Raw genomic sequence first — 56394 nt, forward strand, 5'->3', positions numbered from 1 at the left:
CCAGCGTACGCAGACCCTGCGCGCCAGCCTGGGCGACGCCATCAAGGAAGCCGCGGACCTGCACTTGGGTGCGATGGGCACGTTGCGCGTGGGCGTGTCACCGCTCTACGCAGATCGCCTGTTCGTGCCGGCCTTCCTGCAGTTGCATCAGCAGCGCCCCGCCGCGCGGCTGCGCTTGATGATCAATCTGAACGACACGCTGCTGGCCGCGCTGCGCCTCGGCGACCTGGACCTGAGCATCAACGCGATCCCGCGGACGTTGCCCGATGACCTGCAGGCGCTGTCGTTGATGAAAGACGACCTCTGCATGGTCGTGCGCGAAGGCCATCCGCTGCTCTCGCGCCGACGCGTGCGCTTGCAGGATCTGGTGGATGCGCAGTGGATGCTGCCCGGTCCCGACGTCGCTGCCCGCCGCGGGGTCGAGGCAAGGTTGGCGGAGGCCGGCCTTCCACCCCCCCGTGTCGCGATCGAGGTGAGCAACACGGCGTCCCCGCTGAGCCGGCTGCTCGCGCACAGCGATCTGGTGGCGCTCATGAGCGAAGCCAGCTTGGCAGGGCCGGGTGGCCACGGCTTCTCGCCGCTGCCCTTCGCGGAGGCGCGCTTCACGAGGGCGATCGGCGTGGTCATGCGCAAGAATCACGTGCTCTCGCCGCTTGCGATGCGCTTTCTTGAAATTTTGCGAGAGGGCGTCGAGTAGCGGTCGTCAGTGCTTCGCCACACCACGCCATCGGGCATCAGCGACTTGGGCGGCGTTCACGACCCATCACTCGCCCCTCGCGCTCAGCGGGTCGGCCGGGTTGCGACTCTTTCCCTGCCATCTGGCAACCGCCGCACACACTTGCCATTCCCGTCCACCGAACTGCAACCGGATCGCCGCACTTGCAATGCCCTGAAACCGGCAATCGCCCCCTGAAGGCAGGCGCCGGTCAGTCCAGAACCGGAATCCGGAGATCTTGGGGCGCGAGCGCGCCCTCGGCCACCACACCCTGCCACCGACGGAGATCGTCGTGAACACGCTTGCCCAGATCCTGAGGACGTCCGGGCTCGACCTTGGCGCCTTGCCTCTCGAAACGCGCCACCACTTCGGGCTCATCGAGCACTTCGTTCAAGGCACGGTTGATCCTTGCGACCACGTCCGCGGGCGTGCCTGCCGGCGCAAAAAGGCCGTACCACTGCGAGACATCGACGCCGTCGATGCCAGCCTCCGCCAGCGTGGGGACGTTGGGCAGTGCCCTCAGGCGCGCGGGCGCCGCGACTGCCAACGCACGAAGCCGGCCTGCAAGGATGAATGGGTGCGCCGAGAAGAGACTTGGGAACATGACCTGTGTCCGCCCATCCAGCGTGTCGACGATGGCGGGCGCCGCGCCATCGTAGGTCCGTCCAGTCATCTTCGTCCCGGTGCTCAACTGGAACAGCTCAGCCGCGAAATGCGGAGGCGTCCCATCACCAGCCGATGCATAGCTGATGCTTCCGGGGGCGCCCGTCAATCGCTTGACAAGGCATCGCACGTCGCTGATGCCAGTCTCCTTGTTGGCAACGACCAGCGTGGGCGAGGAGCCGATCAGCCCGATCGGTTCGAAGTCGCTGACCGGGTCGTATGCCAGCTTCTGCAATGCCGGGTTCATTGCATGCGTGCCGACGTAGCCGAACATCAAGGTGTGGCCGTCGGGCTCGGCCTTGGCCACGTACTCGCTGGCAATCGCGCCATTGGCGCCCGCGCGGTTGTCCACCAAAACTTCCTGTCCGAGCAGGGGCTTCAGACGGGTCGCGATGATCCTTGCCATCGTGTCATTGCCACCGCCCGCGCGTGTCGGAACGATGATCGTGACGGGCTTGCGCGGAAACTTCGCGGGCGGCTGATCGGGCGCCTGCGGCCGCGTGAAGACATAGTCGGGCAACTGCATCTCGCCTTGCATGATCTTCCTGGCGGTGCGAACCAGCGCGGCCGCCGTGACTGCCGCCTCGTCACCATGGCCCTCGAGTTCGACTTCGACATCGATCTGACCCGCCGGATGCAAGAGCACCAGGTTGTGCTGGCCAGGTTCGCGTGCGGCGGCACTGGCGACGGTGCCGGGCAGCGCAAAGGCGCTCAGAACGCCGATGGCGCCAGTGACCGCATGCGATGCGTGACAGCGACGCGGCGTGAAGTAGCGTGATGTGATGCTGTCCGGGGAGTCGCCAGGGCTGACCAGGACCGGCTTGGGAATGACACTGCCTGAGACATCACCGAGTCCCATCAGCAGACCGGCCTTCAGGCGCAGGGCTTCCAGGCGCTCCAGCAGCGCAGCGTTCGCATCCAGTGCCGCCGGCTTCTCATTGCCCGCCACGCCGAGATCGCGTGCGCGAACAATCATCAATGGCATGGCCGCATCGATGCATGTCACCTCGATGCCGTCAATGATGTCGATGCGCTTGCCGGTCGGAAAGACCTTGCCGGTCACCGCACCCCAGGCGTCGAGAAAATTCAACAGCACGGGCGCTGCCGTGCCTGCCACGCCATCGATGCGCGCCTCGCCCTCGTAGGTGACCCGGCCGCCGGGCGTCCTGACCGTGACGTCGATGCGCGACCGGGTATTGACGTTGAAGACCCGTACGCAGGTCGTGCCGTCTTGCGCCTCAATGAGGCCCTGCTCGATGGCGAAGGGCGCGACCCCGGAGAGCATGTTGCCGCAGTTCGGCCGTGTGTCGACGGAACGATGACCGACTCCGACTTGGGCGAACAGGTAGTCGAGGTCGCACCCGGGCTCCTTCGAGCGCGAGACGATGGCCACTTTGCTGTTCAGCGTGCTGCCGCCACCGAGCCCGTCCAGTTGAAGCGGGTCGGAGGCACCAATGGCGCCGATGAGTGCCTGGTCGCGTTCTTCTTCGTTCGCGGGAAGCCACTCCTTGAGAAAGAACGGGCCTCTCGAAGTACCTGCGCGCATCAACACGCAAGGAAGTGTTCTGCTCATGTCAATCCGCCGTCAGCTTGGCCGCCTGGACGACCTTCTTCCACTTGACCTGCTCCTGCTGGACGAAGGTGCGCATCTGGTCCGTCGACATGGTCTCGACTTCGGCGCCGTGGTCTTCAAGCTTCTTGATGACCGCCTTGTCCGCCAGGGCTTCGTTGAGCGCCTTGTTCAGTTGCTCGATCACAGGCTTGGGCGTCTTCGCCGGCGCGAACAAGGCGTACCACTGCGACACATCGACGTTGTCGATGCCCTGCTCCTTGAGCGTGGGAACGTCGGGCATCAAGGGCGAGCGTTTGCTGCCGGCAACTCCGATGGCCTTGAGCTTGCCGCCCTTGACATAGGGCATGGCGGTGAAAAGGCTGGGGAACATCACCTGCGTCTGGCCGCCGATCGTGTCGGTGACCGCGGGCGCCGAACCCTTGTAGGGCACGTGAAGCATGCTGGTGCCGGTGGAAAGCTTGAACATCTCGGCGGCGAAATGCGGAGCGGTTCCATTGCCGGCCGACGCGTAGCTGGTCTTGTCAGGCGCGGCCTTCAGCAGCGCAACGACCTCTTTCGCATTGTTGGCCTTGACCGAAGGGCTGACGACCATCAGGGTGGCCGACGATCCGACCATGCCAACCGGCTCGAAATCCTTCACCGGGTCATAGCGCAGCTTTTGCAGCGCCGGGTTCATCGCGTGCGTGGCGATGTAGCCCAGCATGAGCGTGTAGCCATCGGGCGCGGCACGCATGACGGACTCGCTTGCAATGGCGCCATTGGCACCGGCCTTGTTGTCGACGATCACCGGCTGCTTCAAGGCAACCGACATGGCCTGGCCGATGACCCGCGCCATGGCGTCGTTGGCGCCTCCGGCGGCCGTCGGCACGACGATGGTGATGGCCTTTTCCGGGAAGGCGGCGAGCGCGGGCCCGCAAGCGAGTGCGGACGCTGCGGCGATGGCACCCAGGGCGAGGAAATGACGAAACTGCATTGATGTCTCCGATGATGGTTGAAGCTGTGTGTCGAGCTCTCTTGCTTGACCGTGCCCCAATGGTCTTTGGTTTGATCGATGCTGTGAATTGCATGTTTGCGATGGATTGATGCACACTGTCGATCAGTCGATTCCTGCGAGGACGAGCGATGGCCATCAACTTCAACCTCAACGATTTGCAGGCTTTTCGGGCCGTGGCCGAACTCAGCAGCTTCCGGAAGGCGGCCGACGCGTTGCACGTTTCGCAGCCGGCGTTCAGCCGGCGCATTGAAAAGCTGGAAGAAGCACTGGGTGTGCGCTTGCTGGAGCGCACCACGCGGCGCGTGAGCCTGACCTCGGTGGGCCGCGATTTCGACCGCAAGGTGCAACAGTTGCTCGACGACCTCGACCAGACCCTGCTCGGTATCCGGGGTGTCGCAGGCACGCGCATGGGCGAGGTGACGATTGCGTGCGTGCCGTCCACCGTCTATTACTACCTGTCGCAGGTGATCTCGCGCTACCACGAGCGCTATCCGAAGATCCGGGTCAAGGTGCTCGATGACAGTGCCAACGACGTGTTGTCGGCCGTCTCACGCGGGGAGGCAGACTTCGGGCTGAACTTCGTCGGCAGCCAGGAGCCCGACATCGACTTCACGCCACTGCTGGAAGAGCGCTTCGTCGCCGCGTGCCGGCGAGACCATCCGCTGGCAAAAAAGCGCCGGGTGACATGGACCGAGCTGGCCGCATACGACTACATCTCGGTGAGCAAGGTGTCGGGCAACCGCCTGCTGCTGGACCAGGCGCTTGCGAACGTACCCGGCCGTCCTCAAAGCATCTACGAGACGCAGCACGTGACGACGATGCTCGGCCTGGTCGAGGCTGGCCTTGGCGTGGCTGCAGTTCCCTCGATGGCCATGCCAGGAGCCGACCATCCGCTTCTGGTGAGCGTGCCGCTGTCCGAGCCGCTCATCACCCGCAAGATCGGACTCATCAGGCGCAAAGGCCGCTCGCTGTCACCTGCAGCGCAGCAGCTCTACGAATTCTTCCTGGAGATGAAGGCAAAGCGCGGCAAGCCGGCCAAAGGCCGCGCCGCCGCCCCCTCCCACTCTTCTGCGACTCAGTGAGCCGTGCCAGCCGGGCCGAGCGGCAGCGGCCGCATGTCCCCCTCTTCCAGTTCGTGCTCCGTGTTCGCATAGTTGGTCGAAAGCTCGCGCGTCAGGATGTCGTGGTCGCACGCTCTCTCCCACTTCGAGACGACGATGCAGGCCACAGCATTGCTGATGGTGCTGGTCAGGGCGCGGGCTTCCGACATGAAGCGGTCGATGCCGACGATGAGTGCGACGCCAGCCACCGGCAACTCGGGCATCACCGTGAGCGTGGCCACCAGGGCGACAAATCCGCTGCCGGTGACGCCGGCCGCACCCTTGGAGGTGAGCAGCATGATGCCGAGCATCGCTGCGATCTGGCCCCACGACAGGTGAATGTCGCAAGCCTGCGCGATGAACATCGATGCCAATGTCAAGTAGATCGCCGTGCCGTCGAGGTTGAAGGAATAGCCCGTGGGCAGCACCAGCCCGACCACGCCCTTCTTGCAGCCAAGGCGTTCCAGCTTCATCAAGAGGCGTGGCAGCACCGGCTCGCTGGACGAGGTGCCCAGCACCACGAGCAGTTCTTCGCGGATGTAGCGCAACAGTTGCCAGAGCTTGAACCCGTGCATGCGGCACAGGACACCGAGCACCACGATGACGAAGAAGAGACACGCCACATAGAAAGTACCGATGAGCAGGCCGAGCGAGCCGATCGATTGGATGCCGTAGCGCCCCACCGTGAAGGCCATGGCACCGAATGCGCCGATGGGCGCCAAGCGCATGATGATGCTGAAGGCCGCAAACAGCATGTGCGAGAAGCCATCGATGCCGTCGAGCACCGGCTTGGCCGCCGCCCCGATGCGCGTCAGGCCGAAGCCGCACAGCACCCCGCCAGCAGCAACACGGGCAACACCTCGCCTTCGGAGAAGGCACCAAAGAAGGCGTTGGGGATGATGTGCAGCGCGAAGTCCGTGAAGCCGTGGATGTGGATCTGGTTCGCAAACTTCGTCGCCACCGAGGCGTCCAGGTTCTTCGGGTCGATGTGCATGCCAGCGCCCGGCTGCATCAGGAACACGGTGACGAGTCCCGTGATCAACGCAATGATCGTGAGTGCGTAGAACAAACCCATCGCCTTCAACAGCGTCTTGCCGATCTCCTTCGAGTCGCCCAGCGAGGTGATCCCGGTGACGATGGTGCAGAACACCACGGGCGCGATCATCATCTTGACCAGCTTGACGAAACCGTCGCCCAGCGGCTTGAGGCTGGCGCCGAAGTCAGGCCAGTAATGGCCCACGGTGATGCCGAGGACCAGGCCGATCAGGACCTGGACGTAAAGGAGCTTCAAGAGCTTCCTGATGTTCATGGTGTTGTCTCCTGCCGTGCTCAGGCGTCAGCTGCGCGCGGCCAGCACCCGGTCGACCATCACGCCGGCCTGGCCGAGGTTGTTGGCCGGATCGCACATGGCCTCCAACTGCGCGCGATTGACGTGCCGGTTGATCTCGGGATGCGCGGCGAGGATCTCGATCAGCGGCCGGTTCCCGGTGATCGACTCGCGGCACAGGTCGTACACCAGGTCATGTGCGTATTCGCGGCCGATGTACGGGCCCAGCCCCATCATCACCGCCTCGGACATGACCAGTCCGTTGGTGATGTCGATGTTCGCGCGCATGCGTTTCGCATCCACTTCGAGCCCCTTGAGCACGAACCTGGTCTGCTTCAGCGCGCCGGACATCAGGCAGAAGATCTCGGGCAGCGACACCCATTCGATTTCCCACGGGCCGGTGGAGCGCTCGTGGTCAGCCACCATCGCATCCATCAGCGCAGCGACATGCTGGCGCGCCACAGAAACATTCGCATGGATGTAGAGGCACGAGATGGGATTGCGTTTTTGCGGCATGGTCGACGACGAGCCGCGGCCGGGTGCAAAGGGCTCGAACACTTCGGCCACTTCAGTCTGCATCATCAGCTTGACGTCCATCGCGATCTTGCCGAGCGAGCCGCCAACGAGGCCCAGGAAGGCGCCGACTTCGGCGATGGTGTCGCGTACCGTGTGCCATGAGATCAGGGGCTGCGCCAGGCCCAATTCCTTCATCAGGCCGGCCTGCGTTTCCATCGCGCCCTTCTCCAGTGATGAAAGCGTGCCCGACGCCCCACCGAATTCGCCCATCAGAACGCGCGGCTTGAGTTGCTGCAGGCGCTCCCGGTGACGATCGATGCCGGCCAGGATGCTGGCCATCTTGTAGCCGAAGGTGATGGGCGTGGCCTGCTGCAGGTTCGAGCGGCCGATGATCGGTGTGTCGCGGTATTGGGTGGCAAGCGATGCCAGGGCGTCACCGATCTCGTCGAGGTCTTCCTCGACCAGCGCGAGGCCTTCGCGCATCTGCAGCACGGCAGCGGTGTCCGTGATGTCCTGCGTGGTCGCGCCCCAGTGGCAGAACTCGCCCAGCTTGTCGCGGCAGTTGGCATTGATCTGGTTGACTACGGCGATGATCGGATAGCCGATCTGCTCTGTCTTGGCCTTGAGCTTGACCCAGTCGATCTGCGACAACTCGCAGTTGCGGACGATCTCATCGGCCGCATCCTTGGGGATGATGCCCAGTTCGCCCTGCACCTTGGCGAGCGCGCGTTCAATGTCCAGGTACTTGGCGGTGCGGTTCTCGTCAGACCAGACGTCGCGCATGCGCGCGTCGCTGAACATGTCGCCGAAGATTCGTGAGTCGATGATGGTGGAGGCCATGGTGTTGTCTCTTTCTGCTTGGGAAGTTGGGGAATGGGGGTTCAATCGCGGGCCATGGCCAGCGTTCGTTGTGCCTGCAGCACCACAGGCCGGTCGACCATGCGGCCGTCGAGTCGCGCCGCGCCGGGAGACACGGCATCCGCGGCGAGAACACGACGCGCCCAGTCGAGGGCTTGTGCACTGGGTCGCAGCGCCGCATGGATCGGCGGCACCTGCCGCGGGTGAATGCACAGCTTGGCGCCGAAGCCATGGCAGCGCGCATCGGCAAGGTCGCCCAGCAACCGCGCTTCGTCATCGAGTTGCGGCGTGACACCTGCCACCGGTGCTGGCAGGCCTGCGACGCGCGAGGCAATGGCGATCCGGCTCGCGGCATAGGCGAGGCCTGATGCGTCCGTGCTGATGTCCATGTCGAGATCGAGTGCGAAATCGAGCGTCCCGAACACGAGTCGCGACGCACCGGCAGCGGCCACGCTGTCGACCTGGGCCACGCCGCGGGCGCTTTCGATGAGCGCGAGCACGCTGGCGCCGGGCAGCGCTTCATGCGTCGCGGCAATCTGCCCAGCTGACTCGGCCTTGGGAAGGATGACGCTGGCCACACCGGCGTCACGCAAGGCTGAAAGGTCGTCGGCAAACCACGTCGATCCGGCATCGTTGACGCGCACCACAATGCGCGACCGGGCTTCGGGTGACGCGTCGGAAAACCACGCTGCAATCGCGCGGCGAGCCGCTACCTTGTCGTCCGCGGCCACTGCGTCCTCGAGGTCCAGCACAACCGCGTCGGCGCCGCTGGCGAGCGCCTTGGCGAAGCGTTCAGGCCGGGTGCCGGGCACGAACAGATAGGTGCGTGCGGGAGTTGAAGATTCAGACTTCACGGCACTCGCCTCAGACGGCTTTGGACTCGCGCAGCCCGGCGATCTCGGCCGTGCCATAGCCCAGTTCGGCCAGGATCGCGTCGGTGTGTTCGCCCAGTGCCGGCACCGGGTCCATTCGTGGGCCGGTGTCCCAGGTGCCCGGCGGCAGCATCGCCGGCACGGGACCCTTTGCGGTACCGACTTCGGTCCAGCGCCCCCGTGCCTTCAGTTGCGGATGCGACCAGACGTCCGCCATCGTGTTGACCTGCGCATTGGCGATCTGTGCCAGTTCGAGCCGCTCGACGACCTGCGCACCCGTCAACGGCTTGAAAGCGTCCACGATGATCTGTCGCAAGGCGTCGCGCTCGGCGACGCGCTTGAAATTTGCCGTGAACCGCGCATCTGTTGCGAGTGCAGGCTGCTGCAGCACCTTGTCGCAAAAGCTCGCCCATTCGCGTTCGTTCTGCAAGCCCAGCATCACCGTTGTGCCGTCGCCGGCGGGAAATGGACCGTAGGGGTAGATGGTGGCGTGGCTTGCGCCGGTACGCGGTGGCGGTGGTGCTCCTTCGAAGGCGTAGTACAGCGGATAGCTGGTCCATTCGGCCAGCGACTCCAGCATGGAGATGTCGATGCGCTGGCCCTTGCCGGTCTGGCCGCGCTGCAACAGTGCGGCGAGGATGCTGCTGTACGCGTACATGCCGGCGGCAATGTCGGCAATCGAGGGACCGGCCTTGCAGGGCTCATCGGGCGTGCCTGTCACTGAGACGAAGCCTGCTTCGCTCTGGATCAGCAGGTCGTAGGCCTTCTTGTCCCGGTAAGGCCCGGGATGGTCCGCGTCGTCGCCGTACCCGGAGATGTCGCAGACGACCAGCCCCGGCTTGACTCCGGAAAGCCGCTTGTAGCCCAGCCCGAGGCGCGATGCGGCGCCCGGCGCGAGGTTCTGCACGACCACGTCCGCCTTCTCCAGCACCAGGCGTTCCAGCACCTTCGCAGCTTCAGGGTGCTTTACGTCCAGCGTGAGGCTTTCCTTGGAGCGGTTGGTCCAGACGAAGTGCGAAGCCAGGCCGTGCACGCGCTCGTCGTAGCCACGGGCAAAGTCGCCGGAGCCGGGCCGCTCGATCTTGATGACGCGGGCGCCCAGATCGGCCAGTTGGCGTGTGGCAAACGGCGCCGCGATGGCATGTTCCAGCGTGACGACGGTGATGCCCTTGAGTGGCTGCATGTGCTTGTCTCTCTTGATTGAAGTGGGTGGTGGATCAGCGCAGGACCGCGGTGGCGTCCATCGTCAGCCAGCCCTCGTGATCGGAGGCCCAGAGGCGAATCGTCTTTCCGTCACCCTGCGGCTGGCCACTGACATGAAAGGCGTTCAGGTCGAAAGTGGGCCGAACGGCCTTGAAGCGAAAACTTGCGACGTCAGCGTCGGGCAACTGGCGGCGCAGCAAGTCCATCAGCAGCGTCGCGATCAGCGGGCCGTGCACGATGAGGCCGGGGTAGCCCTCGACCTGCGTGACGTACTGGCGGTCGTAGTGGATGCGATGGCCGTTGAAGGTGAGCGCTGAATAGCGGAACAGCAGCACGTCATCCGGCACGATCTGGCGACGCCACGCAGCCTCGGTCGGCGCGGCCAGCGGCGGTGGCGCGACGTCGTTCGGGCCCTGGGCTTCGCGGTAGACGATGTCGTGGAATTCGACCAGCGCCGGCTCGGCGGCTTCGTTGCAACGCAGCTCGTGCCGCACCTTCACGAACACCAGCTTGCCGGTGCGGCCTTCCTTGGTGGTTACATCGTCGATCGTCGAAGTGCGCGCGACACGGTCGCCGACGCGAATCGGCGAGCGGAACTCGAACTGGCTGCCGGCCCACATGCGGCGTGGCAGCGGCACAGGGGGCAGGAACCCGCCGCGCTTCGCATGGCCGTCTGCGCCGATCTCGCTCTGGCGATGCATCGGCAGAAAGTACAGCCAGTGCCACAAGGGTGGGAGTGCCGTGCCGGCGACCACCGGGCTTGCAGGATGGTCGAGCGTCGCCGTGAGCGCGACAACCGGGGTGTGATTGACGACGTCATGCACCGTCTCGCTGCGCCCGATCCAGGCTTGCAGTTCTTTTCGCTGTAACTCCACATTCGTCTCCATCAATTTGCTGCACCGAATGGCGGCAGCTCCGGGACGAAGTGTGGAGTCCGGGCTATTTCAGGAGAAGTGCATTATTTGGACTGATTGATGCATGCGATGCAATACTCAACGATGCGTAAGCTCCTCAGGGCGCGAGCAGCCCTGCGAGCGTGCCCGCTTGAAGTCCTCTCCATCCCCTACTCCGGAACGCCGGCAGCACGAAGAATTTCAGCGTTTCGCTTCCGGAAGGCAGGATCTTTCATCGGCGAGAAGCTCTGGTAGCGCGACGCGGTGAGTTCAGGCGCCAACTCAAGCAGGCGTTGCGCTGCCACCCTGGCTTCGTCCATGCGCTCCATGCGCCCCAGCGCCAACAGCATCAACAGGTGGGCGTAGACATATTTCGGGCTGTCCTGGATCGAACGTTGAACAAACTTCAATGCTTCGTCGTACCTGCCCGCGACGAAGTGCGCCGCGCCGACGCACGCGATGAATCCGCTGGTCCCGGGATCCAGCGGGCTGATTTGCATGGCACGCTGGAAATGTCCGAGCGCCGCGTCTCCGTCGCCCAGGATGTTGCGCACGTTCCCGGCGCAGAACTGCGCGGCAAGCAAGTTCGGACACAGGCTCAGTGCGCGCTCGATGGCGCGCTCCGCTTCGTCGTAGCGAAATCCCAGCACGCGCACGCCCTTCACCCGGTAACCCAGGGTGCCGAGTGTCGCGCCTGCGTAGCTCAGGACTCTCGGGTCGTCGTTGGCATTCAGGAGCGCCTCTTCTGCGTAGCGCAAGCCGGCTTTCACATCGTGCGCCTTGGCGCGGGCGTCAATGACGCGCTCCATGCACGCAAAAGCACCCAGCGCGTTTGCAAGCGCGTAGTGGGGGTCTTTCTCCAGCGCGAGACGAATGAACGACATGGCTTCGTCCCTCGCCGCGCCTGACATGCCTGGCATCAATCCCGCATGAGCGCGAAGCAGGAGGTCGTGGGCCTGCAAGCTGGCTTTCGGCTTGGCACGCGCGCGCTGGACTTCGGTACGCAGCATGCTGGGCTCCATGGCCGACACGATGCCCTCGGCGATCCGGTCCTGCAGTTCGAACACGTCCGCGAGGGTTCCCTCGAATCGCTCGGACCAGACATGGTGTCCGCTTTCTGCCTCGATCAGTTGGCCGGTCACGCGAACGCGGTTGCCGGACTTGCGCACGCTTCCCTCCAGGATGTAGCGCGCCCCGAGTTCCCGGCCCACCTGCTTGATGTCCACCGCCTTGCCCTTGTAGACGAAGCTCGAGTTGCGCGCGATGACGAAAAGCCACCTCATGCGTGCCAGTGCCGAGATGATGTCCTCGACCATGCCATCGGCGAAGTAGTCCTGCTCGGGGTCGCCGCTCATATTGGTGAAGGGCAACACAGCGAGCGAAAGGATTCCGGGACGCGAAAGGCGCTCCAGCGTGGATGTGCCGGCCTGCGGCGTCGCGCTGTCGACGGCGCGGATCGCGAAGGCGCGCACCGGCTGCGGAATGTTCTTGATCTGCTGCTCGCCCTGGTCGACGAAGTTCGCCGCCAGCCTGCCGCGCACCGCCCCTTGCACCGCATCGGACACCATGATTCCGCCGGCCTCGGCCAGCGTCTGCAAGCGCGCGGCAATGTTGACGCCATCGCCGTAGATGGAGCCGTCATCCTTTTCGATGACATCTCCCAGATGAATGCCGATGCGAAAGCGCATCTGCCGGTCTTCGGGCATTGCGTGGCAGGCGTCGTCGAGTTCGCGCTGGACGGCCAAGGCTGCCGAGACGGCGCCGATGGCGCTCTCGAATACGGCCAGCACCGAATCGCCCGCCATGTCGATCACGCGCCCCTGGTTGGCTTCGATTCCCATTCGAAACCTTGCGCGTGCGGCCTCGAGGCCTGCGACTGTGGCATGTGCGTCCGCCGCCATCAGGCGCGAATAGCCAACGCCGTCCGCGGACAGGATCGCCATCAAGCGCTGCCTGAATCCGGATTCAGTCATGACCGCTGGTTCCTTCACGAACAAGGGAGCCGTCATATGCTATCCGCGAACGGGCGCCTGTGCGGGTTTGCGCTCACTGCCGGGGCCTGGCTTTGCCTGATCGCCTCCTTGCAGCGAACCCGGAGCTGGAGCGCAGAATGCAGGCTTGGGCGCATCCTGCAGCCACGCAGGTTGATCGTCCGCATCGAGCAACTATTGCATGCCGGAGGAGTTTCCATGCCACTTCTTGTCGCTGGCCTCATCCTGTTCCTGGGGGTTCATTCGGTCTCCATCGTCGCACCTGCCTGGCGGGACGCGCAGATCGCCCGGCGCGGAGAGCGACTCTGGAAGGGCCTTTATGCCCTCGCATCGCTGGCCGGCCTGCTGTTGCTCATCTACGGCTATGGCGTGGCGCGCCAGAGTCCGGTGGTGCTCTATGCGCCGCCGCAGGCGCTGCGCCATGTCGCGTTGCTGCTGATGGTTCCAGTGTTTCCCTTGTTCATTGCGGCCTACCTCCCCGGTCGCATCCAGCGCATCGCCAGGCACCCGATGCTGCTCTCCGTGAAGCTGTGGGCCACGGCGCACCTGTTGGCCAACGGAACACTGGCGGACGTTCTCCTGTTCGGAGCCTTCCTTCTCTGGGCGGTGGCAGACAGGATTTCGGTCAAGCGCCGTGCCGTGCCGCGCAGCGTCCCTGGAGCCCCTCCATCTTCCTGGAATGACCTGATCGTGGTCGTCGGAGGGCTGTTGGTCTATGCAGTTTTCCTGTTGCGGGTACACGTCTGGATGACCGGGGTGTCACCGCTTGGCTAGTGGGGAGCTGAAATGAGACGAAGCGCAAGCCAGACGCTACGCGCGACGCAGCTCACCGCAATAGATCACCCGATCTCCATCCGCAGGCGCCGAACGAAGCGCGATCGAGAATCGCCCGCTCAACAGCTCGTTCATCGACAGCGGCGCGGTGTGCGCGAGTCGGTAGGGGCCGCGCGGTGTTACGCCGAGGTTGCCTGCATTGTTCGACACGAGCACCCTGTCGTTCAACGCATAGGCCGCTTTGGACGGCAGCGCGTCGCACGCCGCCTCGTAGATGAAGGTATAGACATGGATCGGTGCCGTAGTGCCAGCCGGCACACCACTCAGATCAACACGGACGCTGGTTTCACCGCCCATTGGCAACAAGGTGATCCGACCCACATTGCCCGCATTGACCGGGGTTGCGCGCAGCGGGATCACGACGGAACCCGCAACCACATCTTGCCGCGCAGGCCCGCCTGTCCCGACACAAGCGCAGACGGCCACGTGGGCTGCTGCAAGCACTGCCAGGGAGCGCAATGTCATGATGCCTCCAGGGAAGATCCGCGGGGGCATTGATTGTCGACGATTCCCGAGACAGTGCCGCCAACTGCAACGGCACCCACACCCAGCACGCCAACGTCAGTGGCCGATTCGTCCAAACCGTGAGGCCGCTGCTTCATGCAACCGCCTGCTCACGAGATGTCGCCATGCCGGAAAGTACCTTTGGAAATGGCATCACCGCACATCCAGTCCATCACTCCACCTTCGTCAGCTCGATCTTCTCGAACTGCCATTGCGCATCGGCACCGATCTTGATCCTGTAGTAGTCCTTGCTTCCGTCCGCCGAGCCGTGTACCTGCAGGACGAACACAAAGTGCTGGCCTGCGGTCGTCACCGTCATGCCGTAGTGCGTCGTGAAGTTGGCGCCCGTGGCGGTGCGGTCGCTGGTGGCGAAGAAGTTCAGGGTTCCGGGCGAAGCGCCGAACACGTCGACGACGTAGAAGTGGCCCTTCGGCAGCGTCACATCCAGGATCAATGGCCGCTGGTTGGCCGACACATCCACCGGCAGGACCTCCACCTGCTGCGCATCGAAGTCGATGGTGCCCAGCCCCGGGCCGGCTGTCAGCTTGCCGATGCCGGCATCGTTGGCGGCATGGAATCCCCACGTCATCAACGGCGTGAGGGTCTTGAACAACTTCGAGATGCCGGCCTTGAGGGCGGCTTCGTTGGCGATCTTGAGTTTGGCGCTGGCCGACATGGCCTTGATCGGGACAACGACGTTGGGGCGAATCAGCGTGCTCATCGACAGATCTCCATCGGGTTGCATCTTTACGGTGTACGCAAGCCACCCGGGGCCGACCGGGAGCGCACAAGTGCCTTGCCGCGCAACAGAATGCATTCGCGCCACCCGCTCGTCAACTCGGCATTCCCCATGCGTTGAAGCGCAACCCGCGAGGTTGATCCTGGAATGCCGCTCCTGCTTGACTGAATCGTGCTGCAAGCGTCAAGCTTTCCCGCCATGACACCCCTACCCTTCAAGCTTCACGTGGATGAAACGGCGCTCGGCGATCTGCGCGAGCGGTTGGCGCGAACCCGCTTTCCGGACGCCATGCCCGGCGCCCCCTGGCAGACAGGTGCCGACCTGGAATGGATGCGCGGACTCGTCGACCATTGGCGCAACCGCTTCGACTGGCGCGCGCAGGAAGCGCGACTCAATGCCTTCGCGCAGTACAAGGTGCCGATCGCCGGCATCGACCTGCACTACCTCCACGTCACGGGCAAAGGCGACGCGCCGCTTCCGCTGTTGCTGTCGCATGGCTGGCCGGGCTCGGTGTTCGAGTTTCTCGACATCATCCCGATGCTGACCGACCCCGAACGCTTCGGTGGCGACCCGGCCGACGCCTTCACCGTGGTGGCGCCCAGCTTGCCGGGCTATGGCCTCTCGTTCGCGGCCAACCAGCCGCGCTTTTCCATCGAGCAGATCGCGGACGCGTTTGCGCAGTTGATGAGCGAAGTGCTGGGCTATTCACGCTTCGGCACGCAGGGTGGGGACTGGGGCGCATTCATCTCCTCACGGATCGGACTGGCGCATCCGGACAAGACCATCGGGGTGCATCTGAACTTCCTCCCCGTCGGGCGCGACCTTGTAGCGAATGCGGATTCCAGCCCGGCAGAACTCCAGTACCTCGCCGAACTGAAGCACTGGCTCGCGGAGGAAACGGGCTACAGCTTGCAGCAGGGCACCCGGCCGCAAACACTCGCCTATGCGCTGAACGATTCGCCGACGGGACTTGCAGCGTGGATTGCCGAGAAGTTTCGCAGCTGGTCCGACTGCGGCGGCGATGTGGAGTCGGTGTTCACGAAAGACGAAATCCTCGCCGATGTGAGCCTGTACTGGTTCACCGGCGCCATCGGCTCATCGTTCTGGCCCTACTACGCCCGTGCGCATGGACCGTGGCCCATTCCTTTCGGGCAAACGGTCGACGTTCCGATGGGCTACTGCGAATTCCCCGCGGAGATCATGCGACCGCCGCGCAGCGTTACCGAGCGCACGTTCACCGACATCCGCCGCTGGAGCGTCATGTCAAGGGGCGGCCATTTCGCGGCGATGGAGCAACCCGAAGCGCTCGCGGCAGAGATCCGCGCCTTCTACCGGCCATTGCGCGCTGGATAGGGATTCCTGCACGGTTTGACCGGGCCTATCCCGGAACGCGGCCTTCGCGGCGTGGCCGGCGCGTGTAGTGGAGAAAGAGCAAGGTCGAACCCGCCAGGGCCATGGCGAAGTAGAAGAACACCGTGACCAGGCCGAAGGTCGACGCAATCCATCCGCTCGCCAGTTGATGAAAGGCCGTGCCACAGAAGAACATCAGGTTCAATGCAGCCAGTGCCTTGCCGGACTTCTCCTTCGGGGTCGAAGCCTGACCCATCGCAAAGAGCAAGGGCTGCGTCGAAATGCAGCAGCCGAATGCAAAGAAGATCCACGCGTCGAACGATGCTGAGCCCAAAAAGCCGCCCTGCAGCCAGCCTCCTGGCACTGAAGCGACAACAACGAGCAACAGCAAGCCCGCCACCAGGTGGCTGCCCGCAAGCAGGGCGCGCCGGGCACCGGTCAACCTGTCAATGGCGCCTGCGACCAGTGGCCCGATCGCCAGCGCCAGAGTCAGGGGAATGAGTGCGTTGCCAGCCTCGATCCGCGACAGTCCCTTGATTTCCATGAACCACGGCCCGCCCCAGACGCCGCGCACCGCGAGCGCCGCGGCCAGCGAGGTGAAGGCCAGCAGCACCGGTCCGCGCATGGGCATCGACGCGGTCATGCGCAGCACTTCGCGAAACTCTGCTTTCAGTTCGAGCGAAGGCGCAGTCGCCGTCCTTTTCATGCCCGGCACGACCAGCGCCACCAGCGCGCCGATGCCGACCGCCAGCGCGGCCGAAAACCAGAAGCTGGCACGCCAGCCATGGTGCTCGATGAGCCATGCCATCGGCGTTGCGGACAACAACATGCCGCAGTTGCCGATGCTCAGGATCAACCCCGACCACAAAGCGAAACGGGCTGGTGGCAAGGTCTTGGCGGCCAGGGTGAAGGGGCACAGCAGCATGCCGCAGCAACCGATGCCGAGCAGCGCCTGCGCCATGAAAAAACTGAAGGCGTCGTGCGCAAACGCGCCGGCAGTAGCGCCGAGCGCCGTGATCGCGAACAAGGACAAGGACACGGTCCTGACGCCAAGCCTGTCCAGCATCACGCCGGCTGGAATCTGCCCCAGCGCAAAGAAGAGGTGATAGGCACCCGTGAGCACCCCGAGGTAGCCCGTCGTCGTTCCGATGTCAGCGGACATGACATCGGTGGCGATGGCCGGCAAGGTGCGAATCAGGTTTGAAAGCGTGTGCCCGAACGCGAGGATGACCAGTGGCAAGGCGATTTGCAGCGATGCGGGCAACGGGATGGAGCGGCTTGGAATGGGCACCGGGCGATCTTGCCTTATCCGGATCGAATCATCGCGGCCGACCTCACCCCGGTTCGACGTCCCGGACTTCTGGTAAATATCGGGAATGCAAACCACGACTTCGGGCCCGAATGCGGCCACGCTCGCACCGACGGCGCTGATCGACAGCAACCACCCCGCCGTCGTCGACTTCGCGGCCACGCACGCGCAGGGCGCAGACGATCGCGAGCGCGCGGTGTCGCTCTACTACGCCGTGCGGGATCGCTTCCGTTACGACCCGTACCGCATCGACCTGTCGCCGAAAGGCATGCGGGCGAGCCAGGTGATCGCGCAAGGCTTTGGCTGGTGCGTGCCCAAGGCCGCCCTTCTCGCAGCCGCTGCGCGCGCCGTTGGCATTCCCGCGCGGGTCGGCTACGCGGACGTGCGCAATCACCTGTCGACACAGCGCATGCGCGAGACCATGCAGACGGACGTCTTCATTTGGCACGGCTACACGGAGCTTTGGCTGGATGGCGCGTGGGTCAAGTCCACGCCCGCATTCAACGTCGAGTTGTGCCAGCGCTTCGGCTTGTTGCCGCTCGAATGGGACGGGCGGGCCGATTCGCTCTATCACCCTTTTGACGGCGAAGGACGGCGGCACATGGAGTACGTTGGAGAACGCGGCGCATTCGACGACATGCCGCTCGAGCGCATCGTGAGCGATTTCGCGACCACCTACCCGGGGTGGAAAGGACTCACGAAGGCTGGAGTAAGCTTCGACGCCGACGTGCAGGGGGAAGTGAATCCTGCACGTGAGGCGTGAAGTCGCCCGCCTTCCAGTTACAACTTTTGTTCAGCAGGCGAAGCCGTCGCAAGCCACGTGCGGGTCACGCCGCTTCGAGGAAGCCCCCTTCGCTGGCTGAACTTGCACTGCGATTCCGGATCCTCTGTGCACGATTCAAAATCCGGCGCTTTGTCCGCCACAATTCCGTTTTGCCCCTGACCCCCATGCAACTCAAAAGTTTCTCCCTCATTCCGGTCGCCCTGGCAATTTCCGCAGGCGCCCTGGTTCCCGATTCGGCGTCCTTCGCGGCCTCCCACACCGCCAAGCACGCGACCCAGAAGAAGCCCGCGGCCACCGCGCCGGCCACGCCTCCAGCATCTTCAGATACCGCGGTTGCCGGCGGCGCCCCTGCGCTCCCCGCCAAGGCATGGCTCTTGATGGACTTCGACTCGGGCGAGGTGCTCGCTTCGGCCAACCCCGACGAGCCGCTGCCGCCCGCGTCGCTGACCAAGATGATGACCAGTTTCCTGGTCGAACAGGCACTTCGCTCGGGCAAGCTCAAGAAGGACGACCTTGTGTCGGTCAGCCAGAACGCCTGGTGCCGTGGCTCGGGCACCGAGTCATGCATGTACCTGCCGCTCAACAGCCAGGCCACGGTGATCGACATCTTGCGCGGCATCATCATCCAGTCGGGCAATGACGCGTCCAAGGCGATCGCCGAGCACATGGCCGGCTCCGAAGAGGGCTTTGCCAAGCTCATGAATGCCGAGGCCAAGCGCCTCGGAATGACGCACACGAATTTCGTGAACGCGACGGGCCTGCCCGACCCGGACCACAAGTCGTCTGCGCGCGACCTCGCGATCCTGGCGCGCGCAATCGTCCGCGACAGCTCCGACTTCTACCCGATCTATGCGGAGCGCGAGTTCACGTACAACAAGATCAAGCAGGGCAATCGCAACGCCCTGCTCTATACCGACCCCACGGTCGACGGACTGAAGACCGGCCACACCCAGGAGGCGGGCTACTGCCTCGTCACTTCGTCCAAGCGCAACGGGATGCGCCTGATCACGGTGATCCTCAACACCAACAGCGCGCAGGCGCGTGCCGACCAGACGCGCACGCTGCTCGGCTGGGGCTTTGGCAACTTCGAAAAGGCCACCCCGATCCAGCCCGACGCGGTCGTCGCGACGGCCAAGGTCAGCTTCGGGAAGGCCGATACGGTTGCGGCGGGTCTGGGATCGCCATGGAGTCTCACGGTACCGCGGGGCCAGCAAGTGCGAACCACGGTACAGGTCAAGCCGGACCTCGAGGCGCCGGTGACCAAGGGCATGGTGATCGGCAAGGTCGTCGCGGAGTCGAACGGCAAGCCGGTGGGGGAAACGCCGCTGGTCGCGCAAGCCGACGTGGAACGCTCAGGCTGGCTGCGGCGCATGTGGCAGCACATTCTCAAGTGGTTTGGCAAGTGAAGCGCGGGTGGCGCAAGGACGCCACCTGACCTGCTCCTGGAGATGCGCTTGAAGGGATAGACGCACGATGCTGTGATGCGACCCTTCGCCGGTAGTCGCGCATGGATTTTCGGTCAACCCACCGCATCCAAGCGGTCTCGCACCCGAGGGCGCGTGCGCTGGCGCTGGAGCCATGGATCATGTTGTCGCAACGGCGGAAGCTCCGGCGGCTCGCAGCGCGCCGCCGCAACCCTTGGCCTCTCCCGTACCCACGCCTGCACTCAACTTGTTGGTGATCGAGCCTGACGCTGCTGGCGGATGGCAGCTGGAACTACCTGGTGGACATCGTGCTGCCGCGGTGCAGGCACTGCGCGCAAGCGGCCAGTCCCTTGAGGACGTGTTCACCTCAGCTACGGCGGCAATCCTGCCGCTCGCATCCATTTGACACAGCGCTCGAACACCGGGGCCGACCCTTGGTACTGGGGTGCGCATGCCAGTGTTGCGCTGTAGCCATTGGCCTGAACGCCGAGCGCCGCGAATTGTGCGCGCGCCGCATCGATACCACCCAACTCACCCTCCGCGATGATCATCACGACGCGGCACGGCCGGTACAGCGGCGCCTTGCGCAGGCAGTCCTCAGCCGTGCGCCGAGCTGCTTCGTATTGCTCGTTCGGCCACAACACCTGCGCATGGATGGCGGTGAAGTACACCGGCGGAATCGGATTCATCGCCATCGCGCGTTCGACCGAGCGCAGTGCCTCTGCCGGCGCGCGCGCGCCCAACAGTGCAATGGAATGGAACAACCAGGCTTCCGCATCGCCGGGCCCCAGCTCGATGGCGCGCTGCGCTGCAGCCAGCGCCTGCTCGTTTGCGCCGGGGATCCCGACGTAGGCAACCATCAACGCCTGCCATGCGCCCGATGCGTTGGGGTCCAGCTCAATGCCCCGGTTGATCTGCGCAACCGCTTCCGGCATGCGCTCGAAATGGCCCCATTCACTGGTCAAGCCGAAATGCACGTCGACTGCATTGAGCCAGCCCAGCGCCCACCATGCCGGCCCGTAGTTCGGGTCAGTTGCCAACACCCGCTCAAGGGTGGTGCGAGCTTCGCGCGTCGCTTCGGGCGCGAAGCGATGCTTCAGCGCGTGGCCATTCTGCGTCAGGGCATAGACGTCGAGCGATTTCGGCGACGCCCCGGCAGCACGCTGCTTCTCGCTTTCGCGCACTTTTGAAAACAGCGTCCCCGAGACCTTGCCCAGGACCTCGTCGAGCGCGTGCACCACGCCCCCGCCCTCGGTTTCATGCCTGGACACCCAAAGCACCTTCTCGGCACGGGCATCGATCAACTGGACTTCGAGTTGCAATCGCTCGCCGTTGCGTTCCACGAGGCCGTCGATGAGGTATTGGGCGCGCAACCGACGCCCGATCTCCGTCACCGGCAAGCCCTTGTCGCTGACCGCGAAACTGGAGTGGTGTGCTACCACGTTCAATCCCTGGTTGCGGCCGAGTTCCATGATGATGTGTTCGGCCACGCCACGCGCGAGCATCGCGCCCTCTTCCGTACCGGCCCTGTCGCGAAACGCCAGCACTGCAATCTGTGGCGGCTCGCGCGTCGGTGCCGGCGACTGCTGCACCGCCCAGCCGACCATGACCAGAATCGCAGCAACAGCGAGGCCGCCAGCCCACGCTATCCGGGCGGGTCGGCGCGACGTGGCGATGCGGCTGCTGTCTGAAGCGGCTGTCGGTATTGCGCCGGCGCTGGCGTCATCATTTGCCACCTCTGAGGTCAGCAGGTAGCCGCGCCGCTGCACCGTGCGGACCAGCCTGTGCTCGTTGTCGCCGAGTACGCGCCGGATGTCCGCGATCGCCTGCACCAACGAATCCTCAGTCACGACATCGTCGGGCCAGACGCGCTGCATCAAATCAGCCTTGGTGACGACATGGCCGACATCGGTGGCCAAGGCAAGCAGCACTTCGAGCGCCTGCTTTCGCAACTCAGCCGGGGCGCCATCCGGGCCGCGCAGCTCACCGCGGCGCAGGTCGAGTTCGAATGAAGCGAGCCGCAAGCTTCCCGGCGGATCCGCATCGACAGACAGCACGCTGTTCATGGCGATCTCCAGCTCGACTTTCGTCGAATTCACCGATTGTTCGTCGCGTTTTCGCCAACTGCTCAGGAATTTGGCTATGCACTGGCCGATGGTGATGAAAACGGCCCTCGATGCGAGGTTCCGTCGAGGAACCCCCAAGGAGTCAAGCATGCCATCAGCACATTCTGTGAGAAAGCTCGTTGCCGGCGCCTGTCTGGCGGCCATTGCCAGTTGCGGCACGACGCCGCCCCCGACGCCGCGGGTGCAGTACATGGAGGCAAACGGTGCCCGGCTGCCCTATGTCGACGAAGGCCGCGGCCCGACGGTGCTGTTCGTGCACGGTGGGCTCGGCGACTACCGCACCTGGAATCGACAGCGCAACGCCCTGGCGGCCGAGGGTTTTCGGGCAATCTCGTACAGCCTGCGCTACTTTGGCACCGGGCCATGGGCGCCAAACTGGCCTGCATTCGGGGTGCAGACCCATGCAGACGATCTCGCTGCCTTCATCCGGGGACTGGATAGCGGGCCGGTGCACTTGGTTGGCTGGTCATACGGCGGGTCCATCGTGCTGGCTGTTGCAACGAAGCATTCAGACTTGCTGAAGAGCGCCTTGGTGTACGAGCCCGGCCAAACGAGCCACGTCACCGATCCGCTCGAACTCAAGACGCTCGGAGACGATGCGGCGGCAACGTTTGGACCGGTCATGCTGGCGCTGAAGAGCGACGACAACCCGGCAGCCGCGAAACAATTGATCGATGCCCTCGGCGGGCGCAAGGGCTACTTCGAGGAACAGCCGCCGTTTACCCGCGCGGTACAACTCGACAGCGCACGCGTCATGCCCGCGTTGTTCGCCGACAAGGCACCGCCCATCAGCTGCACGCAGCTGGGCCAGATCAAGCCGCCGGTCGCGATCGGCCGCGGAGCGAGCGGGCGGCCGTTCTTTCGGGTCATCGCTGATTCGGCGGCGCGGTGCATGCCGAACAGCACCCTGATCGTCGTACCGAACGCAGGGCATCTGTGGCCAGGCGAGGATGTTCCTGGCTTCAATGCCACGCTGGTCGGCTTCCTGAAAGGGAAATGACCATTCGCGAATGGGCCCTGGAGGGGAGCACAGGATGTTCGCCGTGCGATGGGTGCCTGATTCCCGACTCGCCCGGATCGGCTTCGACTGCCGGGCGAATGCGAAGAGCCCCCCTATTTCAGCTTGGCCGGGTTCTTCAGCATTCATGCGTTTTCAGGGAGCGACCCCCTGCGGCGTCGCGAAGCGGGAACACGCCCCGCCCATCGAGCGCACCTACAGGTTGCCATCAAGAAACTCGATGACATCCTTGGTCACGGCTTCCTTCTGGGCGATGTTGGTCCAGACCGTCGCGCCGCGCTTGGCGCAGGTCTTGCGCATCTCGGCCAGAAGCCCCACACCAGTCCTTGGGAACGTCTTGTCGTTGAAGGTGAAGCTTCCGTCTGGCTCAAGAATGGAAACACAGTCCATGAAAGTCTCGGCATCGCTGAGCCGAAACATTCGCACATGCGCTGGATCTCCATCGAATCCATGTGCGGCGTTGGGATAGATCCTGGTCTTGACCGATCCACCGGCACTTGCATAGCCGGCAGCGGACTCTAGACATGACCTGGTTCCGACCCAGTCATCCTTCTCCGCCAGAACGAGAAAGAGCTTGCTTGCAGGCTTGGCCTCTCTCGGCCTGGTGGTGCACCCGGGATAGAAGGGAATCGACACCGAAAAACGATCTTTTTGCGCTGGGAGATAGTTGCGATCGGCCGCCTGCATGCTCACCGTGCCGCCGCGCGAGAAACCCATGATCGCTGTCTTGTCCTCCGCGTAGCCTAGCCCCAGCAGGTAGCGGCGCGCAGCAAATGCGTCCTGTGCCTGCTGCAGGGACGCCAGCTTGCCCTGATCGCTGACCGTGCTTCCAATTCCGCGCGGCCCGAAGGTGTCGATGGCCAGCGCCGCATACCCCGCCGCACTCAGCGCCCGCCCCCAATAGCCCTCCCGGCCGTCGCTCCATCCACCGGAGCCGTGCACCAGCACGACAGTGCCTTTGACGGGCCCCGACGGCTTGTAGAGCACTGCATTGATCGTCAGCATTCCACCGGCGAACTGAGGCGACTCGAAGCTCACGGCAGCACCATCCTTTGGTTGTGCATACGCCGACGCACTCATCGCCATGGCGCAAGCCATCAAGAATGCCTGGGGCCATCGCGCCATCATGACCGCTCCTTCGGTGCTGCTGATCAGCCATTGTGGCGGCCTCAACGCCACGCAGGCAAGCTGCCTGGCCCACGCGCGGCCTCAGCCGCACGACGCCAACTCAAGATCAAGCGCTGAAGGCAGCCGCGACGGCGTGCGTGTCTTCATACGATTGAAACGACGTCACCTTTCCGTCACGAAGCGTCCACGCCATCGCCCAGTCGCTTGCGAAAGACTTGCCGGTCGGCTTGGCGCGCGCTGTCCATGCGCCGAGCACCACGACGCGGTCGCCGCTGGCGAAGAATTCCTTCGGTTCAAAGGACTGAACTTCCACGTTGGCGCCAAGCGAGGCAAAAAAGGACTGCACTGCGTCCACGCCCTGCCGACGACGTGCATAGGGAACCGATTCGGGGCCCGCATTGACCCAGGCCACATCGGCGGTGAGTTGACCGAGGATGGCCGGAATATTGCCTTGGCCGAATGCGGCGTAGATCTGTTGCACGGTCTTGATGTTGTCTTGTTCGTTCATGTTCGCTCCTCAAGTGTTTTGCGGACAGGTGGATGGGCAGTGGCAGCAACGTGTCCGCGTGCGTTGCCACACCCGCTTTTACGTACCATCTTTGTCCGCGGATTCACCCATTTCAAGGGCCTCGACGCGTTCCCATTGCGCGCATGGACACGCGGCTTCGCTTGGTGCGGGTTCCCGCCAATTCAACGCAAGGCACGGTCAGATACATTCATTGCTATCCTCGGGGCGGCCCCGCCCGGGAAGGTGCGCCGTGCCATCGAATGGACCAGGATGAAACAAGGTGGTGCTTCGAGCCATGCGTGTTGGAGTGATCGTTGCGTCAGTGGCTTCGCCCGAGCGCGCTGAAGAATCATGATGTCCGATTCAAGCTTGCCAACGACAGGTCGGACCGCCGGCTTCCTGGACGGAGGCGGCGGCATGGGTGCATTGATGCGCTCGCACGACTGGTCGCAGTCAGCGCTCGGCCCGCCGGAAACCTGGCCGCAACCCTTGCGCACGGTCGTCGGGCTTCTTCTTCAATCGCGGTTCCCCATGTTCGTGGCTTGGGGAGAAGCGCTCAGCTTTCTCTACAACGACCCGTACGCCGAAATCCTCGGCGCCAAGCATCCGCGCGCCCTGGGCATGCGCTTCGAGGACATCTGGTCGGAGATATGGCCGGACATCAGCCCGCTGATCGATGCCGCCATGGCGGGCCAGGCGATTTATCGCGAGGACCTGCCGCTCCTGATGAATCGCAAGGGCTACGACGAACAGACGTGGTTCACCTTTTCCTATTCGCCGCTGTGCGACGAGAGCGGCAAGATCGCCGGAATGTTCTGTGCGGTTTCGGAGACGACCCGCAGGGTGCTGGCCGAGCGTGGCCTGCGTGAGCTGAACGAGACGCTGGAACGCCGGGTGAGCGAGGCGCTTGCACAGCGCAAGCTCATGGCCGACATCGTGGAAGGCACCAATGCCTTCGTCCAGGTGGCCGATCTCGACTACCGGTGGCTTGCCATCAACCGGTCGGCGGCGGACGAGTTCGAGCGCATCTTCGGCGTTCGCCCGAAGGTCGGCGACAGCATGCTGGAACTGCTGGCTTCGCAGCCGGCGCACCAAGCTGCGGTCAAGGCCGTGTGGAGCCGCGCGCTGGGCGGCGAGGAATTCGTGGAGACCGGGGAATTCGGGGATCCGGCGAGGGATCGCCGGTTCTACGAAATGCGCTACAGCACCTTGCGCGGAGCCGGTGGCGCACGCGTCGGTGCGTATCAGTTCGTCTACGACGTCACCGAGCGCGTGCTCGACCAGGAGCGCCTGAAAAAGGCCGAGGAGGCGCTTCGCCAATCCCAGAAGCTGGAGTCCCTCGGCCGGCTGACCGGCGGCGTGGCACACGACTTCAACAACTTGCTGGCTGTGTTCGCAAACGGGCTGCAGTTGCTGGAACGCGGAATTGCGGCGGAGCAGCGGGAGCGCGTCCACGCCGCCATGCGCCGTGCCCTGGCCCGCGGAACCGGGTTGACGCACCAGCTGCTGGCGTTCACGCGCCGACAGCCCATCAATCCGACGTCGATCGACCTTGCGACCCACCTCCTTGGCATGCGTGAAATGCTCGAGCACTCGCTGCGGGGAGACACCCGTGTCGAGATGAATTTTGGAGCCGACCTCTGGCCCGTCGAAATCGATGCGGGCGAATTCGAGCTGGCGATGTTGAACCTGTTCGCCAACGCGCGGGACGCGATGCCCGAAGGCGGCGTCATCGCCATCGATGCCACGAACGTCATGCAAGCGGCCGATGAGGGTCCTCCGGCCGCCTGGCTTCAGCTTTCAGTCGCCGACACGGGAAGCGGTATGCCACCCGAGGTGCTGGAACGCGCGTTCGAGCCCTTCTTCACGACCAAGGAGGTGGGCAAGGGGTCGGGATTGGGCTTGCCGCAGGTGTATGGCTTTGCGCAGCAATCCGGCGGCCAGCTCAGGATCGACAGCCGCATCCAGGTGGGCACCACCGTCACCCTGCTGTTGCCTCGCTCGCTGCGCCAGCCCGCCGCGCCGGTTGACGCAACGAGCGCGCTCTCTCTTCACGGTGACGGCAACGGTCGCCAGGTGCTTCTTGTCGAAGACGACGCCGAAGTCGCGGCGCTCACGCGCGAGATGCTGGGCCACCTGGGATTCACTGTCATCCACGCGGCAAGCCCGGCTGCGGCGCTGGGCGCGTTGGCCAACGCGCGAAGCATCGACGTCGTGTTCTCTGACGTCATGATGCCCGGCGGCGTCAGCGGCGTGGATCTCGCTCGCGAAATCAGGCGCCGGCGCCCGGAGTTGCCCGTCGTGCTGACGACCGGTTATTCCGGCGCGGCGGGCGGGATGAACCACGCGGAATTCCGCCTGCTCCTGAAGCCGTACAGCCTCGAAGCCCTGGCCGACGCCCTGAGCGTCAACCCGGAGATCAGCGGGTTCCAGGCTCAGAATACAAACGTTCGCAAATCGTGATAATGGTCTTTTCCCATCGTCGGGCGGACCCACGGGCTGCGCGGCTTTTGCCAAAGGCCCGCACATGTCTGTCGAGAAGCGAAACAACGTCAAGGTCCTCGGGGATGGGCCTGCCACCATGGTGTTCTCGCACGGATTCGGATGCGACCAGCACATGTGGCGGTTTCTGGCGCCCCAGTATTCGGCGCGGTTCAGGACGGTCACCTTTGATCTGGTCGGTGCAGGCCAGTCGGACCTGAGCGCCTACGACCCGGGCAAGTACAACCAGCTGTCAGGCTATGCAGACGACTTGCTGGAAATCGTCGAAGAGTTTGCCCAAGGTCCTGTCATCTTCGTCGGGCACTCCGTGAGCGCCATGATGGGCCTGCTGGCCGGCATCCGTGCGCCGCAGCGCTTCGCGGGTCACGTGATGGTCGGCCCCTCGCCCTGCTACATCAACGATGGTGACTATGTGGGCGGCTTCACGCGCGAGGACATCGATTCGCTGCTGGACACGCTCGAGTCCAACTACCTCGGCTGGGCAAGCAACATGGCGCCTGCCATCATGGGTGCGCCGGAACAGCCGGAGCTTGGTGTCGAACTCACCGACAGCTTCTGCCGGACAGACCCGGAAATCGCGAAGCAGTTTGCACGCGTCACCTTCCTGTCGGACAACAGGGCCGACCTTCCGAAGCTCACCGCGCCAACGCTTGTCGTGCAGTCCAGCGACGACCTGATCGCGCCGCTGGCGGTGGGCGAATACCTTCAGCGCACGCTTCCCGACTGCATGCTTCGCGTCGTCGAGAACGTGGGTCATTGTCCGCACCTGAGTGCGCCGTGCGCCAGTGCCAGCGCCATGGACGAATTCCTTGCAACGCTCGGCCACCGGTGAATGCCGAACACACGCCTGAACTGCCGAACGCCGAGCAACTCTTCGACGAGTTTCCAACCGGCCTGCTCGTCACGAGCATCACGGGCACCATCCTGAAGGTCAACAAGACGTTCTGCACGTGGCTGGGAGTGGACCGCGATGAGCTGGTCGGCAGGAAGCGGCTGCAGGAGCTCTTCACGATGGGTGGGCGCATCTTCCACCAGACACACTGGCTGCCCACGCTGCAGATGCAGGGCTCGCTGTCCGAAGTGAAGCTCGACATGCGGCACAAGGATGGCCACACGATTCCGATGATGCTGAACGCCATCCGGCGAACCACGGCCGCCGGCAGCTATGACGAAGTCTCGATGGTGGTCGCCGAAGAGCGCAACAAGTACGAGCGGGAACTGCTTGCCGCCAGAAAGCGCGCCGACGACCTGGTGACGAAGGAGCGCGAGGCCCAATCGGCCTTGCGGGTGACACAGGCCCGGCTGCGCCAGGCGCTGCGTCTCGGGAACCTGTTTCTCTGGGACATCGATGCGGCGACCGGCGCCCGACGGTACGAAGACGACGTCGCGCGGCTGCTGGGCTACGTGGCCGCGCGGCCGGTGGACGACACGCAATACGCCGCAGCGATCGACCCCGCAGACAGGGACAACGAGCGGCGCGCCATGGAATCTGCCCTCAGCCGCAGCGAAGACGTCTACAACTGCACCTACCGGCTCAACGGCGTCGACGGCGTGCAGCGAACGGTGGTGTCTTCGGGCCAGGGCTTCTTCAACGAGGACGGCGCGCTGCCCTACTTCGTGGGCGTGTTGAGTGACATCACGGAATCGACGCGCGAGCACGCCCGTGCACAGGACAGGGCCCTTTTCGCCGAGCAGATGGTGGGCATCGTGAGCCACGACCTGCGCAACCCGCTGTCGGCGATTCTCATGGGCGCCAAGGTCCTTGCGCACGACGAGGACGCACCGCAGAAGGTTCGCGTCCTCGGCCATGTCACGAGCTCCGCGCAGCGGGCCCAGCGCCTCATCGAGGAACTGCTGGATTTCACGCTCGCCCGCGTGGGGCGCGGCCTGACCGTCGCACCCTCGCCTCTCGACCTGCATGGGTTGGTCGCTGGCATCGTCGAAGAGCTTGCGCTGGCTTTTCCCGGACGCCAACTGGTCCACCGTTCCGAGGGCGAGTCCAACTGCATCGCCGACGCGGATCGCGTGGCCCAGTTGCTGGGCAACCTTGTGGGCAACGCGATGGCGTACGGAGACCCGGAGGGCCTCGTCGTCGTGACCTCGGCCATTCGCGGCGACACGGCCAGCCTGTCCGTTCACAACCAGGGTGAGCCCATTCCACGAGAGTTGCAGGCCACGCTGTTCGAGCCCATGGTGCGAGGGGACCCGGGAGAAAGTCCTGCGCGCAGCGTGGGGCTTGGCCTGTTCATCGTTCGCGCCATCGCGCTGGCGCATGGGGGTGACGTCAGCGTGGCTTCATCGCGCAGTCAGGGAACGACGTTCACCTTTGCGTTTCCGCGGGTGTGAGCGTCGTACACGCGTTGGCGACTCGCGATCATGACAGCCGACGTCAAGCCCGCTAAGGTGTCGCTGCGCGGACGTCACGCGTAGCGACGCGGCTGCGCACCCCAGCAACCCTTCAAAACATTGCACTCATCATGAAAAACCCCTTGAAGGCATCGAGCATCCTTGCTGCCATCATCGCGACCATGACCACCACCCAAGCCCAGCAGGCGACGCCTGCCAGCGTGCCCGTCACTGTCGACAACTTCGTTCGCGCCGAGACTGACACGTACGTCGCGGCGCTCGCCAAGCAGGGCGGCCTCGGCAAGCTGCTGCATCGCCGCGAGCCCGCGTCCATCGACAACCAGACCGTGATCCGCCTCAACCGCGACACTTTCTACAGCTCGGGTGTTTTCGATCTCGATGCTGGCCCGGTCACGGTGACGATGCCCGATCCCGGCAAGCGCTACATGGCGCTGCAGGTCATCAACGAAGACCACTACACGCCGAACGTCTACTACGGCGCGGGCACCTACACGCTCACCAAGGAGAGCGTCGGCACCCGCTACGTGGTGGCGGCGATCCGCACGCTGGTCGATCCGGCCGACCCGAAGGACATCGCGCAGGTGCATGCCCTGCAGGACGCGATCAAGGTGAGCCAGGCGGGCCCGGGCACGCTCGAGTTTCCCGCTTGGGACCCCGTCAGCCAGAAGAAGGTGCGCGACGCATTGATCGTGCTGTCGACCACCATTCCCGATTTCAAGAAGGCCTTCGGCACCAAGGCCGATGTCGATCCGGTGCGTCGCCTGGTCGGCGCCGCCGCGGCTTGGGGCGGCAACCCGGACAAGGACGCAACCTACCTCAACATCACGCCCGCAAAGAACGATGGCAAGACCGTATTCCGTCTCGACGTGAAGGACGTGCCGGTCGATGGCTTCTGGTCGATCAGCGTCTACAACGCCCAGGGCTACTACGAGAAGAACGCGGCCGGCGCGTACACGCTCAACAACCTCACCGCAAAGAAGAGCGCCGATGGCTCGATCGCTGTGCAGTTCGGCGGCTGCGACGGCAGCGTGGCCAACTGCTTGCCGATCGTCGCGGGCTGGAATTACACGGTGCGGCTTTATCGCCCACGCGCCGAGATCCTCAGCGGCGCGTGGAGTTTCCCGGCGCCGCAACCGGTCAACCATTGAGCGGTCGTTGACCGGGTAGTTCACGGAGCGGTTGCAAACTCGGTTTGCCCGCTCACTTCACTGATGAAGCGCTCCGCAGCGACTATCGCGTTGCACTCAGCGCTCGCATGGAACTTCAATTCCGGCATGCGATGGCCGGCGCTGTCGAAGAACTCCACCTGATACTCGTTTTGCGTGGCGTCGAAATAGACGAGAGCCTGCTCGCCAGCCAGCGCCAATCGGGTGGCATGTATCAGGCGACGTGTGTTCGTGCGTGGGACGGTGACGTTTTTCATAAAGCTGCATTCAGGTCGCATGGCGTTCGGCCTGCCGGGACCAGCGCCGCTCCATTTGCGCGCGACGGTCTGGGGAGGACGTTGCATAGGACTTCAATGCTATGAATTGCGGAAGGTTCCATGTGTCTTCCCAGTCCCACTTCGTATCGTCGGATCCCACCCGCCGATGATTGCGTTCATGCGTGAGCGCGGGCCCGCTGAGCGAAGGACACAACCAGATCAGCCGCCTCGCGTCAACCCGCAAATTGTTGATGGCACAACCAATGCAAAGGGTAGGCTGACGTCTTCGCTCGAAGCGACAGCCAGCCGCGCGGCATGCGTTCGCGGTACAAGAAAACACCCGAAGGAATCGCCATGCTTTCTCGCGGAGTTGTGTTGAATCGCGCAGCCTCGACTTGCAGGATGTGGCGCAGCCGCTCCTGGACGCTGGTCCTCGCCGGCGCATTGTCGGCAAGCAGCGCGCTGGCCGATGTCATCTGGATCGGCCAGCCAACGCTTCGCGACTACATGGCCTACAACGTCCAGAAGGCCATCGAAGGATTCGTCCAGATGCGCGAGCAGATGGCGCAGTTCGAGGCGCAGGTGACCGAGGCCCGGCGCGCCTACTTCGCAGCGCCGGCTTCGAATCGAGGTGCCGCTGGAGACAGGTTCGGCCAGATGCTGTTCGAGAAGGACCTGATGATCGCGTGGCCGAAAGTGATCGGCACCGACGAACAGGGGCAATTGCTCGCCAACTTCATGGCCCTGGCCAACAACGGTCGCCCTCCCGACGGAGGCATCGCTCCGAGCGCCCGGCAGGCCTTCAATCGATGGGTCAGCGCGATTCGTTTCAGTACCGGCGGAGGATTTGGCTCGACCCCCGACCCGGTCAAGACGGCCCATGCCTTGCAAAGCAGCGACAGCATGAAGGAGTACGAGGCGTATCGACGTCTTCGCGACCAGGCCGAGTGGGACGATTTCGAGGCCCAGCGTTCAGGCGGAGCGCGCAGGTTGCTCGGGCCCGGCACGACGGTTTCTCCTCGAACCTATTTCGGCGAAACCCCCTTTGCGCAGAACTTTGACGCCCGGATCGCCAGGCTTCCCAACAAGATCCTTCAATGCCTGTATGCGGGCCGTCAGGCGGAAGGCTCGGTCTTTCACTTCTGGCAGGGTCAGCCTCCCGAAGACATCGCCTTCCTCATGGCGATGAACATGAGCGCTTTCACGGCGTTGAAAGATCACGCCCTCGATGCGTGCCCGCCGGACAGCAAGCAGGCAAGCGCGATCGCTTCGTCGCCGGCCAAGGTGGTCATCACGCCGCAGATGGCGAAGGATGCCAGGGCACAGAAGAACTCGATGTATGTCGACCCCGCCCAAGCCGAGGCGAACCGGCAAAGAAACGAGGCAGCGCGCGCGAAGTCCGCAGACAGAAAATCGCTGCAGGAAGAGAAGAGCGCGATGTTCAGGACGTGCGCCGACGAGATGCGGGCGAACATCGTTCCGGCGCAGCAAGCCCGGGACAACAACGCGATCAAGGCGGTCCATGCGAGGTACATGCAGTGCATGAGCATCGCGCGGGCTCGATGACGGACCGCACCCGGCGTCAAAGCGGAGCACTGCGAGTCATCTGGATCAGACGCTGTACTTCTTCTCCAGCACGTCGAGTTCCGGCTTGCCAACCAGCCGCTGGCGCTCAAGAAAAGGCACCACCAGCGCCGGATCCTCGTCGATGCGCTTGGCGTCGCGCAGCACGGTCAGCGCCTTCTGCATGCCCGCCACCGCACCCTGCAGCGCGGCGTTCGCATACAGCACGATGCCGTAGCCCAGCCCGGCCAGTTCCCCGGCGCCAAAGATCGGCGTCTTGCCGCCGATGACCATGTTCATCAGTTGCGGGCGGGAAAGCCGTTGGGGAAGCGCCCGAATCTCTTCGGCCGTGGTCACCGCCTCGACGAACAGCATGTCGGCGCCGGCCTCACTGAACTTCTGCGCGCGTTCGATGGCGGCCTCGAAGCCCTGCGTCGCGCATGCATCCGTGCGCGCGAGGATCAGCAGGTCGGGATCGGTGCGCGCGTCCACCGCGGCCTTGATCTTGGCAACGGCTTCCTCCGTGCCGATCACTTCCTTGCCTGAGAAGTGGCCGCATCGCTTCGGCGCAACCTGATCCTCGAACTGGATGCAGTCAGCGCCAGCCCGCTCGAGTACGCGCACGGTGTGGCGCACGTTGAGCGCGTTGCCGAATCCGGTATCGGCATCGACGATGAGCGGCAAGCTCACCGCATCGCGGATGCGCGCGGTGTGGTCGGCGATCTCGTGCAGCCCCATGAAGCCCTGGTCCGGCAAACCGAACCACATGTTGGTGACGCCGGCGCCGGTGACGTAGATGGCCTCGAAGCCGAGGTCCTCGATGACCTTGGCCGACAGCGCGTTGAAGGCACCCGGCACCAGCACGCCGCGGCGTGCCTCGGCCAGTGCCTTGAGGGTCTTGCGAGTAGACATTGATTGAATTCCTGCCAGTAAGGGAAATGGGCACGGGGTGGCGCCGTGCCACAGGTGTCTTGTTCAGAAACTGTCGCCGGGCACGCGGACCCAGCCTTCCATCAGCACGCGTGCGCTGCGGCTCATCACAGCCTTCGTGACCGTCCATTGGCCGTTGCGCAAGGCGACTTCTGCCCCGACCCGCAGGGTGCCCGACGGATGGCCAAAGCGCACCACCTGCGGCGCCCCGCCCCCGGCAGCCCGGTTCACAAGCGTGCCGGGAACCGCGGCAGCAGTGCCGATGGCGACGGCGGCGGTACCCATCATGGCGTGATGAAGCTTGCCCATGGAAAGCGCGCGCACCAGCAGGTCCACGTCGGCTTCGTGCACGGACTTGCCGCTGGAAGCTGTGTAGCTGGCCGGCGGTGCGACGAAGGCGACCTTCGGCGTGTGTTGGCGTCGTACTGCTTCGTCGAGGTTCCCGATCAGGCCCATGCGCAGCGCGCCATGTGCACGGATCGACTCGAACATCGCCAACGCCTTGGCGTCGGCGTTGATGTCGTCCTGCAGTTCGGTGCCGGTGTAGCCGATGGCTTCGGCGTTGACGAAGATGGTCGGGATGCCGGCGTTGATCATCGTCGCCTTCAGCGATCCGACGCCCGGCACCGTGAGGTCGTCAACCACATTGCCGGTCGGAAACATCGCGCCGCCGGCACCATCTTCTTCGGCCGCTGGGTCGATGAATTCAAGCAGGACTTCAGCCGCCGGAAAGGTCACGCCGTCGAGCTCGAAATCGCCGATCTCCTGCGCCGCGCCATCCGTGACCGGCACGTGCGCAACGATGGTCTTGCCAATATTTGCTTGCCAGATGCGAACCACCGCCACACCGTTACGCGGCACGCGGCCCGGATCGAGGAAGCCGTTGCTGACGGCGAAAGGGCCAACGGCCGCCGACAGGTTGCCGCAGTTGCCGCTCCAGTCGACGAAAGGCGCGTCGATGGCCACCTGGCCGAACAGGTAGTCAACATCGTGGTCGGGCCGCGTGCTCTTCGAGAGGATGACGGTTTTGCTGGTGCTCGATGTCGCAGCGCCCATGCCGTCGATCTGCTTGCCGTAGGGGTCGGGGCTGCCTATGACGCGCAGCAGAAGCGCGTCACGCGCGGCGCCCGGCACCTGCGCCGCTTCGGGCAGGTCTTGCAGGCGAAAGAAGACGCCCTTGCTGGTGCCGCCACGCATGAAGGTGGCGGGGATCTTGATCTGGGGTGGATGTGCCATCTTGTGGAGCCCTGAATCGCTGGGGAAATGCATTGGCGGTGATCAGGCGGCAGCGGCCTGCGTCGATTCGAGGAAGTCCTGCGCAAAGCGCTGCAGCACGCCGCCCGCATCGTAGATCGAGACTTCCTCGGCAGTGTCGAGACGGCAGGTGACGGGCACCGGGACGGACTCGCCGCTCTTGCGGTGGATCACCAGCGTCAGCGTCGCGCGCGGACTGCGCACGCCGATCACGTCGAAGGTTTCGGTGCCATCGATGCCCAGCGTCAGGCGCGTCACACCCGGCTTGAACTCCAGCGGCAGCACGCCCATGCCGATCAGGTTGGTGCGGTGGATGCGCTCGAAGCCCTCGGCCACGATCGCCTCGACGCCCGCGAGGCGCACGCCCTTGGCGGCCCAATCGCGCGAACTGCCCTGGCCGTAGTCGGCGCCGGCGATGATGATCAGGGGCTGCTTGCGTTGCATGTAGGTTTCGATGCCTTCCCACATGCGAACGACCTTGCCCTCGGGCTCAAGGCGCGTGAACGAGCCCTTCTTGACGGCGCCATTGATCACGGCCATCTCGTTGACCAACTGCGGATTGGCGAAGGTGGCGCGCTGCGCGGTCAGATGGTCACCGCGATGCGTGGCGTAGGAATTGAAGTCCTCTTCGGGCAGGCCCATCCTGTGCAGGTACTCGCCCGCCGCGCTGTCGCGCAGGATGGCGTTGGACGGCGACAAGTGGTCGGTCGTGATGTTGTCAGGCAGCACGGCCAGCGGGCGCAGGCCCTTGAGCGTGCGCTCGCCGGCCAGCGCACCTTCCCAATACGGCGGCCGGCGAATGTAGGTGCTCTGCGGGCGCCAGTCGTACAGCGGACTGACCTTCTCGTTGCTCGCCACGCCCACCTTGAACATCGGCTCATACACGCGGCGGAAGTGTTCGGGCTTCACGCTGGCGGCAACGATGGCATCGATCTCCGCGTCGCTCGGCCAGATGTCCTTGAGCGTGACAGGCTGGCCGTCCGGATCAATGCCCAGCACGTCCTTCTCGATGTCGAAGCGCACAGTGCCGGCGATGGCATAGGCCACGACCAGCGGCGGAGAGGCCAGGAACGCCTGCTTCGCATAGGGATGGATCCGGCCATCGAAGTTGCGGTTGCCCGAGAGCACAGCCGTGGCGTAAAGGTCACGCTCGATGATCTCCTGCTGGATCCGCGGGTCGAGTGCGCCCGACATGCCGTTGCAGGTGGTGCACGCAAAGGCCACGATGCCGAAGCCGAGCTTCTCAAGTTCGGGCAGCAACCCCGCATCTTCCAGATAGAGCTGCACGGCCTTCGAGCCCGGTGCCAGCGACGACTTGACCCACGGCTTGCGAAGGAGGCCGCGCGCGTTGGCATTGCGCGCCAACAGGCCGGCCGCGATGACGTTGCGCGGGTTGCTGGTGTTCGTGCAACTGGTGATCGCCGCGATGATCACCGCCCCGTCGGGCATCTGGCCACGCACCTCTTCCCACGGGGCCGCAATGCCGCGCGCGGCCAACTCGGAAGTCGGCAAGCGCTTGTGCGGGTTGGAGGGGCCGGCCATGTTGCGCACCACGCTGGAAAGATCGAAGCGGATCACGCGCTCGTACTCCGCGCTCGCCAACGCATCCGCCCACAGCCCAGCCTCCTTCGCGTAGCGCTCGACAAGTTTCACCTGCTCGTCTTTCCGGCCGGTCAGCCGGAGGTAGTCGATGGTCTGCTGGTCGATGTAGAACATCGCCGCCGTGGCGCCGAACTCGGGTGTCATGTTGGAGATGGTCGCGCGGTCGCCCAGCGTCAACGCGGAAGCACCTTCGCCAAAGAATTCGAGGTACGCACCCACCACCTTCTCCTTGCGCAGGAACTCGGTGAGCGCCAGCACGATGTCGGTGGCGGTGATGTTGGGTTGCGGCTTGCCGGCTAGTTCCACGCCGACGATGTCGGGCAAACGCATCCACGAGGCGCGGCCCAGCATGACGTTCTCAGCCTCCAGTCCGCCCACGCCGATGGCGATGACGCCCAGCGCGTCCACATGCGGCGTGTGGCTGTCGGTGCCAACCAGCGTGTCGGGGAAGGCCACGCCGCCCTTCGCGTGGATCACCGGCGACATCCGCTCCAGGTTGATCTGATGCATGATCCCGTTCCCCGGCGGGATCACCTCGACGTTCTTGAACGCCTTCTTCGTCCACTCGATGAAGTGGAAGCGGTCTTCGTTGCGGCGGTCTTCCACGGCGCGGTTCTTGGCGAACGCATCCGGGTCGAACCCGGCGTACTCCACCGCCAGCGAGTGGTCCACGATGAGCTGCGTCGGCACCACCGGATTCACCTGCGCCGGATCGCCTCCCATGTCGGCAATGGCGTCGCGCAGGCCGGCCAAGTCCACCAGCGCGGTCTGGCCGAGGATGTCGTGGCATACCACGCGCGTCGGGAACCACGGGAAGTCGAGGTCGCGCCTGCGCTCGATCAGTTGCGTGAGCGAGGCGGTGAGGATCGCCGGGTCGCAGCGGCGCACCAGGTTCTCGGCATGCACGCGCGAGGTGTAGGGCAGCCCGGCCCAGGCGCCGGGCTGAATCGCATCGACCGCTTCGCGTGCATCGAAGTAGTCCAGCGTCGTGTGGGGGAGTCGTTTTCGGTAGTCGGTGTTCATGGCGGGCCCATCAGGCGGCTGGCGGAATGGAAGTTACTTGCGGTCGCCGATTGCCACGAAGGCGAGGTCTTCCGGGCCGGTGTAGTTGGCGCTCGGGCGGATGATCTTGTTGTCGATGCGCTGCTCGATGATGTGCGCGGCCCAGCCCGAGGTGCGCGCGATCACGAACAGCGGCGTGAACATCGCCGTGGGCACGCCCATCATGTGGTAGCTCACCGCGCTGAACCAGTCGAGGTTGGGGAACATCTTCCTGGCGTCCCACATCACGCTCTCGAGCCGCTCGGCGATGTCGAACATCTTGGTCGAACCTGCTTCCTGCGACAGCGCCCTGGCCACGCGCTTGATGACGACGTTGCGCGGGTCGCTCACCGTGTAGACGGGGTGCCCGAAGCCGATGACGACTTCCTTCGCCTCGACACGGCGGCGCACGTCGGCTTCGGCGTCATCGGGTGAGTCGTAGCGCTTCTGGATCTCGAACGCGACCTCGTTCGCGCCACCGTGCCTGGGGCCACGCAGCGCGCCGATGGCGCCGGTGATGGCCGAGTAGACATCGGAGCCGGTGCCGGCCACCACGCGGGCCGCGAAGGTGCTGGCGTTGAACTCATGCTCGGCGTAGAGGTTGAGCGATGTATGCATCGCGCGCTCCCAACTCGCGGAAGGCTTTCGACCGTGCAGCAGATGCAGGAAGTGCGCGCCGATGGAGTCGTCATCCGTCTCCACCTCGACGCGCTTGCCCTGCGTCGACCAGTGGTACCAGTAGAGCAGCATCGAGCCGAGCGAGGCCATCAGCCGGTCGGCGATGTCGCGCGCACCGGGCAGGTTGTGGTCGTCCTTCTCGGGCAGCACGCAGCCGAGCGTGGAGGCGCCGGTGCGCATCACGTCCATCGGGTGCGCGCCGGCTGGCAGTTGTTCCAGCGCCTGCTTGACGCTGGCGGGCAGGCCGCGCATGGCCTTGAGGCGGTCCTTGTAGGCGCGCAATTCGGCGGCCGTGGGCAGCTTGCCATGCACCAGCAGGTGGGCGATCTCCTCGGACTCGCAGACCTCGGCGATGTCCAGGATGTCGTAGCCGCGGTAGTGCAGGTCATTGCCTGTGCGCCCCACGGTGCACAGCGCGGTGTTGCCGGCGGTCACGCCCGACAGGGCGACGGACTTCTTCGGCCTGAAGCCGGTGGGTGAAGTGAGGGCGTTCATGCGATCTCCAGTTCTTTTTTCAGGTAGGTGTGGGGGATCCGGGCGGGCTTGCCTTGGGCATCGACCGCCACCATCTCGAAGACGCCATTGAGCGCGACGCCTGGCTCTTCGCCGAGACGCTCCGCGATGCCAGTGACGCAGACGGTCATCGAGCTGCGTCCAACGCGGCTCACGAATGCGCGCAGCCGCAGCACGCTGCCGACCGGCACGCGCGACACGAACTGCGCGTCGCTGCAGCGCGCCATCACCACATCCGATTTCGCGTACTGGCGCGCTGCCAGGAAGGCGGCCTTGGACATCAGCAGGAGCGCATTGCCGCCGAACAGCGTCCCGTAGTGGTTCGCGTGCTCGGGGAACACGATTTCGGCGACATCGATGGCGTGCTTGTCTTCAGTCATGCTTCGCAATTTACGCAAACTCGGCGCCATAATGAAGGACTGAAATGGCGAATGATTGCGAATGAAAGACTTCAAATTTGCGAAGTTTGCGAAGATTGCGAAGATTAGAAACGACATGTGGGGTGGCGACTGATGCGCAAGACTTTCATGGGCGTGCGCCTGCGCAAACTCCGCAGCGAGCGCGGCATGAGCCAGGTGGCGCTGGCGAATGCACTCGGGTTGTCGCCCAGCTACCTGAATCAACTGGAGCAGAACCAACGGCCGCTGACCGTCGCGGTGCTGCTCAAGATCAGCCGCGCCCTCGGCGTCGATGTGCAGCAGTTCTCCGACGACGAGGAGGCGCGCCTGGTGGCAGGCATGCGCGATGCGGTGGCCGACAACCCCGGTGGCGATGCCATCGCGATGCCCGAACTGACGGAGATCGCGTCGCAGATGCCTGCGGTGGGACGCGCCCTCATCGCGCTGCATCGCCGCCATCAGGAGGCACTGGAACGTCTGGAAGCCATGGCTGGCGAACTGGGGGACGGGCGCGGAGACATGGCGCGTGGACGCCCGATGCCCTTCGAGGTGGTGCGCGACTTCTTCTTGGCTCATCAAAACCATTTCGACACGCTGGACGTGGCCGCGGAATCGCTGGCCGGCGAAGCGCGCGCGCATGGCGGACCGTTGGGCGCATGGCTCATGCAACGGCTCATGAAGCAGCACGGCGTGCGCGTGGTGCCGACGGATGAAGGCGCCGAGTTGAGCCAGCGCCGCTACGACCCGGCCAGCCGTGTGCTGCGGCTGTCGTCCAGCCTGGAGCCGGGACAGCAAGCCTTTCAGCTCGCCACGCAACTGGCGTTGCTGGAGCAATCGGCGCTCATCGAGTCACTGGTGCAAAGCGCGGGCCTTGGCGATGCCGCTGCGCACGGCCTTGCGCGCATCGGCCTGGCCAACTACTTTGCGGGGGCGCTGTTGCTGCCCTATGGCGCCTTCCTCGGCGCAGCGGAAAACCTGCGCTATGACATCGACCAGCTCGCGCGGCGGTTCGGCGTCGGCTTCGAGACGGTCTGCCACCGCCTGAGCACGCTGCAACGACCCGATGCGCCGGGCGTGCCCTTCTTCTTCATCCGCGTGGACCGGGCGGGCAACATCTCCAAGCGCCAATCGGCCACGCATTTCCACTTCTCCAAGACGGGCGGCACCTGCCCCTTGTGGAACGTGTACGAAGCCTTCGCGCAGCCGGGGCGCATCCTGCCGCAGCTGGCGCGCATGCCCGACGGCAGGGCCTACCTGTGGATTGCCCGCACCGTGTCGCACGGTCAACGCGGCTTCGGCTCACCCAGCAAGACCTTCTCCATCGGGCTGGGTTGCGATGTGCGCTACGCGCCGCGGCTGGTCTACGCCAAGGGTCTGGACCTGAAGGATCCGGAGGTGCCCACGCCGATCGGCATGGGCTGCAAGGTCTGCGAGCGCGTGGCGTGCCCACAGCGGGCCTTTCCGTTCGTCGGCCGGCCGCTGGACGTGAACGAGAACGAAAGCCGGTTCACGCCTTATGCGGTGGCTGAGAGCCAACCTGCCGCGGCGCCCTCGCGCAAGAACAAGGGCACCGGCTGATCGGCCCGAGTACGTCGCGCAGCAGCCACGCGGCTGCGGCATGTTGGCCAGCGCCGCCCCGGTCTCCGGCAAGCCGCGGGTCTTGAGGCCGGGGTCAGGGTTGATGCATGGATTGGCGGACGGCTGGGATCGACTAAGTATGGTAAGGTAATACCTAGAGATACCTGATGGAGGCTGCCATGGCTGCTCCTGCCGTTCGCCCGGTGGCGATCAAGATCGACGAGGACACCAAGGCCCGCGTGAAGCGGCTGGCCGAGGCGCGCCATCGCACGTCGCATTGGCTGATGCGCGAGGCCATCACCCAGTATGTGAATCGCGAGGAAAAGCGCGAGGCGTTCCGTCAGGACGCGCTCAAGGCTTGGGAAGCGTACCGCACCACCGGCATGCATGTGACCGCCGATGAGGCCGATGCCTGGCTGGCTGAACTCGAAGAGGGTAAAGACATCGAACCTCCGGCATGCCACGGCTGATCTGGGCGCAGCCTGCGCTGCTCGATGTGCAGCGCCTCTATCGCTTCCTGGCTCCCAAGAACCTCGATGCCGCCAGGCGGGCGGTGAAAGCCATCCGCCAGGGCGTCAAGGTGCTGGGGCAGCAACCTGGCATTGGGCGTCCCATCGAGGATCTGCCCGAGGAGTTCCGCGAGTGGATCATCGACTTTGGCAATAGCGGCTACGTGGCCCGCTACCGCCTTGACCCGGATGCCGTCGTCATCCTCGCCGTGCGGCATCAGAAGGAGGTCGGTTTCTGACTGTTGGTGAGGCGATGCCGCGACGCGATGGTGAAGCCGCAAGTTGGTATCGAGCAATGCGATCTGAGCGAACGGCGCTTATGCAGGCTTGTGGGGCTCTCCCGTGACAGCTACCGCAATCCACCCGAAGTCGATCATGGTGGCGATGGCCGCACGCTTGGCCTCTGGGGCCAACGCTTTACCCCGAAGGCGGTGTTCAGCGCGTGAATGTCCAGGTGGGCTTCTGCCAACAGCTTCTTGCGCTTGTTGTTCTCCGCCTCGAGTTCACGCAACCGCTTGGCATCGGGCACGTCCATGCCCCCGTACTTGGCGCGCCACTTGTAGAAAGTCGCGTCGCTGAAGCCGCCTTTGCGTCACAGATCCTTGATCGGAAAACCCGACTCGGCCTGCTTGATGAACCCGATGATCTGCTCCTCGGTGTATCTGCTCTTTCTCATGTCCGTCATTCTCCAAGTTGACGGACTTCACTGCCACTATGCTGGTACGGCTGGGGGGCAGATCACACGGGGAAAAATGGTGCCGCTTGTCGGAATCGAACTGACGACCTTCCGCTTACAAGGCGGGTGCTCTACCAACTGAGCTAAAGCGGCGTGGACTGGCATTCTATCGGCGCGGCGCGCCGCGAATGCCGGCCGGGATTATTTGATGCGCTTGAGTGACGGGCGCGCCCCACCGCCGGCAGGCGGCTTCGGCGGCTCGTCGGTGCCGGGCGAGGATGTCGCCGAGCCGCCTCCGGCATCGTCGGCGGCTTCATCGCCGGTCACGAGATGCACGATGCGCGCGTCGCCCTCCACCCCACCTCGCGGCGCGCCGCGCGCAGGCTGCGTCACCGCCAAGCTGGAGCCCGTGGAGGGGTGGTCCGCCGAGCTAGCCGGTGCAGGAGACGCCACAGGCGCCGGAAAGGCCATTCCCTGCCCGTTCTCACGGGCGTAAATGGCAATCACGCGTCCGACCGGCACGCAGATCTCGCGCGCCGTGCCCGCAAAACGGGCCTTGAATTCGATGAATTCATTGCCGAGCTTGAGAGAGCTGGTCGCATCGAAGCTGATGTTCAGCACGATCTCGCCGTTCTTCACGTACTCGCGCGGCACCTGGACGGTGTCGTCCACCTGCACCGCCACGTACGGCGTGAAGCCGTTGTCGGTGCACCACTCGTACAGCGCCCGGATGAGGTACGGGCGCGTGGACGACGACTCTAACGCGCTGATCATGGACATGCGTGGCTGTGGCCTTCGAGTTGCGCTGTGCTTGCTTGCGATGCGCTTACTTGCGCATCACCTTTTCGGACGGGGTCAGCGCTTCAATATACGCCGGACGCGAAAAGATGCGCTCAGCATACTTGAGCAGCGGCGCGGCGTTCTTGCTGAGGTCGATGCCGTAGTAGTCCAGGCGCCACAGCAGCGGCGCGATGGCCACGTCGAGCATCGAGAAGTTGTCGCCCAGCATGTACTTGTTCTTGAGGAACACCGGGGCAAGCTGCGTGAGGCGGTCGCGGATGTGCGAGCGCGCCTTTTCGAGCGCCTTCTCATTGCCCTTGGCCGTGCGGTTTTCCAGCGTCGACACGTGCACGAAGAGTTCCTTCTCGAAGTTGAGCAGGAACAGGCGAACACGCGCACGGTCGACCGGGTCGCCGGGCATCAGCTGCGGATGCGGGAAGCGCTCGTCGATGTACTCGTTGATGATGTTCGACTCATACAGGATGAGGTCGCGCTCGACCAGGATCGGAACCTGGCCGTACGGGTTCATCACGCTGATGTCTTCGGGCTTGTTGTAGAGATCGACGTCGCGAATCTCGAAGTCCATTCCCTTTTCGAACAGCACAAAGCGGCAACGATGGGAAAAGGGGCAGGTCGTTCCTGAATAAAGCACCATCATGGCGAGAGACTCCTAAAAATCAAAAAGAGTGGGTCGCGTCATCGGCAACCCACTCTGCGAGACCGAAAGCGCTTGGCGCTCCGGCCGGTGATGAAACGAACTACTTGACGTCTTTCCAGTACGCCGCGTTCAGGCGCCACGTAAAGACCACGCCAACCAGAAGGAACAACAGGACCCAGACACCGACGCGCACGCGCGTATTTTGTGCCGGCTCTGCCATCCACTGCATGTAATTGACCATGTCGCCAACGGCGTGGTCGAACTCCTGCGGCGTCATCGTGCCGGGACTGAGTTGCTCGAAGCCGGCAAAAACCTCGACTTTGTGGCCGTGCTCTTCCATTTCCTTGTAGACCGGGCGGCGGTCACCCTGCAGCTCCCACATCACGTGAGGCATCGCCACGCTGGGGAACACGAGGTTGTTCCAGCCGGTGGCCTTGGTGTCGTCACGGTAGAAGGTGCGCAGGTAGGTGTAGAGGTAGTCAGGGCCCGTGCCGCCGTGGCCGGCGCGCGAGCGCGCGACGAGCGTCAGGTCGGGCGGCGTCGTGCCGAACCAGTCCTTGGCCTGGCGCGCGTTGATGTTGGCCTTCATCGTCTCGCCGACCTTGTCGGTCGTGAACAGGAGGTTGTCCTTGATCTGCTTTTCGGTGACGCCGATGTCCTGCAGGCGGTTGTAGCGCATGAAGGCTGCCGAGTGGCAGTTGAGGCAGTAGTTGACGAACAGCTTGGCGCCGTTTTGCAGCGACGCCATGTCGTTCGTCTTGTTCGGCGCCTTGTCCAGGACAACGCCTCCTTCGGACGCTTGTGCACCGGCCGCCAACGTGAGCGCGGCAATGAACGCGAGGATGATTTTCTTCATTCTTGTTTGCTCCGGCTCAATGCGCTGCGAAGGTCACGCGATCAGGCACGGGCTTGAACGTGCCGAGGCGACTCCACCACGGCATCAGCAGGAAGAAGCCGAAATAGAACAGGGTACCCACTTGCGACACGCGCTCGCCGATGGGCGAAGGCGGTTGCACGCCCAGGTAGGCCAACACCACGAAGTTGACCACGAAGACCGCGTACACATACTTGTGCCAGCCCGGACGGTAGCGGATCGACTTGACCGGGCTGTGGTCCAGCCAGGGCAGGAAGAACAGGATGATGACGGCGCCGCCCATGACGACCACGCCCCAGAACTTGGCGTCGATCTGCAGCATGAGCACACAAACCACCACTGCGACCACCACGACGGCGGCCTTGGCGACGTTGATGAGGCGCGTCTTCCAGACACCGAAGACGGCACCCGCGATCACGCAGGCGATGAGTGCATACATCATCTCGCTGGTGATGGCGCGCAGCATCGAATAGAAGGGCGTGAAGTACCAGACCGGTGCGATGTGGTTCGGCGTCTTGAGCGAATCGGCCGGGATGAAGTTGTTGTACTCCAGGAAGTAGCCGCCGGCCTCGGGTGCAAAGAAGATGACCGCCGAGAAGATCAGCAGGAACACCAGCACGCCAAAGATGTCGTGCACCGTGTAGTAGGGATGGAAGGGAATGCCGTCCAGCGGATTGCCGTTGGCATCGCGCTTGGCCTTGATCTCGACGCCGTCGGGATTGTTGGAGCCCACTTCGTGCAGCGCGATCAGATGCGCCACCACCAGGCCGAGCAGCACCAGCGGCACGGCAATGACGTGGAAGCTGAAGAAGCGGTTCAGTGTGGCGTCGCTCACGACGTAGTCGCCGCGAATGAGAAGCGCCAGGTCCGGGCCGACGAAGGGAATGGCGGCAAACAGGTTCACGATGACCTGCGCACCCCAGTAGCTCATCTGGCCCCAGGGCAGCAGGTAGCCCATGAAGGCTTCGGCCATGAGGCACAGGAAGATCGCGCAGCCGAAGATCCAGATGAGTTCGCGCGGCTTGCGGTAGCTGCCGTAGATCAGCCCGCGGAACATGTGCAGGTACACGACCACGAAGAACGCCGAAGCTCCCGTGGAGTGCATGTAGCGGATGAGCCAGCCCCAGGGCACGTCGCGCATGATGTACTCGACCGAGGCGAACGCGAGCGTTGCGTCGGGCTTGTAGTGCATCACCAGGAAGATGCCGGTGACGATCTGGATCACCAGGACCAGCATCGCCAGCGAGCCGAAGATGTACCAGAAGTTGAAGTTCTTGGGCGCGAAGTACTGGCCCATGTGCTCGTTGTAGAGCTTGGACAGCGGGAAGCGGTTGTCGACCCAGTTCAACAACTTTTCGCCACCAGCGGCGTTCGGGGAGATTTCCTTGAATTCAGCCATGTCGTTCTTCCTCAGGCCTTGTCTTCGCCGATGAGAAGGCGCGTGTCGGAAAGGTACATGTGCGGCGGAACCGGAAGGTTGTCGGGCGCAGGCTTGTTCTTGAAGACGCGGCCGGCCAGGTCAAAGGTGGAACCGTGGCATGGGCAGAGGAAGCCGCCTTCCCAGTTGTCGGGCACCGAGGGCTGGGGACCCTTCTGGAGCTTGTCGATGGGCGAGCAACCGAGGTGGGTGCAAATGCCAACAACCACCAGCACGTCAGGCTTGATGGAACGATGTTCGTTTTGTGCGTACTTGGGCGTGAACTCGTCGGGATGACGCTTGGATTGCGGATCAGCGAGTTGGGGATCGAGCTTGGGCAACTCTGCAAGTTGCTCAGGTGTGCGCTTGAGGATCCACACCGGCTTGCCACGCCATTCGACGGTGACCTTTTCCCCCGGCTTGAGAGCGCTGATGTCGACCTCGATCGGTGCACCGGCCGCCTTGGCCTTCTCCGACGGCTGGAAGGTACTGACAAACGGAATGGCAGTTGCCACGCCGCCCACCGCACCAGCACAGCCGGATGCGATCAACCATGTCCTCTTGCTGCTGTCGATCCGGTGATGGCCGACGGGGGTGTCACTCATGTGGGTCCTCAATCTTCTTCGCTGGGGTACTTGACTTGGGTCAACCGGCGATTGTAGCGGAGCGCCAAGGACGTTTTCAACGCGAAGAAGGCGAAGTTGCCCACGCGCAATTGCGATGCGCCTCCCTATACTGGGCGCGTTTTCAAACAACACAAACGGGGAAAGCAACCATGAGCTTCGTATCGGAATTTAGAGAATTCGCGATGAAGGGCAACGTCGTCGATCTCGCTGTCGGCGTGATCATCGGCGGTGCATTCGGCAAGATCGTCGACTCCCTGGTGGCTGATGTGATCATGCCGATCATTGGCCTCGTGTTCGGGAAGCTCGACTTCTCCAACCTGTTCATTGTGCTGGGGACCGTGCCACCCAACGTCGGGCACACGCTTGCGGACCTCAAGAAGGCCGGCGTCCCCGTGCTGGCCTACGGCAACTTCATCACCGTGGCGGTGAACTTCGTGATCCTGGCCTTCGTGATCTTCCTGATGGTCAAGCAGATCAACCGCCTGCGCAACCTCGTGCCCGCCGAGCCGGCAGAAGCGCCTCCGCCTCCAGAAGACGTGGTGCTGCTGCGCGAGATTCGCGACAGCCTCAGGCGTCTCTGATATCGGTACGTTGCGTCTGCTGCCCTGACAGCAGCAGGCGCGCCATGCGGATCGCCTCGATGAGGCTCGACGCGTCGGCAATGCCTTTGCCCGCGATGTCGAAGGCCGTGCCGTGATCGGGGCTGGTGCGCACCAGTGGGAGGCCCAGGGTCACGTTCACGCCCTTCTCGACGCCGAGGTACTTCACGGGGATGAGTCCCTGGTCGTGGTACATCGCAATCACCACGTCGAATTCACCATGCTTGCCGAACGGTGTGCGTGCGCGCATGAAGATCGTGTCAGGCGCATAAGGGCCGCTTGCGTCGATGCCGTCGATGCGAGCAGCCGCAATGGCAGGCGCAATGATGTCGCGTTCTTCAGACCCGAAGAGACCGCCCTCCCCCGCATGCGGATTGAGCCCCGCCACCGCCATGCGCGGCGCGCGGCCCAAGGCATGGGACAAGGCCTCGTGTGCAATGCGCAGCGTCTGCAGCACACCGTCGAAAGTCACGGCCTCGATCGCGTGACGCAGCGACATGTGGATGCTCACGAGGACTGTGCGCAGTTCGTCGTTGGCCAGCATCATCCGCACCGGCACCTGCGCGATGGTGCGACCCAGGTGCGAAGCCGCGGCCGACTGAAGCAGTTCGGTATGACCGGGAAAAGCGAAGCCCGCAGCGGCCAGTGACTCCTTGTGCAAAGGCGCCGTCACGATGGCGGCGATGCGGCCCTGAAGCGCTGCATCAGCGGCCCAACTCACGGCATCGCCGGCGGCGCGACCTGCCGCAGCGCCAATCTGACCGACGACGACGCCCTCGGGCGGCGCAATCACTTGCAGCACCGGCACGCAATGGCCAGGCGCACTTGCCACTTCGCGCGGATCGTCGATGTGCATGGTCGGCAAGGCCGGCGCACCGGGCCGCTCGAGCGCCACGGCCGCACGCCGCATGCACCCCACGTCGCCGGCCACGAAGCAGCCGCGCGTCAGCTCAGGCGCGTCGCCAAACGCCTTGACGATGATCTCGGGTCCGATGCCGGCGGGGTCGCCCATCGTGATCGCGATGGGCCGTTCTGCGTGCTGACTCAAGGACTGCGTCCTCACGCCGGGTTGTCGATGTCGATGAACTCGTGCACGAGCCCCAGTTGCGTTGCCACGTGGGCGGCCACGGCCGGCGCGCCGTAGCGCTCGGACGCGTGATGCCCGCACGCGATGTAGGCCACGCCCATCTCGCGCGCGTAGTGCGTCTGCGGCTCGGAGATCTCGCCGGTGATGAAGGCATCGGCACCCGCGGCGATGGCCGCTTCGAAATAGCCTTGCGCACCGCCCGTGCACCAGGCGATGTTCTTGATGGGACGATGTGCCGTGTCGACCAGCGCCACCGGCCGCTTCACCACCTTCTCGACGTGCGCTGCCAGCTTCTTGCCATTGGCAAAGGTTGAACCGTCTTCCGCCGCGCCCAGGAAGCCGATCTCCTGATCGCCGAAGCGGCCTGCCGATCCCGGATGCGCGAGCAGTCCCAGATGCAACCCCAACTGCGCGTTGTTGCCCAGTTCGGGATGTGCGTCCAGCGGCAAGTGGTAGGCGAAGAGATTGACGTCATCGCCCAGCAGCAGGCCCAACCGCTGCCGCATCCAGCCGGTGACGCAAGCGTCCTGGCCGCGCCAGAACAGGCCGTGGTGGACGAAGATGGCATCGGCCTCGGCATGGATGGCCGCCTCGATCAGCGCTCGGCTGGCCGTGACACCGGAGACGATTTTCCGGACCTTGATGCGGCCCTCGACCTGAAGGCCGTTGGGGCCGTAGTCCTTGAAGCGCTGCGGCGCAAGCAGCAGGTCGAAAGCGTGGAGGAGTTCGTGACGCGTCGTGCTCATCACGCCATTGTGGACTTCCGGGCGCCGGGAATCACCCATGCGCCGCATCCTCTTAAGGGTTATCACCAATTCCCGTGTCATCCCACGCCCATTCCCGATCGTTCCTCCGAGCCTCTGCCGGGGTCATGAGGGACAATCCCAAGCCTCACCACATCCAACTCACATGAAGCGTATCTGGCTGCTGTTTTCCCAGACCGTCACGGTCATCCTGGCGGGCTACTTCGTGGTCGCGACCCTCAAGCCTGACTGGATCGCCAAGCGTCCCACCACGCTGGGCGGCGTCGTCTCGGTCATCGAGGCGCCGGTGCCGGGCCCTTCCCTGCCGGCGCCCGGCAGCCTGAGCGCCGCCGCCAAGCGCGCCGCGCCCGCGGTGGTCAGCATCACCACGAGCAAGGCGGCGCACCGCAATCCGCGCGGCGACGACCCGTGGTCGCGCTTCTTTTTCGGCGACCAGGACGACCAGCCGCAAGTGGGCCTGGGCAGCGGCGTGATCGTGAGCACCGAGGGCTACATCCTGACCAACAACCACGTGGTCGAGGGCGCCGACGAAATCGAAGTCACCCTCAACGACGGCCGGCACGCAACGGGCAAGATCATCGGCACCGACCCTGACACCGACCTGGCCGTGCTCAAGATCGAACTCGACAAGCTCCCCGTCGTGGTGCTGGGCAACTCGGATTCGCTGCAGGTGGGCGACCAGGTGCTGGCGATTGGCAACCCCTTTGGCGTCGGCCAGACGGTGACGAGCGGCATCGTCTCGGCGCTGGGGCGCAACCAGCTGGGCATCAACACCTTCGAGAACTTCATCCAGACCGACGCGGCCATCAATCCCGGCAATTCGGGCGGTGCGCTGGTGGACGTGGACGGCCACCTCGAGGGCATCAACACGGCAATCTATTCGCGCTCGGGCGGCAGCATGGGCATCGGCTTTGCCATTCCGGTGTCCTCGGCCAAGCAGGTGCTGGAAGACATCGTGAAAGAGGGCAAGGTCACGCGCGGCTGGATCGGCGTCGAGCCCAACGACCTGTCGCCCGAACTCGCCGAGACCTTCGGCGTGAAGGCCAAGGCGGGCGTCATCATCACGGGTGTGCTGCAAAACGGCCCTGCGGCGCACGCCGGCATCCGGCCGGGCGACGTCATCACCGGCGTTGGAGAAAAGAAGATCGACAACGTGCAGGAACTGCTGACGGCCGTCGCAGGATTGAAGCCCGGCAACGCGTCCCGCTTTGCCCTGCAGCGCGGCAGCGACAAGATGGAACTCGACGTGACGCCGGGGCTGCGCCCCAAGACACCGGTACGCCGCTTGCCGCGAAACGAGTAACTGAAAAAAGGCCGCTGCACATTACACAGCGGCCTTTTCCTTCATTCCAGGAACACCGCGGAACCGGCGTTGCCGGGCCGCCGGTGTTGCCCCCGGCAGGGGGTTGGAGGAGCGACACGAAGTGCGCGCATCCTGGGGGCGAGCAACAAGCCCTCGCGGAACCGGCTTCGCCGGGCCGCTGGTGTTGCCCCCGGCAGGGGGTTGGAGGCTACACGAAGTGAGCAAGCCTGGGGGCGAGCCTAAGTTTGTGCCGAGTCCGCTTTTTCCTGCGCCTCTTCTTCCGAATCCGGCGCCTTCGATATCTTCACGAAGTACTTGGCCGAGATGATGCCGATCTCGTAGAGCAGGCACATCGGAATGGCCAGCGCCAGCTGCGACACCACATCGGGCGGCGTGAGGATGGCAGCCGCCACGAAGGCAATCACGATGAAGTAGCCGCGGTATTGCCGCAGCTTCTCGATGGTGATCATCTCGAAGCGCACCAGCAGCATCACGACGATGGGCACCTGGAACGCCACGCCGAAGGCAATGTAGAGCGACAGGATCGACTCCACGTAGGACGCAATGTCCGGCGTCGCCGCCACGCTGGCCGGCGTGAAGCGCTGGATGAAGGTGAACATCTTGTCCAGCACGAAGAACTGGACGAAGGCAATGCCGGCGTAGGCCAGCAGGCTGCCAAAGATGATCAGCGGCAACGCAAACTTCTTTTCGTGGCTGTACAGCCCCGGCGCCACGAACATCCACGCCTGGTACATGAGCCAGGGCAGCGCCAGCAGCACGGCCGCCATCATCAGCACCTTGAGCGGCACGAAGAAAGGCGAGAAAACGCCAACCGCGATGAGCTTGGCGTCTGGCGGCATGTGGTTGCGGATGGGCACCGCGATCATGTCGATCAGACCGGCCGGACCCGGCCAGATGGCCAGCAGCACGCCTGCGACGACAAGGCCGTAGACGCAGTAAAGCAACCGGTCGCGCAGCTCCATGAGGTGCTGCACGAAGGGTTGCTCCGTGCCTGCGAGCTCGTCTTCTTTGTTCTTGTTGGAATCAACCATGGGAGGGGGGCATCGTCGGCCGGAATCCGGCACGCCATCGACGCGGTTTGGTGAACGCCGGACGGCGCGCTAGTTGATTTTGTGAGGGCGAAAACGGGCAACCCGTGCCGCGCCGGAGAGCGCCTTGGTGCGCACGCCGTTTCGGGCCTTGTACCACTGGGGCGTGGCCCCCTGCTTGAGGCGCCACTTCTTGCGCGGATGCTTGTATTGGGGAAAGGATTCGGGCGTGTCGAAAGTCGACAGCGGGGTGTAGGGGTCGGTGCCTTCCAGTTGTTGCTGCACTTCGGAGGCGCTGGTGCGGATGTTTTGCTCGACATCGCGCGCCGCGCTTTCGACCGTGTCTTTCATCTTGCGGAGCTCGTCGAGCTCCATCGAGCGATTGACCTCGGCCTTGACGTCGTTCACATAACGCTGCGCCTTGCCGAGCAGGGTGCCCACCGTGCGTGCGACGCGCGGCAGTTTCTCAGGCCCGATGACGATCAGCGCTACGGCGCCGATCAAAGCCATCTTGGAAATGCCGAGATCGAGCACGTGCGCGGATCAGGACTTTTGACGTGCTTCGACGTCAATGGTCGGCTTGTCGGCGGCGGTTGCAGCGGTGACCTGCTGCGGCGGCGTGGTCGCTGCCGGGTCGGCTGTTGCAGAACCGTCCTTCATGCCGTCCTTGAAGCCCTTGACGGCGCCGCCCAGGTCGGAGCCCATGTTCTTGAGCTTCTTGGTGCCAAACACCATCACGACGATAAGCAGCACGATCAACCAGTGCCAGATAGAAAATGAACCCATGGAAAGCTCCTGAAGAATTGCTGCAATTTTAGTCGGCGCGGGGAATCACCCCCGCAGCCAGGGGCGTGGACCGCCCATGACGTGAACATGGAGATGGTGCACTTCCTGACCACCTTCGGCACCCGTGTTGACCACCACACGATAACCGCCCTCGGGATAAGGACGGCATCCATTGTCGATCGCCAGCTTGGGCGCCAGCGTCATGATCTTCCCCATGAGCGCAGCATCTTCTGGCGTCAGTTGCGCCATGGAGGGGATGTGGCGCTTGGGCACGAGCATGAAATGGACCGGGGCCCACGGTGCGATGTCGTGGAAGCCGAAAAGTTCTTCGTCTTCGTAAACCTTCTTCGACGGGATCTTCCCTTCGATGATCTTGCAGAAGATGCAGTTGGGATCAGACGACATTGGCGGGCTCCACAGGTTGGCCGGCGTTCATGCGCACCATCCCCTTGACGATGCGGTAGAGAAACCAGAGAGAGATGAGGGCCCAGGCGATCCAGCCGGGCACCAGAAGCAGGATCCACAGCGGCGACGTGACGACGTAGAGCACGCCCGCCCACAGCACCGAGCGGATGCGCCAGCTGAAATGCGAGGCCTGCCAGGTGCCGGCCGCGTCGTCGCGCTTGACGAGGTCGATGACCAGCGCAACGAGCAACAGCGCAATCGAGGCCTGCGCACCCGGCAGCACGGCGCCGACGGCAACGACCAGGTGCATGACGTAGCTCACCCAGCCCCAGGTCTTGAGCGAGTCGTCGGCGGGTACAGGAATGATGTCATTGGCCATGGCGTTCTCCTGCTGGTTGGCGAAAAGGGTCAATCGTTGGAATCTTCGCGCGCCTGCGCCTTGCGCAGTGCTTTTTCCTCGATGCCGCTGGTGCCTGCGCGGCGTTCCAGTTCGGCAATGACCTCAGCGGGCGAAAGGCCATAGTGGGCCAGCGCGATCATGCTGTGGAACCACAGGTCGGCCACTTCATAGACGATTTTGGTGCGGTCGCCGCCGTGGTCGGCGTCCTTGGCGGCCATGACGACTTCGGTGGCTTCTTCGCCGATTTTCTTCAGGAAGGCATCGGGGCCCTTGTGCAGCAGGCGCGCGACGTAGCTCGTTTCAGCGTCGCCGCCATTGGCCGGCAGCCGGCTTTCAATCACGGCGGCAAGGCGGGCAAGGGCGTCGGAGGTCATGGTGGGGGTCATTTATAGATGCTGGCGGGGTCTTTCAAGACCGGTTCGGTCGCAACCCACTGGCCATTTTCGTATTTGCTGAAGAAACAGCTGTGGCGGCCCGTGTGACAGGCAATGCCGGGCTCATGCCCGAGTTGCGTCACCTTGAGCAGCACCACGTCGTTGTCGCAATCGATGCGGATCTCATGCACCGTCTGGACGTGGCCGGATTCCTCGCCCTTGAACCACAGCTTGTTGCGCGAGCGGCTGAAGTACACGGCGCGGCCCAGCTCGGCCGTCCTGGCCAATGCCTCACGGTCCATCCAGGCGAACATCAGCACGTCGTTGCTGCCCTGTTCCTGCGCGATGACGGGCACCAGGCCGTTCGCGTCCCATTTCACTTCTTCGAGCCAGTTCATGTCATTTCCTCACCGGAATGCCACGGGCTGCCATGCAGGCCTTGGCTTCGCCAACGGTGTACTCGCCGTAGTGGAAGATGCTGGCCGCCAGCACGGCGTCGGCGCCGCCCTTCTGGATGCCGTCGGCCAGGTCGTCGAGATTGCCGACACCGCCAGAGGCGATCACCGGCACGTTGACGGCATCGCTCACGGCGCGGGTGAGTTCGAGATCGAAGCCGCTCTTGGTGCCGTCGCGGTCCATGCTGGTCAGCAGGATTTCGCCGGCGCCGCGGCGGGCCATTTCGACCGCCCACTTCACGGCATCGAGGCCGGTGTTCTTGCGACCGCCGTGGCTGTAGACGTCCCAGCCGGCGCCGACCGGCTGGCCGTCCGCACCCGCTCGCGTCAGGTCGTCACCCTTGCGCCGCTTGGCGTCGATGGCCACGACGATGCACTGTGCGCCGTATTTGGCCGAAGCGTCCGAGATGACCTGCGGATCGGCAATGGCGGCCGAGTTGAAACTGGTCTTGTCGGCGCCCGCATTGAGCAGGCGCCGCACATCCGCCACGGTGCGAACGCCGCCGCCCACGGTCAGGGGAATGAAGACCTGCGAGGCCACCGCTTCGATGATCGGCAGGATCAGGTCGCGGCCGTCGCTGGTGGCGGTGATGTCCAGGAAAGTCAGTTCGTCGGCACCCTGCGTGTTGTAGCGCGCCGCGATCTCGACCGGATCGCCTGCGTCGCGCAGTTCGACAAAGTTGACGCCCTTGACGACGCGGCCGCCTGTGACGTCAAGGCAAGGAATGATTCGTTTGGCAAGCATGTCGGGTTCAGTAGGGATGTCAGGCGAGGCTCAACTGTTGCCAGCCTTGCCATTGCGCGCCGCCCAGCAATTGCACGGGTTCGTCGATGCGGGCCGCTTCCACGCAAAGCATGTGGCGGTAGCCGTCGTCGGGCATGTCGGCGAGCTTGGCGCTCAGCGCGGCGCCGGGGTTCCAGACCACGGTTTCGGTGCAACTCGCGCTTTGGGATATTTGAAGTGTGCCCGAAGGCTGGACCAGCCGCAGCGGTGCCGCGGGCGCGGCGTAGACGCTGTCGAACTCCGACTCGAAGCGCAGGGCCGGCGCCATTTCGACGTGCCGGTCGTCGCGCACCGCATCCCAGCGATTGGCGCCCTGCAAGCCTTCCAGACGCACGGATGCAATGTCGTCCACGCGCAAATAAGTGTGGAGCGCGGCGGCAAAGGCCCACGGCGCCGAGCCGGTGTTGTCCACCGTCAGCGCGACGCGCAACGAACGGGGTGCCAGGCTGACCTTCAGCCGTGCATGGAAGGCATGCGGCCAGACGGCACGGGTGGCGTCGCCGTCGCGCAGCGATAGTGCGAGTTCAGCGGGAGCATCAGGCCGCGAGGGCTCCGCGTGCCACGCCAGGTTGCGGGCAAAGCCGTGCTTGGGCAGCGAGCCGCGCTGGTTGAATTGCGGAAAGCAGATGGGAATGCCACCGCGAATCGCACTGTGGCCGTCCAGCAGCGCCGCCGGGCTCAGGTAGATGCGCTCAGCGCCGCCGCTCGACCAGGAAAGCACCTGCGCACCATGCAACGCCACCACGGCGGCGTCGCCGTCGGGCAGGGAAAGGCGCAAGGCCGGCTGACCGTGGAAATCGATGGTGTTGACAGGCATGCCCCGATTCTAGGAGCGCGGACAGCACACGCCGCCCCGACGCTTCGTATCTCCCACCTGTGGCCGGCATTTGCGGCTGGTCACGATTCGCCATTGCGGCCGCCAGCAAATTGGCATGAAATGCGGGTGCAACGCGCTCGACGGCACCACGGCGCGATCTCCCGACAAGCCACTTGATGAAGGGGACTCATGATGAGGAAACTGCCATCGGCCGCCTGGATCCTGATTGCGATGGTCATCGGCATCTTGCTGGGATACATGGTCTTCAAGAGCTTTCCGGACAAGAAGACGGCTGCCGAGATCGCTGGCTACATCTCCATCATCTCCGACGTCTTCCTGCGCCTCATCAAGATGCTCATCGGGCCGCTGGTGTTCTCCACGCTGGTCGTGGGCATCGCGCACATGGGTGACGCCGCGTCGGTGGGTCGGGTGTTCGGCAAGGCGATCGGATGGTTCATCACCGCTTCGCTCATTTCGCTCGTGCTCGGCCTCGTCATGGCCAACCTGCTGCAGCCCGGCCACAACCTGGGGCTGCCGCTGCCGGACATCGGCGCCTCGGCCAACCTCGCCACGTCCAAGTTCACCGTCAAGGATTTTGTGAGCCACCTGGTGCCCAAGTCCTTTGCAGAGGCCATGGCCAACAACGAGATCCTGCAGATCGTCGTGTTCTCCATGTTCTTCGGCGTGGCGCTCTCGAGCCTTGGAGAGAAGGCCAAGACGCTGATCGCCGCCATCGACGAACTCTCGCACGCCATGCTCAAGATCACCGGCTACGTGATGAAGCTCGCGCCGCTGGCGGTGATGGCCGCCATGGCCGCCACCGTCGCGGTCAATGGGCTGGAGATCCTGCTGAAGTTCGCCGTCTTCATGGGCGATTTCTACATCGGGCTGTTCCTGCTGTGGGGCGTGCTGGTCTTCGCCGGCTTTGTGTTCCTGGGGCGGCGGGTGTTCAGGCTGCTGGTGCTCATCAAGGAAGCCTTTCTGCTGTCCTTTGCAACGGCCAGTTCCGAGGCGGCCTATCCGAAGATCCTCGATGCGCTGGACCGCTTTGGCGTCAATCGGAAGATCTCCAGCTTCGTGATGCCGATGGGCTACTCCTTCAACCTCGACGGCTCGATGATGTATTGCACTTTCGCCGTGCTCTTCATCGCGCAGGCCTACGACATCCATCTTTCGCTCGGCACGCAGGTCACGATGCTGCTCATCCTGATGCTGACTTCCAAGGGCATGGCGGGCGTGCCGCGTGCATCGCTGGTGGTGATCGCGGCCACGCTCAACCAGTTCAACATTCCCGAGGCCGGCCTGTTGCTGATCCTGGGCGTGGACACTTTCCTGGACATGGGTCGTTCGGCCACCAATGCCGTGGGCAACTCCATCGCCGCAGCGGTCGTCGGCAAGTGGGAAGGGCAACTGTTGCCCGAAAGGGAGGCCGAGGCCAATGCCCTGACCCTCGACACCAACGAACGCGCCGGCTTGCAAGCCGCGCATGGCTGAATACCATGGCGACCCTCGCGACAACCGCTCTGCGCTCAGGTGCCGCTGCCGCGTTCGTGTGCGCCTCACTCCTGATTGCATCGCCGGTCTTTGCGCAGCAAGAAACCGTGGCCGTTCCGGAGGCACCGGCGCAATTGACCGGAACCTTGGCCAAGGTGCGCCAGACAGGCAGCATCGCGCTGGGCTATCGTGAATCGTCCGTGCCCTTCTCGTACCTGTCGGCGCGCAACGAGCCGATTGGCTACTCCGTTGAACTGTG

54 protein-coding genes, 1 tRNA gene and 2 pseudogenes (1 of these 57 only partly in view) are annotated in these 56394 nt (G+C 64.2%); 19 read left to right on the top strand and 38 right to left on the bottom strand.

Annotation, left to right across the window (positions count from 1 at the left end; translation table 11 throughout):
* A partial coding sequence (locus QTI66_RS19550; protein ID WP_286561522.1) for a LysR substrate-binding domain-containing protein occupies positions 1 to 697 on the top strand: 697 nt, incomplete at its 5' end.
* A 229-nt stretch (positions 698 to 926) separates the two neighbouring features.
* Here the strand turns inward: QTI66_RS19550 and QTI66_RS19555 are convergent.
* Both QTI66_RS19555 and QTI66_RS19560 read right to left on the bottom strand, forming a co-directional pair.
* Positions 927 to 2951, bottom strand: a complete 2025-nt coding sequence (locus QTI66_RS19555) for a 4-oxalomesaconate tautomerase (RefSeq protein ID WP_286561523.1) — start codon at positions 2949 to 2951, stop codon at positions 927 to 929.
* A 1-nt stretch (position 2952) separates the two neighbouring features.
* Positions 2953 to 3924, bottom strand: coding sequence for a Bug family tripartite tricarboxylate transporter substrate binding protein (locus tag QTI66_RS19560; protein WP_286561524.1), 972 nt, complete (start codon positions 3922 to 3924; stop codon positions 2953 to 2955).
* Positions 3925 to 4073: 149 nt separating this feature from the next.
* Between QTI66_RS19560 and QTI66_RS19565 the strand changes: the two genes are divergently transcribed.
* Entirely contained in the window at positions 4074 to 5027 is a 954-nt protein-coding gene (locus QTI66_RS19565) for a LysR family transcriptional regulator (protein ID WP_286561525.1), read from the top strand.
* Here the strand turns inward: QTI66_RS19565 and dctA are convergent.
* From dctA to QTI66_RS19595, 6 genes and pseudogenes are all read right to left on the bottom strand, one after another.
* Positions 5021 to 6354: pseudogene (gene dctA, locus QTI66_RS19570) on the bottom strand (C4-dicarboxylate transporter DctA). The gene QTI66_RS19565 and the pseudogene dctA sit on opposite strands and share 7 nt — an antisense overlap.
* 27 nt (positions 6355 to 6381) lie before the next feature.
* Positions 6382 to 7728: a class-II fumarase/aspartase family protein gene (locus tag QTI66_RS19575; RefSeq protein ID WP_286561526.1), complete on the bottom strand. Its 1347-nt coding sequence runs from the start codon at positions 7726 to 7728 to the stop codon at positions 6382 to 6384.
* 41 nt (positions 7729 to 7769) lie between these two features.
* A complete protein-coding gene (locus QTI66_RS19580; RefSeq protein ID WP_286561527.1) occupies positions 7770 to 8600 on the bottom strand; it encodes an HpcH/HpaI aldolase/citrate lyase family protein in 831 nt (276 codons plus the stop codon).
* 10 nt (positions 8601 to 8610) lie between these two features.
* Positions 8611 to 9801, bottom strand: coding sequence for a CaiB/BaiF CoA transferase family protein (locus QTI66_RS19585; protein ID WP_286561528.1), 1191 nt, complete (start codon positions 9799 to 9801; stop codon positions 8611 to 8613).
* Between the two features lie 34 nt (positions 9802 to 9835).
* On the bottom strand, positions 9836 to 10696 hold the full coding sequence (locus tag QTI66_RS19590; RefSeq protein ID WP_286561529.1) for an HTD2 family dehydratase: 861 nt from the start codon (positions 10694 to 10696) through the stop codon (positions 9836 to 9838).
* A 188-nt stretch (positions 10697 to 10884) separates the two neighbouring features.
* Entirely contained in the window at positions 10885 to 12687 is a 1803-nt protein-coding gene (locus tag QTI66_RS19595) for an adenylate/guanylate cyclase domain-containing protein (protein ID WP_286561530.1), read from the bottom strand.
* 216 nt (positions 12688 to 12903) lie between these two features.
* Between QTI66_RS19595 and QTI66_RS19600 the strand changes: the two genes are divergently transcribed.
* Positions 12904 to 13479: an NnrU family protein gene (locus tag QTI66_RS19600; protein WP_286561531.1), complete on the top strand. Its 576-nt coding sequence runs from the start codon at positions 12904 to 12906 to the stop codon at positions 13477 to 13479.
* Positions 13480 to 13515: 36 nt separating this feature from the next.
* Here the strand turns inward: QTI66_RS19600 and QTI66_RS19605 are convergent, their stop codons facing one another.
* Entirely contained in the window at positions 13516 to 14004 is a 489-nt protein-coding gene (locus tag QTI66_RS19605) for a hypothetical protein (RefSeq protein WP_286561532.1), read from the bottom strand.
* A gap of 211 nt (positions 14005 to 14215) precedes the next feature.
* Entirely contained in the window at positions 14216 to 14764 is a 549-nt protein-coding gene (locus tag QTI66_RS19610; protein WP_286561533.1) for a hypothetical protein, read from the bottom strand.
* Positions 14765 to 14980: 216 nt separating this feature from the next.
* Here QTI66_RS19610 and QTI66_RS19615 point away from each other — a divergent pair, with 216 nt between their 5' ends.
* Entirely contained in the window at positions 14981 to 16135 is a 1155-nt protein-coding gene (locus QTI66_RS19615; protein ID WP_286561534.1) for an epoxide hydrolase family protein, read from the top strand.
* A gap of 25 nt (positions 16136 to 16160) precedes the next feature.
* On the opposite strand, the gene QTI66_RS19620 is transcribed toward QTI66_RS19615, so the two are convergent.
* Positions 16161 to 17423, bottom strand: coding sequence for an MFS transporter (locus QTI66_RS19620; RefSeq protein WP_286561535.1), 1263 nt, complete (start codon positions 17421 to 17423; stop codon positions 16161 to 16163).
* A gap of 85 nt (positions 17424 to 17508) precedes the next feature.
* Here QTI66_RS19620 and QTI66_RS19625 point away from each other — a divergent pair, with 85 nt between their 5' ends.
* Both QTI66_RS19625 and QTI66_RS19630 read left to right on the top strand, forming a co-directional pair.
* Positions 17509 to 18204, top strand: a complete 696-nt coding sequence (locus QTI66_RS19625) for a transglutaminase-like domain-containing protein (protein WP_286561536.1) — start codon at positions 17509 to 17511, stop codon at positions 18202 to 18204.
* A gap of 185 nt (positions 18205 to 18389) precedes the next feature.
* Complete coding sequence (locus QTI66_RS19630; RefSeq protein ID WP_286561537.1) at positions 18390 to 19631, top strand: D-alanyl-D-alanine carboxypeptidase family protein; 1242 nt, start codon at positions 18390 to 18392, stop codon at positions 19629 to 19631.
* Positions 19632 to 20020: 389 nt separating this feature from the next.
* Here QTI66_RS19630 and QTI66_RS19635 read toward each other — a convergent pair whose 3' ends face one another.
* Positions 20021 to 21715 (bottom strand): winged helix-turn-helix domain-containing protein, encoded by a 1695-nt coding sequence (locus QTI66_RS19635; protein ID WP_286561538.1) that lies wholly within the window; start codon positions 21713 to 21715, stop codon positions 20021 to 20023.
* Here QTI66_RS19635 and QTI66_RS19640 point away from each other — a divergent pair.
* Positions 21714 to 22775: an alpha/beta fold hydrolase gene (locus QTI66_RS19640; RefSeq protein WP_286561539.1), complete on the top strand. Its 1062-nt coding sequence runs from the start codon at positions 21714 to 21716 to the stop codon at positions 22773 to 22775. The two genes, QTI66_RS19635 and QTI66_RS19640, sit on opposite strands and share 2 nt — an antisense overlap.
* Before the next feature lie 213 nt (positions 22776 to 22988).
* On the opposite strand, the gene QTI66_RS19645 is transcribed toward QTI66_RS19640, so the two are convergent.
* On the bottom strand, positions 22989 to 23831 hold the full coding sequence (locus QTI66_RS19645) for a dienelactone hydrolase family protein (protein WP_286561540.1): 843 nt from the start codon (positions 23829 to 23831) through the stop codon (positions 22989 to 22991).
* Positions 23832 to 24027: 196 nt separating this feature from the next.
* Entirely contained in the window at positions 24028 to 24429 is a 402-nt protein-coding gene (locus QTI66_RS19650) for a nuclear transport factor 2 family protein (protein WP_286561541.1), read from the bottom strand.
* Between the two features lie 351 nt (positions 24430 to 24780).
* Between QTI66_RS19650 and QTI66_RS19655 the strand changes: the two genes are divergently transcribed.
* The 4 genes from QTI66_RS19655 (at position 24781) to QTI66_RS19670 (ending at position 30446) form a co-directional block, all read left to right on the top strand.
* A complete protein-coding gene (locus tag QTI66_RS19655; RefSeq protein ID WP_286561542.1) occupies positions 24781 to 26892 on the top strand; it encodes a hybrid sensor histidine kinase/response regulator in 2112 nt (703 codons plus the stop codon).
* 64 nt (positions 26893 to 26956) lie between these two features.
* The gene (locus tag QTI66_RS19660) at positions 26957 to 27763 is read left to right on the top strand and encodes an alpha/beta fold hydrolase (protein WP_286561543.1); all 807 of its coding nucleotides are present in this window, start codon (positions 26957 to 26959) and stop codon (positions 27761 to 27763) included.
* Positions 27760 to 29277: a sensor histidine kinase gene (locus QTI66_RS19665; protein ID WP_286561544.1), complete on the top strand. Its 1518-nt coding sequence runs from the start codon at positions 27760 to 27762 to the stop codon at positions 29275 to 29277. The genes QTI66_RS19660 and QTI66_RS19665 overlap by 4 nt, the downstream gene beginning before the upstream one ends.
* 131 nt (positions 29278 to 29408) lie before the next feature.
* Positions 29409 to 30446: a DUF1254 domain-containing protein gene (locus QTI66_RS19670; RefSeq protein WP_444815023.1), complete on the top strand. Its 1038-nt coding sequence runs from the start codon at positions 29409 to 29411 to the stop codon at positions 30444 to 30446.
* Between the two features lie 20 nt (positions 30447 to 30466).
* Here the strand turns inward: QTI66_RS19670 and QTI66_RS19675 are convergent, their stop codons facing one another.
* Positions 30467 to 30721 (bottom strand): hypothetical protein, encoded by a 255-nt coding sequence (locus QTI66_RS19675; RefSeq protein WP_286561545.1) that lies wholly within the window; start codon positions 30719 to 30721, stop codon positions 30467 to 30469.
* A 402-nt stretch (positions 30722 to 31123) separates the two neighbouring features.
* Here QTI66_RS19675 and QTI66_RS19680 point away from each other — a divergent pair, with 402 nt between their 5' ends.
* Positions 31124 to 32287 (top strand): hypothetical protein, encoded by a 1164-nt coding sequence (locus tag QTI66_RS19680; protein WP_286561546.1) that lies wholly within the window; start codon positions 31124 to 31126, stop codon positions 32285 to 32287.
* Positions 32288 to 32332: 45 nt separating this feature from the next.
* Here the strand turns inward: QTI66_RS19680 and QTI66_RS19685 are convergent, their stop codons facing one another.
* The 5 genes from QTI66_RS19685 to QTI66_RS19705 form a co-directional block, all read right to left on the bottom strand.
* Entirely contained in the window at positions 32333 to 33196 is an 864-nt protein-coding gene (locus QTI66_RS19685) for an isocitrate lyase/PEP mutase family protein (protein ID WP_286561547.1), read from the bottom strand.
* Between the two features lie 63 nt (positions 33197 to 33259).
* Positions 33260 to 34450, bottom strand: a complete 1191-nt coding sequence (prpF, locus tag QTI66_RS19690) for a 2-methylaconitate cis-trans isomerase PrpF (RefSeq protein WP_286561548.1) — start codon at positions 34448 to 34450, stop codon at positions 33260 to 33262.
* A gap of 42 nt (positions 34451 to 34492) precedes the next feature.
* Positions 34493 to 37093 carry a Fe/S-dependent 2-methylisocitrate dehydratase AcnD gene (acnD, locus tag QTI66_RS19695; RefSeq protein ID WP_286561549.1) on the bottom strand — a complete coding sequence of 867 codons (2601 nt, stop codon included), beginning with the start codon at positions 37091 to 37093 and terminating at the stop codon, positions 34493 to 34495.
* A 33-nt stretch (positions 37094 to 37126) separates the two neighbouring features.
* Positions 37127 to 38284 (bottom strand): bifunctional 2-methylcitrate synthase/citrate synthase, encoded by a 1158-nt coding sequence (prpC, locus tag QTI66_RS19700; protein WP_286561550.1) that lies wholly within the window; start codon positions 38282 to 38284, stop codon positions 37127 to 37129.
* A complete protein-coding gene (locus QTI66_RS19705; RefSeq protein WP_286561551.1) occupies positions 38281 to 38682 on the bottom strand; it encodes an acyl-CoA thioesterase in 402 nt (133 codons plus the stop codon). The genes prpC and QTI66_RS19705 overlap by 4 nt, the downstream gene beginning before the upstream one ends.
* Before the next feature lie 132 nt (positions 38683 to 38814).
* On the opposite strand from QTI66_RS19705, the gene QTI66_RS19710 reads away from it, so the two are divergent.
* The 3 genes from QTI66_RS19710 (at position 38815) to QTI66_RS19720 (ending at position 41026) form a co-directional block, all read left to right on the top strand.
* Positions 38815 to 40278, top strand: coding sequence for a short-chain fatty acyl-CoA regulator family protein (locus QTI66_RS19710; RefSeq protein ID WP_286561552.1), 1464 nt, complete (start codon positions 38815 to 38817; stop codon positions 40276 to 40278).
* A 167-nt stretch (positions 40279 to 40445) separates the two neighbouring features.
* On the top strand, positions 40446 to 40748 hold the full coding sequence (locus tag QTI66_RS19715) for a CopG family ribbon-helix-helix protein (protein WP_286561553.1): 303 nt from the start codon (positions 40446 to 40448) through the stop codon (positions 40746 to 40748).
* Positions 40736 to 41026: a type II toxin-antitoxin system RelE/ParE family toxin gene (locus QTI66_RS19720; RefSeq protein ID WP_286561554.1), complete on the top strand. Its 291-nt coding sequence runs from the start codon at positions 40736 to 40738 to the stop codon at positions 41024 to 41026. The genes QTI66_RS19715 and QTI66_RS19720 overlap by 13 nt, the downstream gene beginning before the upstream one ends.
* A gap of 135 nt (positions 41027 to 41161) precedes the next feature.
* Here the strand turns inward: QTI66_RS19720 and QTI66_RS19725 are convergent.
* From QTI66_RS19725 to petA, 7 genes and pseudogenes are all read right to left on the bottom strand, one after another.
* Positions 41162 to 41463: pseudogene (locus tag QTI66_RS19725) on the bottom strand (transposase); the annotation flags it as partial.
* 77 nt (positions 41464 to 41540) lie between these two features.
* Positions 41541 to 41616: transfer RNA gene (locus tag QTI66_RS19730), tRNA-Thr, on the bottom strand.
* Positions 41617 to 41664: 48 nt separating this feature from the next.
* On the bottom strand, positions 41665 to 42237 hold the full coding sequence (locus tag QTI66_RS19735) for a ClpXP protease specificity-enhancing factor (RefSeq protein WP_286561555.1): 573 nt from the start codon (positions 42235 to 42237) through the stop codon (positions 41665 to 41667).
* Between the two features lie 52 nt (positions 42238 to 42289).
* Positions 42290 to 42901 carry a glutathione S-transferase N-terminal domain-containing protein gene (locus QTI66_RS19740; protein ID WP_057596959.1) on the bottom strand — a complete coding sequence of 204 codons (612 nt, stop codon included), beginning with the start codon at positions 42899 to 42901 and terminating at the stop codon, positions 42290 to 42292.
* Between the two features lie 100 nt (positions 42902 to 43001).
* Entirely contained in the window at positions 43002 to 43757 is a 756-nt protein-coding gene (locus QTI66_RS19745) for a cytochrome c1 (protein WP_286561556.1), read from the bottom strand.
* A 16-nt stretch (positions 43758 to 43773) separates the two neighbouring features.
* Entirely contained in the window at positions 43774 to 45174 is a 1401-nt protein-coding gene (locus tag QTI66_RS19750) for a cytochrome b (protein WP_286561557.1), read from the bottom strand.
* An 11-nt stretch (positions 45175 to 45185) separates the two neighbouring features.
* Positions 45186 to 45797, bottom strand: a complete 612-nt coding sequence (gene petA, locus QTI66_RS19755; protein WP_286561558.1) for a ubiquinol-cytochrome c reductase iron-sulfur subunit — start codon at positions 45795 to 45797, stop codon at positions 45186 to 45188.
* A 170-nt stretch (positions 45798 to 45967) separates the two neighbouring features.
* On the opposite strand from petA, the gene mscL reads away from it, so the two are divergent.
* Positions 45968 to 46399: a large conductance mechanosensitive channel protein MscL gene (gene mscL, locus QTI66_RS19760; RefSeq protein WP_286561559.1), complete on the top strand. Its 432-nt coding sequence runs from the start codon at positions 45968 to 45970 to the stop codon at positions 46397 to 46399.
* On the opposite strand, the gene pdxA is transcribed toward mscL, so the two are convergent.
* On the bottom strand, positions 46386 to 47465 hold the full coding sequence (pdxA, locus tag QTI66_RS19765) for a 4-hydroxythreonine-4-phosphate dehydrogenase PdxA (protein ID WP_286561560.1): 1080 nt from the start codon (positions 47463 to 47465) through the stop codon (positions 46386 to 46388). The genes mscL and pdxA overlap by 14 nt on opposite strands.
* Positions 47466 to 47476: 11 nt before the next feature.
* On the bottom strand, positions 47477 to 48250 hold the full coding sequence (locus tag QTI66_RS19770) for a Nif3-like dinuclear metal center hexameric protein (RefSeq protein ID WP_286561980.1): 774 nt from the start codon (positions 48248 to 48250) through the stop codon (positions 47477 to 47479).
* A 163-nt stretch (positions 48251 to 48413) separates the two neighbouring features.
* On the opposite strand from QTI66_RS19770, the gene QTI66_RS19775 reads away from it, so the two are divergent.
* The gene (locus QTI66_RS19775; RefSeq protein WP_286561561.1) at positions 48414 to 49571 is read left to right on the top strand and encodes a S1C family serine protease; all 1158 of its coding nucleotides are present in this window, start codon (positions 48414 to 48416) and stop codon (positions 49569 to 49571) included.
* Between the two features lie 239 nt (positions 49572 to 49810).
* On the opposite strand, the gene tatC is transcribed toward QTI66_RS19775, so the two are convergent.
* From tatC to QTI66_RS19820, 9 genes are all read right to left on the bottom strand, one after another.
* Positions 49811 to 50623 (bottom strand): twin-arginine translocase subunit TatC, encoded by an 813-nt coding sequence (gene tatC, locus QTI66_RS19780; RefSeq protein WP_286561562.1) that lies wholly within the window; start codon positions 50621 to 50623, stop codon positions 49811 to 49813.
* A 69-nt stretch (positions 50624 to 50692) separates the two neighbouring features.
* The gene (tatB, locus tag QTI66_RS19785) at positions 50693 to 51154 is read right to left on the bottom strand and encodes a Sec-independent protein translocase protein TatB (protein WP_286561563.1); all 462 of its coding nucleotides are present in this window, start codon (positions 51152 to 51154) and stop codon (positions 50693 to 50695) included.
* 9 nt (positions 51155 to 51163) lie between these two features.
* Complete coding sequence (tatA, locus tag QTI66_RS19790) at positions 51164 to 51406, bottom strand: Sec-independent protein translocase subunit TatA (RefSeq protein WP_286561564.1); 243 nt, start codon at positions 51404 to 51406, stop codon at positions 51164 to 51166.
* A gap of 45 nt (positions 51407 to 51451) precedes the next feature.
* Positions 51452 to 51811, bottom strand: coding sequence for a histidine triad nucleotide-binding protein (locus QTI66_RS19795; RefSeq protein WP_286561565.1), 360 nt, complete (start codon positions 51809 to 51811; stop codon positions 51452 to 51454).
* Positions 51801 to 52190: a DUF4870 family protein gene (locus tag QTI66_RS19800; RefSeq protein ID WP_286561566.1), complete on the bottom strand. Its 390-nt coding sequence runs from the start codon at positions 52188 to 52190 to the stop codon at positions 51801 to 51803. The genes QTI66_RS19795 and QTI66_RS19800 overlap by 11 nt, the downstream gene beginning before the upstream one ends.
* Before the next feature lie 29 nt (positions 52191 to 52219).
* Positions 52220 to 52597: a phosphoribosyl-ATP diphosphatase gene (locus tag QTI66_RS19805; protein ID WP_286561567.1), complete on the bottom strand. Its 378-nt coding sequence runs from the start codon at positions 52595 to 52597 to the stop codon at positions 52220 to 52222.
* Positions 52594 to 52983 (bottom strand): phosphoribosyl-AMP cyclohydrolase, encoded by a 390-nt coding sequence (gene hisI, locus QTI66_RS19810; RefSeq protein WP_286561568.1) that lies wholly within the window; start codon positions 52981 to 52983, stop codon positions 52594 to 52596. Before hisI ends, QTI66_RS19805 begins: the two co-directional genes overlap by 4 nt.
* 1 nt (position 52984) lies before the next feature.
* Positions 52985 to 53785, bottom strand: coding sequence for an imidazole glycerol phosphate synthase subunit HisF (hisF, locus tag QTI66_RS19815; protein ID WP_286561569.1), 801 nt, complete (start codon positions 53783 to 53785; stop codon positions 52985 to 52987).
* A 19-nt stretch (positions 53786 to 53804) separates the two neighbouring features.
* Positions 53805 to 54641 carry a D-hexose-6-phosphate mutarotase gene (locus QTI66_RS19820; protein WP_286561570.1) on the bottom strand — a complete coding sequence of 279 codons (837 nt, stop codon included), beginning with the start codon at positions 54639 to 54641 and terminating at the stop codon, positions 53805 to 53807.
* Positions 54642 to 54830: 189 nt separating this feature from the next.
* Between QTI66_RS19820 and QTI66_RS19825 the strand changes: the two genes are divergently transcribed.
* A complete protein-coding gene (locus QTI66_RS19825) occupies positions 54831 to 56135 on the top strand; it encodes a dicarboxylate/amino acid:cation symporter (RefSeq protein WP_286561571.1) in 1305 nt (434 codons plus the stop codon).
* 5 nt (positions 56136 to 56140) lie between these two features.
* Positions 56141 to 56394: the 5' end (the start) of an amino acid ABC transporter substrate-binding protein gene (locus QTI66_RS19830; RefSeq protein ID WP_286561572.1), read on the top strand. It continues 691 nt past the right edge of the window; the window shows 254 of its 945 coding nt (coding positions 1-254); it begins with the start codon at positions 56141 to 56143; its stop codon lies off the right edge, out of view.

Origin of the sequence: Variovorax brevis (assembly GCF_030317105.1) — a bacterium.
Classification (GTDB): domain Bacteria; phylum Pseudomonadota; class Gammaproteobacteria; order Burkholderiales; family Burkholderiaceae_C; genus Variovorax; species Variovorax brevis.

Bases quoted from the DNA above. Each gene is read 5' to 3' on its own strand.
- hisI (WP_286561568.1), bottom strand. From the start codon at position 52,983: ATGAACTGGCTCGAAGAAGTGAAATGGGACGCGAACGGCCTGGTGCCC.
- QTI66_RS19585 (WP_286561528.1), bottom strand. From the start codon at position 9,801: ATGCAGCCACTCAAGGGCATCACCGTCGTCACGCTGGAACATGCCATC.
- QTI66_RS19605 (WP_286561532.1), bottom strand. From the start codon at position 14,004: ATGACATTGCGCTCCCTGGCAGTGCTTGCAGCAGCCCACGTGGCCGTC.
- QTI66_RS19560 (WP_286561524.1), bottom strand. From the start codon at position 3,924: ATGCAGTTTCGTCATTTCCTCGCCCTGGGTGCCATCGCCGCAGCGTCC.
- QTI66_RS19615 (WP_286561534.1), top strand. From the start codon at position 14,981: ATGACACCCCTACCCTTCAAGCTTCACGTGGATGAAACGGCGCTCGGC.
- QTI66_RS19750 (WP_286561557.1), bottom strand. From the start codon at position 45,174: ATGGCTGAATTCAAGGAAATCTCCCCGAACGCCGCTGGTGGCGAAAAG.
- QTI66_RS19805 (WP_286561567.1), bottom strand. From the start codon at position 52,597: ATGACCCCCACCATGACCTCCGACGCCCTTGCCCGCCTTGCCGCCGTG.
- QTI66_RS19680 (WP_286561546.1), top strand. From the start codon at position 31,124: ATGTGGCGCAGCCGCTCCTGGACGCTGGTCCTCGCCGGCGCATTGTCG.
- QTI66_RS19555 (WP_286561523.1), bottom strand. From the start codon at position 2,951: ATGAGCAGAACACTTCCTTGCGTGTTGATGCGCGCAGGTACTTCGAGA.
- QTI66_RS19660 (WP_286561543.1), top strand. From the start codon at position 26,957: ATGTCTGTCGAGAAGCGAAACAACGTCAAGGTCCTCGGGGATGGGCCT.
- QTI66_RS19600 (WP_286561531.1), top strand. From the start codon at position 12,904: ATGCCACTTCTTGTCGCTGGCCTCATCCTGTTCCTGGGGGTTCATTCG.
- prpF (WP_286561548.1), bottom strand. From the start codon at position 34,450: ATGGCACATCCACCCCAGATCAAGATCCCCGCCACCTTCATGCGTGGC.
- QTI66_RS19650 (WP_286561541.1), bottom strand. From the start codon at position 24,429: ATGAACGAACAAGACAACATCAAGACCGTGCAACAGATCTACGCCGCA.
- QTI66_RS19715 (WP_286561553.1), top strand. From the start codon at position 40,446: ATGGAGGCTGCCATGGCTGCTCCTGCCGTTCGCCCGGTGGCGATCAAG.
- QTI66_RS19770 (WP_286561980.1), bottom strand. From the start codon at position 48,250: ATGAGCACGACGCGTCACGAACTCCTCCACGCTTTCGACCTGCTGCTT.
- QTI66_RS19740 (WP_057596959.1), bottom strand. From the start codon at position 42,901: ATGATGGTGCTTTATTCAGGAACGACCTGCCCCTTTTCCCATCGTTGC.
- QTI66_RS19775 (WP_286561561.1), top strand. From the start codon at position 48,414: ATGAAGCGTATCTGGCTGCTGTTTTCCCAGACCGTCACGGTCATCCTG.
- tatA (WP_286561564.1), bottom strand. From the start codon at position 51,406: ATGGGTTCATTTTCTATCTGGCACTGGTTGATCGTGCTGCTTATCGTC.
- QTI66_RS19640 (WP_286561539.1), top strand. From the start codon at position 21,714: ATGGCGATCTCCAGCTCGACTTTCGTCGAATTCACCGATTGTTCGTCG.
- QTI66_RS19745 (WP_286561556.1), bottom strand. From the start codon at position 43,757: ATGAAGAAAATCATCCTCGCGTTCATTGCCGCGCTCACGTTGGCGGCC.
- QTI66_RS19670 (WP_444815023.1), top strand. From the start codon at position 29,409: ATGAAAAACCCCTTGAAGGCATCGAGCATCCTTGCTGCCATCATCGCG.
- QTI66_RS19825 (WP_286561571.1), top strand. From the start codon at position 54,831: ATGATGAGGAAACTGCCATCGGCCGCCTGGATCCTGATTGCGATGGTC.
- QTI66_RS19720 (WP_286561554.1), top strand. From the start codon at position 40,736: ATGCCACGGCTGATCTGGGCGCAGCCTGCGCTGCTCGATGTGCAGCGC.
- QTI66_RS19710 (WP_286561552.1), top strand. From the start codon at position 38,815: ATGCGCAAGACTTTCATGGGCGTGCGCCTGCGCAAACTCCGCAGCGAG.
- tatC (WP_286561562.1), bottom strand. From the start codon at position 50,623: ATGGTTGATTCCAACAAGAACAAAGAAGACGAGCTCGCAGGCACGGAG.
- QTI66_RS19735 (WP_286561555.1), bottom strand. From the start codon at position 42,237: ATGATCAGCGCGTTAGAGTCGTCGTCCACGCGCCCGTACCTCATCCGG.
- petA (WP_286561558.1), bottom strand. From the start codon at position 45,797: ATGAGTGACACCCCCGTCGGCCATCACCGGATCGACAGCAGCAAGAGG.
- QTI66_RS19635 (WP_286561538.1), bottom strand. From the start codon at position 21,715: ATGAACAGCGTGCTGTCTGTCGATGCGGATCCGCCGGGAAGCTTGCGG.
- QTI66_RS19675 (WP_286561545.1), bottom strand. From the start codon at position 30,721: ATGAAAAACGTCACCGTCCCACGCACGAACACACGTCGCCTGATACAT.
- QTI66_RS19595 (WP_286561530.1), bottom strand. From the start codon at position 12,687: ATGACTGAATCCGGATTCAGGCAGCGCTTGATGGCGATCCTGTCCGCG.
- prpC (WP_286561550.1), bottom strand. From the start codon at position 38,284: ATGAACGCCCTCACTTCACCCACCGGCTTCAGGCCGAAGAAGTCCGTC.
- QTI66_RS19820 (WP_286561570.1), bottom strand. From the start codon at position 54,641: ATGCCTGTCAACACCATCGATTTCCACGGTCAGCCGGCCTTGCGCCTT.
- QTI66_RS19795 (WP_286561565.1), bottom strand. From the start codon at position 51,811: ATGTCGTCTGATCCCAACTGCATCTTCTGCAAGATCATCGAAGGGAAG.
- QTI66_RS19575 (WP_286561526.1), bottom strand. From the start codon at position 7,728: ATGGCCTCCACCATCATCGACTCACGAATCTTCGGCGACATGTTCAGC.
- hisF (WP_286561569.1), bottom strand. From the start codon at position 53,785: ATGCTTGCCAAACGAATCATTCCTTGCCTTGACGTCACAGGCGGCCGC.
- QTI66_RS19630 (WP_286561537.1), top strand. From the start codon at position 18,390: ATGCAACTCAAAAGTTTCTCCCTCATTCCGGTCGCCCTGGCAATTTCC.
- QTI66_RS19565 (WP_286561525.1), top strand. From the start codon at position 4,074: ATGGCCATCAACTTCAACCTCAACGATTTGCAGGCTTTTCGGGCCGTG.
- acnD (WP_286561549.1), bottom strand. From the start codon at position 37,093: ATGAACACCGACTACCGAAAACGACTCCCCCACACGACGCTGGACTAC.
- mscL (WP_286561559.1), top strand. From the start codon at position 45,968: ATGAGCTTCGTATCGGAATTTAGAGAATTCGCGATGAAGGGCAACGTC.
- QTI66_RS19800 (WP_286561566.1), bottom strand. From the start codon at position 52,190: ATGGCCAATGACATCATTCCTGTACCCGCCGACGACTCGCTCAAGACC.
- QTI66_RS19655 (WP_286561542.1), top strand. From the start codon at position 24,781: ATGATGTCCGATTCAAGCTTGCCAACGACAGGTCGGACCGCCGGCTTC.
- QTI66_RS19705 (WP_286561551.1), bottom strand. From the start codon at position 38,682: ATGACTGAAGACAAGCACGCCATCGATGTCGCCGAAATCGTGTTCCCC.
- QTI66_RS19610 (WP_286561533.1), bottom strand. From the start codon at position 14,764: ATGAGCACGCTGATTCGCCCCAACGTCGTTGTCCCGATCAAGGCCATG.
- QTI66_RS19625 (WP_286561536.1), top strand. From the start codon at position 17,509: ATGCAAACCACGACTTCGGGCCCGAATGCGGCCACGCTCGCACCGACG.
- QTI66_RS19685 (WP_286561547.1), bottom strand. From the start codon at position 33,196: ATGTCTACTCGCAAGACCCTCAAGGCACTGGCCGAGGCACGCCGCGGC.